Genomic DNA, 57671 nt, shown 5'->3' with positions numbered 1-57671 from the left:
AAGCGTGGTGCTCACCTGTGACGCCACCGCGTGAACATGATCCCGTCCGGGTCGGGGGACACCACCCGCGCCACCGCCGAGGCCGATGCGGCGGCCGGCCTCCCCCGAGCATGTCAGTGCCTGTCCAAAGAGCGCCTTGCGGTGCCTTGGCTCGCAGATGTCTCCGAACGATGTTTCACCCCGACAGCTGGAAGGTGCCATGAGCGCGCGTCGTCTGTTACCGAACGACGAGTCCCTTGACCTCATCAGGCTGGTCCGGAAGCTGGCGGCCGATGAACTCGCGTCGCGAGTGGATGCCGATGAGGCGAACGGGGCATTCCCCCGCGATGTCTTCAGGCTCCTCGGACGCGCCGGCCTGCTCGGTTTGCCGTACTCCGAGGCGTACGGCGGCAGCGGCCTGCCCTACGAGGTGTACTTGCAGGTCGTCGAAGAGATCGCGTCCGTGTGGGCAACAGTCGGCGTAGGTGTCTCCGTACACGTACTGTCGTGCTTCGGCCTGGCGACGACGGGCACCGAAGCGCAGAAGCGGGAGTGGCTGCCCGCGATGCTCGGTGGCGAACTGCTGGGTGCCTACTGTCTCTCGGAGCCGCACGCCGGCTCGGACCCGGCCGCGCTGCGGACCCGGGCCCGTCTGGACGGCGATCACTACGTCCTGAACGGCGCGAAAGCCTGGACGACCCACGGCGGCCACGCGGACTACTACAAGGTCATGGCCCGCACCTCGGAAGACCGCACGGGTATCTCGTGCTTCATGATCCCCGCTGACACCGAGGGCCTCGCCGCTGATGTGCCCGAACGGAAGATGGGCCTGACCGGGTCCACGACGGCGACCATGGTCCTCCGGGATGTCCGTGTCCCGGTCGAGCGGCGTATCGGTGCTGAGGGCGGCGGCCTGCGTATCGCTCTCGCGAGTCTGGATTCCGGACGTCTCGGTATCGCGGCCGTCGCGGTCGGTCTCGCCCAGGGCGCTCTCGACCACGCGATCGCCTACGCACGCGATCGGGAGACGTTCGGATCACGCATCATCGACCACCAGGGAGTCGCGTTCCTGCTCGCCGACATGGAGGCCGCGGTCTTTTCAGCGCGTGCTGTGACCCTCCATGCCGCCCGGCTGAAGGACGCGGGACTGCCGTTCAGCCGTGAGGCCTCGGTGGCGAAACTCGTCGCGACCGACAACGCGATGCGTGTCACCACTGATGCGGTGCAGGTCCTCGGCGGGGTGGGCTACACGCGTGAGTTCCCGGTCGAACGGTACATGCGTGAGGCCAAGTTGACCCAGATCTTCGAAGGCACGAACCAGATTCAGCGCATGGTCATCGGGCGGTCGCTCGCCAAGTCCAACCATGGTGACCTCACTCTGGCTCCTTGAGCCTTGACTGAGGCTGATCGGAAGATCGATGTCCGGGAGGGCGGAAGTGCCAGGTGCTCGGGACCGGTGGTCGTCTTCATGCCCTGCCTCGGGGTCGGGTACTGCGGGACAGGCTTGGGGCCGGGTCCGATGTCAGCTCCGCGAGGAACGCGCCGTAGCGTTCGGCGACCCGGGCGATCCGCGCGCCGTCATGGTGGCGCCGCTCGTACCAGAGGTCCCCGACGAGGGCGCCGTGGGCGAGGTCCAGCGTGGCGAAGAGGGTGGCGGCGCAGGCGCGCGCCTGGTCCGGCCTGTTGAAGGACGGCGGGTCGTACGGCGCCTCGACGGCGAGCGGGGTCGCCCTCAGCTCCCCCGGGAAGGCGGGGGCACGATGCTGGTCGACGGGGATCCAGCCGGTCACGCCGGTCAGCCGCAGTTCCAGGTGGGCGAGCGCGCTGCGGCAGTAGGCGCCCCCGTCGGCGGGGCGGGGCAGGACGCGTTCGGCGACCGCGGTGAACGGCAGGTCGACGTCCCGCGCGGCGCTCTGCACCCGGTCGTGGACCGCACGCAGGAAGTCGGGCAGCGGGGCGGGCCGCACGTCCAGCGGGGCCGACACGACGTTGCTGAACAGACCGAGGGTCTCCTGCGCGGCCGGCGTGGTGCGGCCGTGGTGGTAGACCGAGCCGACAAGCCGGTCGCGGCCGAACTCCTCGGCTACGGCGCGGGCGAGGGCGGCGAGGAGCACGGTGTGCAGGGTGACCCGCTCGGCCCTCGACCCGCGCAGCAGCAGACGGGTCCGGTCCGGCGGCACGCCGAGCGGCACGGAGGCGAAGACGGTGTCGGCGTCGACGGCGTCGGTGTCGCCGGGCAGGGGGTCACCGGAGCCGTGGGCGCGCAGGGTCCGGGCCAGGGCGTCCGCCCGCTCGGCCGTCGCCCGGCGAGCGTCCGGCGTCCGCTCCCGGGCGATCAGCGCGATGTAGCTCTCCGGCGTGCCGCGACGGCCGCCCGCCTCGGCGTCGCCGCCCGCGGGCTCGGGCTCACGCCGCACGCGCGGCACGCGCCGCACACGCTGGGCATAGCCCTCGGCGAGGAGGTCGCGGAAGAGCGCGTGGCAGGCGCCGTCGACGACCAGGTGGTGGAACTGCATCACCAGGACGTGTTCCTGCGGGCCGAGGCGGAGCAGGGTGGCGCGCGTCATCCGGTCGGTGAGGTCGAGGGGCCGGGCGAGGACGCGGACCGCCTCGGCCTCCGGCTCCCCGTCCACCGCGACGACGGTCAGCGGACCGGGATCCGGCCGCAGGGTCTGCCCGGGCCACGCGGCCGACGGATCGGGTCCCGGCGGGCCGAGCAATCGCAGCCGCAGGGCCTCGTGCCGGGTCTCGATACCGGCGAGCGTGTCGCGCAGCGCGCCGGTGTCGAGGGGGCCGCGCAGCAGCAGGGTCTCCGACGCCTCGACGGGCACGGAGTCGACGGTGTAGCTGCGCATCCACTGCCAGCACCAGTCCTGGCGGGAGGACGGGGGCAGTGGGTCGGGTCCTGACGGGGTGGTCGTCATGTACGGTCGCTCCCTTCCAGCGTGCGGACCGTCTCAACGTACCGGCCGGCGTTGCCCGAGAGGCCGAGCGGTACGGTGAGGGCGCGGGCCGCGGCGAGCGGGTGTTCGTCGGTGCAGCGGGCGAGATCGACCGTGTGCTGTTCCCAGCGGTCGGCCCGTTCGTGGGTCAGGCGTACGCCGGGCGCGGCGTCGGCGAGCAGCATCCGCGTCCCCGACTCCCGCCAACGCAAGCCCAGTTCGAGGTCCTCGCAGCCCCAGGCGGTGCCGAAGTCCTCGTCGAAGCCGCCGCCGTGCTCCCACTGCGCTTGCGGCACTGAGGTGTTGGCGCCGGGACAGGCCAACCAGGTGAACCGGTGTCACCCTGGATCGGCAAGAGAATGGATGTTCGGCCGTCCCGCCGTGGCAGGTCCGGCGGGGGCCGGATATTGCGGCTGTGTGAAAGAAGGTCCGGGGGCGGCGCGGCTGCCCGATGTGCTGCATACAGTTGCATGCAGTCGGCTCCGGCCGATCCCCGCCACCTCGTCCGAGCCCCGGAGACACACCGCCATGGAAGAACTCACCTGGGAGAGCCCCGCGATCGCCGACGGCTTCGCCGCCATCCGATCCGGTTCGCCGTTCGTCTACGGTCTGACCAACTACGTCGCCGCCAACCTGAGCGCGAACGTCCTGCTGGCCGTCGGCGCCGGTCCCGCCATCGGGGCGGCGGCCGACTTCCCCCGGGTCTTCCCCGCCGGCGCGGGCGCGGTGTGGATCAATACGGCGGCGCTGATCAGCAACCCCGCCGAGCCTCTCTTCGACGCGGCGCGCACCGCGCACGAGGCCGGTACGCCCTGGGTGCTGGACCCGGTCGCGGCCGGCGCGGGCGCCACCGAGTACGACGCGTCGGTGAAGGCTCTGCTCGACCACCGGCCCACGGTGATCCGCGGCAACGCCAGCGAACTCGTCGCGCTCGCCGGCGGCGACAGCACCGGCAAGGGCGTCGAGACCACTCTCTCCTCCGCGGACGCGATAGGCGCCGTCGAGGAACTCGCCCGGCGAACCGGCGCCGTGGTCGCGGTCAGCGGCCCCACCGACTATCTCACCGACGGCACCCGCACGGTCGCCGTCCCCGGCGGCGACGCCCGGCTCACCCAGGTCACCGGGGCCGGATGCAGCCTCGGCGCTCTGATCGCCGGCGCCCTCGCGGTCGTACCCGACGCTCTCACCGCCACCGCGGTCGCCCACGTGGCCTTCGCCACGGCGGCCGAGCGGGCCGGCGCCCGTACCACCGGAACCGGCTCCTTCGCGGTCGCGCTGCTGGACGAGCTCTCCCTGCTCGGCCTCTGACGCCGCCGCAGGCGTCCGGCACCACCGCACGACTCCTGGAGCATCCCTTGAGCACCACCGAAACGCCGAGCCCTGACGAACCCGCCTTCACCGAAACCGCCTTCACCGAGCCGGCGTCCGAAGAGCCGGCCGCCCCACCGCGCATGCACCTGGCGGCCTTCCTGAACGCCGGACCGCAGGGCACCGTCGGCTGGCGGCACCCCGACGCGGGAGACGGTTTCCTGACCGCCGCCCACTACACGCACATCGCCCGGGTCCTGGAGGACGCCGGATTCGACCTTGCCTTCGTGCCCGACTCGCTCGCGGTGCCCAGGAGCCTCGGCGACTCCTTCGACCCGGCCGTGACCTGGGGCGTCGGCACACCGCGCCTCGACCCGGTGCCCGTCATCACCCTGATGGCCGCCGCCACCCGGCGCCTGGGGGTCGCCGCCACCGTCTCGACCGGCTACCAGGAGCCCTTCCACGTCGCCCGTGGCATGGCCACGCTCGACCACCTGCTCGGCGGACGCGCCGGGTGGAACGTGGTCACCAGCTTCCAGGACGCCGAGGCCCAGAACTTCGGCCAGGACCGGCTGCCCGAACGGAAGGAGCGCTACGCCCGCGCCGAGGAGTTCCTCGAAGTCACCGCCAGGCTCTGGGACAGCTGGGCCGACGACGCGATCGTCGCCGACAAGGAGAGCGGGCTCTTCGGCCGTCCCGACGCCGTGGAACCGGTGGACCACCGGGGCGAACACTTCACGGTCCGGGGGCCGTTGAGCGTGCCGCGTCCGCCTCAGGGCTATCCGGTGATCATCCAGGCCGGCGCCTCCCCGGCCGGCCGGGACTTCGCGGCCCGCTGGGCGGACGTCGTCTTCTGCAGCCATGAGTCGCTGGATTCCGCTGTCGCCTTCTACGCCGACGTCAAGGCCCGGGCCGCCGCCCGGGGCCGCGATCCGGACCAGCTCAAGATCCTGCCGGCCGCGACCACGGTGGTGGGCACCGATCTCCGCGACGCCCTGGCCAAGCACGAGGCGTTCACCGACCTCGTCCACCCCGAGGCCGGCCTGTCCCGACTCGCCTACCACGTCAACGTCGACCTCACCCGGTACGACCTCGACGGTCCCCTGCCCTCACTCGACGAGGTCGGGGTCGAGGGCCACTACCGCGAGGTCGTGGAGTTCGCCGAGCGGGAGAAGCTCACCGTGCGCGAGATCGGCCGCTGGTACGGGGCGCGCACCGAGGGCGACATGATCGGCTCCCCCTCGGACATCGCCGACACCATGGAACTGTGGCTGGACAGCGGCGCGGCCGACGGCTTCATGATCCAGGCCACCCATGTGCCCACCGCTTTCGAGGAGTTCGCCGCCCACGTCGTCCCCGAACTGCGCCGCCGCGGTCTCGTCCGCACCGACCACAGGGGCACCACCTTGCGCGAGAACCTGGGTCTCGCCCGTCCGCAGCGCGGTGAGTGGCGCAACCGCGCCGCGTCGCACGCCCGGGAGCGGACATGACGCCGCAAGCGGGCACGGCGTACGGGACCGATGTCCTCGTCGGCGTCGACTGGCTGCGCGACCGGCTCGGGGAGGTGATCGTCCTCGATGCCACCGTGGACCGGCGCACCGGCCCCGACGGCGGCACGGTCTTCGTCAGCGGGCTCGGACTCCACACCGAACGCCGCCTGCCGGGCGCCCACTTCGCCGACCTCGTCGCGGGCCTCTCCGAGCCCGACGCCCCCTTCCCCTTCACCTGCCCGTCGGCCTCCCGGATCGAGGCGTACGCGCGCGGCCTCGGTATCCGCGAGGAGTCGACCGTGGTCGTCTACGACCGGCTGACGGGAGCCTGGGCCGCACGGGTGTGGTGGGTGCTGCGCACGGCAGGCATCGCCCGTGTCCACGTCCTCAACGGCGGCCTCACCGCCTGGGAGGCGGCCGGGCTGTCCGTCACCGACGGCCGCGAGCCCACCCCCGCTCCCGGGGACGTCGTCGCGCGTCCGGTCCGCGAGGGCTTCGTGGACCTGGAGCGGATGAAACGGATCGCCGATGGCCGCGATACCACTCCGGCGGTGTGCGCCCTGCGCCGCTCCGAGTACCTCGGCGACCACGACCGGCCCCGCTCCGGACACATCCCGCGCACGTCCAGCCTGCCGTACGCCGATCTCCTCGGCTCGGACAACACCCTCTCCCGTGAACGGACCGCACGCCTCGCGCGGTCCCACGGGGTGCGGTCCGGCGACGGCACGGTCCTCTACTGCGGCGGCGCGATCAACGCGGCGGGCCTGGCGCTGGCGCTCCATGAGATCGGCATCGACGACGTGCTGCTCTACGACGGCTCGCTCGCGCAGTGGCGCTCAGACCCGGCCCTGCCGCTGACCGTCGGCCCGCGGGACCCCGGCCGCCGGGGCGGGCCGCCTGAGGGTCGGGGCTGACCTGGGCCCGTGCATCGGGCATGATCCGGAGCGGCCCGCGAGACGTCTCGCGGACCGGCCCGCGACGAGAGAAGGGAGTTCGCGGACCGCCCGTGGAGCAAAGAGATTCCACGGGCCGCTCCGCGACGAGGAAACCGATGAAGAGCACACGGGACACGATCTACGACGAGCTACGGCACCGGCTCACCTCCGGCCGGTACCCGCAGGACGCCTCCCTGGTCCCGCTCGCGCTGAGCGAGGAGTTCGCGGTCTCACGCACGCCGGTCCGCGAGGCCCTTGCCCTGCTGGAGCGCGACGGGCTCCTGGTGAGCACCCGTCGCGGGTTCGCCGTCCGGCGGCGCTCCGACGAGGAGATGCTGGAACTCTTCGAGCTGCGTGCCGTGTTGGACGCCCTCCTCGCCTCGTCGGCGGCGGCCCGGCGCAGCCCGGTGGACCTGGCCCGGCTCGACGCCCTGCTGGAACACGCCGGAACCCTGGACGACCCCGGGGAGATCCGCCGGAGCCTCAATGAGTGGCACGACTCGGTACGCGCCGCCGCCCACAACAGCACCGTCTCGTCCCTGTTGCACACCGTCGACGCCCAGGTGAAGACCAGTGCGCCGTGGCGGACCAGCACGGTCGACGACACCTTCGACGCGACCCTCGCCGAGCACCGGGCGATCACCGAGGCGATCCGTGCGGGTGACACCGAGTCCGCCCGGCTGCGCATGCTGGAGCACCACGAACACGACCGGGACACCCGCATCCGGCAGAAGGTACGCCGGGACACCGGGGCCGGCCCCTCGGCGGACTGAGCGCTGCGCCAGCAATCCCGGCTGCCGGTCGCCGGTCACGAGCGCAGGCGCTCGTCGAGGGTCCGTCCAGGGGCCTTGGCCGGAGTCACTTGTTCAGCCAGCCGACCTTCGTGTAGTCGACGTCCGCGAGGCCGCTTGCGCCGTAGTTGGCGAGATCCGAGCGGACCGCGAGGACCTGGGGGCGCTGGTAGACCGGGATGGAGTGGCCCAGTGCCCAGATCTTGGCGTCGGCTTCGTTGTAGAGCTTGTTCGCCTCGGTGCTGTCCGTCGTCTCGGTGGCCTTCTTCAGCAGGGCGTCGATCTCCGGGGAGCCGACCGAGCCGTAGTTCTGGTACAGGTTCTTGCCGGACGGCTCGCGGTAGATCGGGTATGCCTGGGAGCGGAACGTCTGGTCGACCCAGCGGAAGCTCGTCAGGTCGAAGTTGCCGATCGTGACGTACTTGGAGAAGTAGTCGTTCGCCGGCACCTTCACGATGTTCAGCTTGACCCCGATCTGGGCCAACTGCGCCTGCACCAGCTCCGACTGGTCCACCTGTGCCGAGGTGGAGCCCGCGCTGAGCGTGTAGCCGAGGGTGAGCTGCTTGCCGCTCTTGACCCGCTCACCGCCCTGGAGCTTCCAGCCGGCCGCGTCCAGCAGTTCGCCCGCCTTCTTCAGGTCGTACGTGCCGTACGTACCGGAGTTGTCCTGGTAGCCGGCCTGGTTCGGCATGAAGAAGTGGCTGCCGTACGGCTTCAATTGGACGGGGAGGTCCTTGCCGAAGGTGGTGGCGATGGACTTGCGGTCGATGGCGTGCTGGAGGGCCTGGCGGACGCGGACGTCCTTGAGCGGGCCGCGCGCGCCGTTGAACTCGATGTGCACCTCGTCCCAGCGGGCGCCGACGCGGATGTCGGTGCCGGCCGCCTTGTACAGCCGCTTGTAGTCCTCGGGCAGGAGTGCGGAGGCGTAGTCGATCTCCTTGTTGAGGTAGGCGTCCGTCCAGGCGGTGTAGTCCAGGGCGCGGAAGACGATCGAGTCCAACTTGGGTTTCGTACCCCACCAGTTGGGGTCCGGGACCGCCGTGATGGTCTGGGCCGTCTTGTCGTACGAGGAGATCTTGAAGGCGTTCGCGGTGATCGGGATCTGCTGCGTCCAGCCCTTGTTGAACTTGTCCGGGGTGTCGATCCCGGCGGCCGGCAGCAGCGGGTTGAACAAGTGCCGCCAGTCGGCGTACGGCGTGGAGAAGGTGACCTCGACCTGGTGCGCGTCGGCGCCCTGTTCGACCTTGCCGATCTGTTCGTAGCCGGAGGTGTCGGCGGCCTCGTACGCCTTGTTCGTGCCGTTGTTCGCCTTCCACAGGGCCTCGAAGTCCCTCCAGCCGATGGCCTTTCCGTCGGACCACTTCGCCTTGGGGTTGAGCTTGTAGACGACCGTCTGCGGACTGGTGGAGGTCACCGAGGCGGAGAGCAGGAAGTCCGTGTCGGGGCGGGACTCGCCCTGGGCGTCCGCCCAGAACAGCCTGGGCTCCACCAGCTCGTTGATGTCCGCCGCGTCGCCCTGGTTGCCGTTGGCGGTGTAGCGGTTGTAGTCCGCGATCCACTGCGAGATCGCCAGTTTGAGGGTGCCGCCCTGCTTGATGTCGCTCAGCGGACGGGCGTTGATCTCCTGGCTGCCGGCCGGGGCCGCGCTCTTCTGCGCGACGGGTTTGCCGTCGCCGGAGGAGCCGCAGCCGGTCACCAGCAGCGTGGTGGCCGCGGTGGCGGCGATCCAGGCTGCGGCGGAGGTCTGTCGCATGTCGGTGTCCTTCATGAGGCCGGTGGTCATCGGTGGACGCACCGAACGTAGAACGGCCTACGGCCTACGAGGGAGGCCTCCTGGACATCTGACATGTTCTCTTCACGATGCGGCAACAAGAGGCCTGGACCATTTCTCCTGTGCCTGTCTACCTGGCCAAACGACTCGGCTACTACGCCCTGTTGCTCCTGGCCGCCGTCTGCTTCTCCTACCTGCTGGCCTCGTTCGCGCTGCACCCGCGCGAGTACTACGCCGGCCGGCAGCCGCCCATCCCCGTGGCCTCGGTGAACCACCATCTCGACGAGATCGGCGTCAACGACCGCACGCCCCTCCTGAACCGCTTCCTGCGCTGGCTCGGGCACGCGGCACACGGCGACCTCGGCGAGACCATCGACGGCGCCTCCGTCAACGCCGAGTTCGGCCGCCGACTCGGCGTCAGCCTGCGGCTGCTGCTCGCCGGCACGGTGTTCGGGACCGTCGCGGGCGTGCTCGTCGGGGCCTGGACGGCCGTACGGCAGTACCGGTTCAGCGACCGGGCGGTCACCCTCGCGTCCTTCGCGCTGCTCTCGACTCCCGTGTTCCTGCTGGCGATCCTGCTCAAGACCGGCGCGATCTGGTTCAACCAGACAACCGGCACGGATCTGATCCAGTTCACGGGAGAGAAGAGCCCCGGTATGACCGGCGGCTTCTGGACCGTGCTCGAGGACCGGAGCGTGCACCTGCTCCTGCCCACCCTCTCCGTCGCCCTCTTCTCCGTCGCGAGCTACAGCCGCTACCAGCGCAACACGATGCTCGACGTCCTCGGCTCGGACTATCTGCGCACCGCGCGGGCCAAGGGCCTCCCCCGGCGGACGGTCTTCCTCAAGCACGGACTGCGTACGGCCCTCATCCCCATGTCGACCTACTTCTCGTACGGCTTCCTCGCACTGTTCACCGGCGCCATCTTCACGGAGACGATCTTCGGCTGGCACGGCATGGGGGAATGGTTCGTCGCGTCGATCGGCAAGAACGACGTGAACTCGGTCGTCGCGGTGAACCTCTTCGCCGCCGTCACCGTGCTGCTCTCCGGTTTCCTCGCCGACGTCCTGCACGCCGCGCTCGACCCGCGCATCCGGCAGGCGTCATGACCACGACCGTCATCGCCGAAGAGGCGCCCGTCGCGGCCCCGCCCGCCGGCCGCGCCGGCGTCGTCCTGCGCCGTTTCCTGCGCAACCGCACCGCCCTCGCCGGAGCCGTCGCCCTCGTGCTGCTGTTCCTGCTGGCCTTCGCCGGGCCGTACGTCACCAGATGGTCGTACAGCCACATCGACTACACCGCACTGCGGGCCGCACCCGGCGCCGACCACTGGTGGGGGACGAACCGGATCGGGCAGGACGTGTTCGCGCAGACCGTGCGCGGGCTGCAGAAATCGCTGATCATCGGGTTGCTCGTCGCCGTGCTGTCGACCGGCTTCGCCTCGCTCGTCGGAGCCTGCGCCGGATACTTCGGCGGGTGGACCGACCGGCTCCTCATGTTCTTCGTCGATCTGCTGCTGGTCTTCCCGTCGTTCCTCATCATCGCGATCATCTCGCCCCGGCTGAACTCCAGCGGCTGGTTCGCCCTCGTCGGGCTGCTCGGACTCTTCGCCTGGATGATCACCGCCCGGGTCGTACGGTCCATGACCCTCTCCCTGAAGGAACGTGAATTCGTCCGCGCCGCGAGGTACATGGGCGTCGGCCCCTTCCGGATCATCTGGCGGCACGTCCTGCCGAACGTCGCGTCCTTCCTCATCATCGACGCGACCATCCAGGTCGGCGGCGCCGTGATGAGCGAGACCGCGCTGTCGTACTTCGGCTTCGGCGTACAACCGCCCGACGTGTCGCTCGGCACGCTGATCGCCGACGGGACGGGCGCGGCCGTCACGTACCCCTGGATGTTCTTCTTCGCGGCCGGCCTGCTGGTCGTGTTCGTGCTGGCGGTGAACCTCGTGGGCGACGGGCTGCGGGACGCGCTGGACCCCACCTCGAAAGGGGCCTCCCGGTGAGCCCGATACTCCAAGTGACCGATCTGGACGTCGACTTCGACGGACGGCCCGCCGTACGAGGCGTCAGCCTCACCCTCGAACGCGGCGAAGTCCTCGGCCTGGTCGGCGAGTCGGGCTCCGGCAAGTCCGCGACCGCGCTCGCCGTGCTCGGACTGCTCCCGGGAAACGCGGTGGTACGCGGGTCCGTACGGCTCGACGGGCAGGAACTCGTCGGCGCCCCCGAGCGACAGCTCACGCGGATTCGCGGCAGCCGCGTCTCCATGGTGTTCCAGGACCCGCTGTCCGCGTTCACGCCCGTCTACCGGATCGGCGACCAGATCGCCGAGGCCGTACGCGCCCACCAGGACGTGTCCCCCGAACAGGCCCTGAAGCATGCGGTCGAACTGCTCGACCTCGTCGGGATCCCCGAACCCTCCCTGCGCGCACGGGCGTTCCCTCACGAGTTCTCCGGCGGCATGCGCCAGCGCGCGATGATCGCCATGGCGATGGCCAACGACCCCGACGTCATCCTCGCCGACGAGCCCACCACCGCCCTCGATGTCACCATCCAGGCCCAGGTGCTCGACGTCCTGCACACCGCGCGGCTCGCGACCGGGGCCGCGATGCTGCTGGTCAGCCACGACCTCGGCGTGATCGCCGGGACGGCCGACCGGGTGGCCGTGATGCACGAAGGACGGGTCGTCGAGGCCGGCACGGCCGTCGAGGTCTTCGAGCGCCCCCAGGATCCTTACACGAGAGCGCTGTTGGCGGCCGTGCCCCGGATCGACGCACCGCGCGCACCCCAACCTCCCATCGGAGAGCGGGTTTTGAAGGTGCGCGGACTCACCAGGACCTTCCCGCTCGTCAAGGGCACGGTCTTCAAGCGCCGGATCGGCACGGTGTACGCCGTCGATGGCGTCGACCTCGACATCCATCGGGGCGAAACGCTCGGTCTCGTCGGCGAGTCGGGCTCCGGCAAGTCGACCACGCTCTTCGAACTGCTTGAACTGGCCGAGCCGGAGGGCGGATCGATCGAACTGTTCGGCCAGGACCTCGGCAGCCTCGGCAAGGCCGACGCGAAGGCCCTGCGCCGACGCGTTCAGATCGTCTTCCAGGATCCGATGGCCTCTCTCGACCCGCGCATGCCCGTGGGGGACATCGTCGCCGAGCCGCTGCGTACCCAGGGCGCCGACCGGGCCACCGTGGCCCGCCGTGTCCCGGAGCTGCTGCGCCAGGTCGGCCTTGACCCGGCGCACGCGGAACGCTTCCCGCACGAATTCTCCGGAGGCCAGCGCCAGCGCATCGGCATCGCCCGCGCCCTGTCGGTGGAGCCCGAACTGCTCGTCCTCGACGAACCGGTCTCGGCGCTGGACGTCTCGGTCCAGGCGGGGGTGCTCAAGCTGCTGCAACGCCTCAAGGAGGAGCTGGGGCTCGCCTACCTCTTCGTCTCGCACGACCTGTCCGTCGTACGGAACATCGCCGACCGCGTGAGCGTGGTCTACCTCGGGCGCACGGTCGAGGCCGGCCCGGTCGACGAGGTGTTCGAGCGGCCCCGGCATCCCTACACCCAAGCCCTCCTCTCCGCCGTGCCCCTGCCGGATCCGGTACGCGAACGGGAACAGCAGCGGTCGCGGATCCTGCTCGCCGGGGACCCGCCGAGCCCGACGCGACGGTACGACGGCTGCCGGTTCCGGGCCCGCTGCCCACTCCACGAACGCCTGGGCGAGGAGGACCGCAAAAGGTGCGCCCATGAGGTGCCCCCGCTCGACGGGGACGGGGCCGCCTGCCACTTCCCGCGGATACGGGAGGCCGTATAGGCGGGTTCCCTCGGATCAGCCGGTCATCGGTTCGAGAGTGCCGTCGACGGATACGCAGTGAGCGCGGTGGGCTCCACGATCGTGGGGCCCACCAGCCGGCGTCCCCAGCCGGCGCCGCTCCCCCGTCATCAGCCGTCCGACTCACCCTCGTCGGGCACCCGGCGCAGGACATCGCCCGGTCGGCAGCCGAGGGGGCGGCAGATGGCGTCGAGCGTGCTGAAGCGTACGGCCTTCGCTCGGTGGTTCTTCAGGACGGCGACGTCGGCGGGGGTGATGCCGACGGCGGTCGAGCAGGCAGGCGGTCCGCGCTGGGGGGGCGGTCGCGCTGGAGGGCGCTGTCCGTCGTGGCACAGCTCGGCGCAGATCTCGTCGAACACGACCGAAAGACCCTGCCGGTCGGCAGTGGCCCAGCGGCTGCTTGATCCGGGGCCGACGGCCCTACCTCGCCGTTACCGCCACCCCCTCGTCGGCCCCCTCACTCTCGGCCGCGACACCTGGGCCAGCCCCGCCGACCCCGAGATCATGAACCAGGCAGCCCCGCGAAGCCGGGGGCGGCCCAGCGGACCGCGACGGTGGCCTGCCCGAGATCCGGCCGCCCATGACATCCAGCGGATAATGGAGACCCGGAACGCGGAAGGAAACGGCTGACCCCAGGGGCTCGCCGAAGACCCGGCCGACGCCGGGGCGGCGAAAAGGTTGGTGTGCGGGGCCAGCGGAACCGGGTAACGTCTTTGTCATGTTCTTCCAGACGCCGGTTTACGAGTGAGGGCTTGATGGGCCCCTGCTGACGTCCTTCGACGTCACCGCCCGCCCACCCCACCGATAATCCGTAGATCACTTCACATCATTACCGGGAGAACCCATGACCGTGAGCAAGAACATCAACAACCCCGTGGGCATGGGCGGCGGCCAGCGCAAGAAGCTGTCCCGCGCCGAACGGCAGAACAACGGTCCGCACCGCAACCTCGATCGCCAGGGTGCAGCCGACCAGAAGGCGGAGCTGCTGCGCAAGATGCGCGAGAAGGCAGGCGCAGGTGAGAGCGCCGGGCAGTCGGACGACGACACCGCACAGAGCTGACGCACCGCCGCAGCAGGGCGGCACCGCACGGGGCAGAGCCCGGACCGCGACGCGCGGTCCGGGCTCTGCTGTCGTTGTGTCCTGCGCCAGGGATCCCTCGGCAGTCGCGCTTCCGACGCAGTACCGTGGGCCGGTGGATGAGATGCCGGCCCCGACGCCGGGTATGACGGTCAGCGTTCGGATGCGCCAGGACGTGGTGATCGTCGATCCGGAGCGCTTTGTCGCTTCGGCCCGCGCGGCGTACCGCGAAGCCTCCCCCGAAATCACCGAGGAGAGGGCAGCCGAGGAAATCCGTGATGTCTACGACGCTGTGTGGGCTCTGCTGGACCGCTTCGGTCGACTCGCAGCCGACGCACCAGCGTCCGCCGGACTCCCGGGCCAACGAGTTCTGGACCGCCCAGACGGACTCTCACCTGCGGGCGAGTCGAAGCGCATCGTGCTGAACGATCCGCAGCCACTGCAGGACTACGGCTGTTTCATGCCCGAGGGGTACGACCCGTTCGCCGTCCCGCCAAGGGTGTGATTCCGTCCACCGCGACAGGCTGGTGCGCAAGAGAGCCAAGGGGCGTGCACGGCTGGTGACGACGGCCGCTACCGGCACCCCGTGCGTTTCCCGGGGAATCGGGACGACATGCATCCGATGCAAGTGCCGGGGTTCGGAGAACCGGAACAGCCGTCAGCGGGGGTAGGGCCGGTCGGGCGGGCCGTCCTGTCGGCTGACAGTGCTGGTCGGTGGAGCCGTGTCGGCCCGCGTCGCTGCCGCGGTTGCGGTTGCCGTCGCGGTCGCGGTCCGGATGCTACCGAAGGGTGGTTTCAAGCAGCAGTTCGCTCAGGTCCGCCGGCATGGTGATCATGCAGTCGTGCCCGGTCGGCAGTTCCCGTACCTGTGCTGGGGAGCCGTTGGGTTGAGTGGCGGGGACGGGCCGCCGCACGATGCCTTCCGGCTCTGCGCCGACGCAGTGGATGTGCGTGCGCGGAATGGAGTCCACGGCGGGGTTGTCCAGCCGGACCGGCTGCTGCAGGCAGCGCACGGACTGGTCGGAGAGCGTCGCGCGCAGCCACGCGACATCCGCCGGGTCGGTGACTCCGAACAGGCCGAAGGGCGGTGGCATCTCGGGCAGCGGCGGGATGCGCCAGCTGTTGTCGGACTTGGCGGCCAGGTCGATCAGGTTCTGGGTCATGGGCTGCACGTCGACGGCGGTCTCGCCGTGCTCCGGGACCATCGCGTCCAGGTACACCAGGTGCGCGATTCGTTCCGGTACCTCGTTGGCCACGGACGAGACGACCAGCCCCGCGTAGCTGTGACCCACGAGCACCACCTCGGTCAGGTTCTCCTCGTGGATCAGCTTCACGACGTCTGCGACGTGCGTGTCGAGCCCCACCTGGGGACCGAGCAGGTGTGCCTTGTCGCCGTAGCCCGTCAGTGAGGGCGCGAACACGCGGTGTCCGGCCGATTCCAGCAGCGGGACGACCCGCTCCCAGCACTGGCCGTTGTGCCAGGCGCCGTGTACCAGCAGAAAAGTAGACATCAGGGGAGTTTTTTCCTCTTCGGGGCGTGGAGGCGCGGAAGCATCACGGTTCCTGTTCGTGCCTCGGTACTCTTCAGGAACCGAGTTCATCGTGCTGCACCTGCCGCACCTCGATCAATAAGGCACATTTCGGTGCCCCGGTTCTCTGGAGGTAACCATGAGCAGTGCAGTGGGCGGCGAGTCGCGGTCGGCACGGCCGGAGGATCCGTGCCAGGCCCGTGAAGTGCTCGGCATCGTCGGCGACAAGTGGTCGCTGCTGATCGTGCGTAACCTCAGCCAGGGGCCGCGCCGCTTCACCGAACTCAAGCGGGCCGTCGACGGAATCAGCCAGCGCATGCTCACCGTCACCCTGCGCGGCCTGGAGCGCGACGGGATCCTCACCCGAACCGTCCGCAACGTCATGCCGCCGCACGTCAGTTACGAGCTCACTCCGATGGGCAGGACCCTCCGCGAAGCCGCCGCGCCCCTGTTGGAGTGGAGCATCACGCATCTGACGCACATCGACGCCGCCCGCGCCATGTACGACGCCCGCCCCGACACCTCGCCCGCCTGACCCTCGCCCCGGCCGCACTCGCCAGATCCCACGAGGCGGTGTGGCAGTCCACGGCCAGACGGCCGCCCGGCGGGGCGAGAAGGAGCGCGAGTTCGTTCACGTCGCTCACGTGCAGGGTCTCCGTTGCGGTCACGCGGCAGGCGTGACGAGCCGATGCGAGAGCAGCCCTCGCCACGCGTTGTGGTCCTCGGCAGCGCTCTCCGGGGCTCACTCCCCCGGTGGTGACACACCTCGGTTTCAAGGGGGTACGCCCGCTTCGCCGCACCCTCGGACGGACAATTCGTGGCACCTTTCGGTTCGCCACAGGGCACGTCCGGTCCATGGCGGACCAACTGAAGCTCATTCTCTATTCAGGGCGAGCGAAAGCAGCGTCGGTCTCGATAACGTGCGTTGTCGGTAAGGCCGTTGCCGTCGCGGGGAGCGCCCCACGGCGCTGCGGCTGTCGTGTCGGCGGCTTTTCGAGCACAGCGGCTGTGCACGCAGTCCCACACCCAGCCTCTCAGGATCCGTATCTCCGTCATGTGCCCCACCTCGCTCCGTACGACTCAGCAGCCCATTCGGGCGATGGAGACGACCGCGTCTCCCCTTCCCCATGTCCACCGAACTTTTCGCGCTCCCTCGGGCGCCGCACCAGCCCTCATCAGCATGAGGACGGCAGCCGCTGCCACCCATCGTCCGCCGGACACCGCATCGGAAGGCAGGACCGAAGGCGGGCTTCTCCGAGGAGCTTCAAGTGATATCCGAAATGCATGAGTTGGCGGGCGATATCCAGTATCCGCTCGATCTGGCCGGGGTCTTCGCCTTCGCCGTTCACGGGGCGCTGATCGCCACACGCAAGGACTTCGACTTCTTCGGCACACTGCTGCTGGCCGAGTCCGCGGGTGTGGGCGGCGGACTCTTCCGGGACCTGGTACTGCGTATCCAACCCGTCGCTTTCACCGACCTCGGATACGCGACCGCCCCTTTCCTGGCGACCCTGTTGGTGTTCTTCAGCTCCCGGGCGCAGTCCTGGAACCTGGGCCGGCACGTGGCCGACGCGGGCGCGTTGGGCATGTTCTGCGTCACCGGTACCGTCAAAGCCCTGGATCATGGTCTGAACTCCCCAGCCGCAGCCGCTCTCGGGGTGACGACGGCGGTCGGTGGCGGGGTCGTCTGCTCGGTGCTGGCGCGTGAAATCCCGTCGTCGCTCGCCTGGGACCGCGATCTCTACGTTGCGCCCGCACTGCTCGGATCCGGTCTGATCACCCTGTTGCACGCCACCTCCACCCTCAGGGTGGCGACGGCGGTGGCGGCCGGGCTGCTCGCCTTCGGGCTACGTCTGTCGGCCGTGCGGCTGGGCTGGCGCACGCCAAGGTCTGCGCTGTGGCGGCGTGCGGGCGCAACCCCGGAGTCCGGCACCCTGCCGGACGGGCGGCAGGAGAAGACCACCTCTCGGAAGCGTGCAGCAGCATGAGACGGCCGTTCCCGAGCAGCTCCATGTCGGCAGGCAGGCGGCGGGAGTGCGACGCGGAGCTCAGGCTCAGGTGACCGGGCCCGACCGTGAGGGTGCGGGGTCGTAGGACGACTCGCGCACGATGTCGCTCAGGTGCTGTGCGGCGGTGAGCAGTTCGGTGTGGGTGGTGTAGAGCGCGTTGACGCCGAAGCGGAGCAGGTCGGGGGCGCGCATGTCGATGACGACGCCCCGGTCCGCCAGGGCCCGGGTCAGGCCGAGGGCGTGCGGGTGGCGCAGGGACACATGGCTGCCCCGGCGGGCCGCGTCCCGGGGTGTCACCGGGGTGATGCCCAGCGGGGTGAGCAGTTCCTCGGCGCAGGTCAGGAAGAACTCCGTCAGCGACACGCTCTTGGCCCGCAGTTGTGCCAGGTCCACGTCCTCGAAGACGGTGAGGGCCGCCTCCAGGGCGAGCAGGGACAGGATGGGCGGGGTGCCGATACGGGCCCGGGCGATGCCCGGGGCGGGTGTGTAGTCCCGGTCCATGGCGAAGGGGCTCGCATGGCCGTTCCAGCCGGTCAGCGGGGTGTCGAGGGCATCGTGGTGTCGGCGGGCGGCGTAGAGCCAGGCGGGCGCGCCGGGGCCGCCGTTGAGGAACTTGTAGCCGCAGCCGACGGCGAGGTCCACCTCCAGGGCGTCGAGGTGCAGCGGCATCGCCCCGGCGGCGTGGCACAGGTCCCACACCGCGAGCGCGCCGGCCCGGTGCGTGGCCTCGGTCAGTGCCGCCATGTCGCACAGCTCGCCGGTGCGGAAATCGACCGGTGAGTAGCTGACCGCCGCCACCCGGGAGCCCTGTTCGGCGAGGAACTTCTCCAGGTCGGCCGGGGGTATCCGGCACACCTCCAGGGCGTCGCCGCGGCGGGCCACCGCGTCGGCGAGGTAGCGGTCGGTGGGGAAGTGGCCGGGATCCGTGACCAGCAGGGGCCGGTCGGGGCGCAGCGCGGTGGCCGCGCTGAGCGCGGTGAACAGCTGCACGCTGGTGGAGTCGCCCGCCACCGTCTGCCCCGGCGCGGCGCCGACGAGGCGGCCGATGGTGTCGCCGATCCGCAGGGGCGCGTCCCACCAGCCGCTGTCGTTCCAGGAGCCGATCAGGCCGGTGCCCCACTGGCGGGCCACGACGTCCGCCAGGGCGGGCGGGACGGCGGCGGGCAGCGGGCCCAGGGAGTTGCCGTCGAGGTAGATGACGCCCTCGGGCAGGACGAACCGCTCGGCCAGCGGGGCCAGGGCGTCCTCGGCGTCGGCACGGGCGGCCCGGTCTTCGAGCGGGGTGGCGGCGGTCATGGGTGCGTGGCCCTCCCTGGGGCGGTGCCGGTATCGGTGCGGGGGGCGGTGGCCGGGTCGGTGCCGGCGCGCGGTGCGGCGAAGCCGGCGGACATCTCCCACAGGGTGTCGGCGACCGCGCGGGCTCCTGGGGCTCCGGGCTCGATGAGGGTGTAGTGGCCGGTGCCGGGCAGCACGACCGTCCTCAGGTCCTCGTGCACGGCCGCGTAGTCGGTGAACTGGGTGAGCGGGACCTCCTCGTCCACGGCGCCGTGCAGCAGCACCGTAGGCACACCGGTGGTACCGGCACCGCGCAGCAGGGTGAGGGGGTCGACGGCGGGCAGCCGTTCCTCGAACACGGCCTCTCCCCCCAGGAGTTGCAGGGCCGCGTCGTTGCTGAGGCCGTCCCGGCGGGTGGCGGTGAGGTCCGTGATCGGGGCGAGTGCGAGCACGCCGGTCGGGAGGGTGCCGGTGTGCCAGCGGGAGCCGTCGGGCAGCAGGCCGCGCGCGGCGCACCACAGGGCCAGATGGCCGCCGGAACAGTGGCCGGCCAGGACGTAGGGCCGCCCCTCGGGAAGGGTGTCCACGATCCGGGCCACGTCGTCGAAGGTCTCGGGGTGGCCGCCGGCCCCGCCGGAGCGGCGGAAGCCCGGCAGCAGCACGTCGAAGCCCTGCTCGGAGAGGTAGGCGGCGAAAGGGGTGAGGTGCATGCGGTCGTAGCGCCAGTAGCCGCCGTGCAGCAGGATCACCAGGGGGGCGCCGGGGTCCCCGGCCGGCCAGGCGTCGTAGGCCTGGTGCGGGTGGTCGCCGTAGCGGCCGTGCGCCGGAGCCAGCACCGGCTTCAGGCTCAGTACCCGCTTCTCCTCCTCCGCCGCGAAGGCGGAGATCACCCTAGACCCCACCGCGCACCTCCCACAGCTCCGGGAAGACCGGCCGGTTCGCGCGCTGTTCGAGCCAGGCGAGGCCCGTGGAGCCGGCGCTGCCGCTCTTGGTGCCCATGGCCCGGCGGACGACCATGACGTGGTCGAAGCGCCAGCGCAGGACGAGTTCGGCTATGTCGGTGAGCAGTTCGCCGAGGACGAGCAGCGGATGGTGCTGCGGGCCGGAGTAGATCAGCCGCCACACCTCCACGACGCCCGGGTCCGATGTGTAGGGCGCGCTCACGTCGCGCTCCCGGACGTGCTCCGGAACCGGCAGCCCCCGCCGGTGCAGACAGCCGAGCACCTCGTCGTAGAGGGACGGCTGGCGGTGGGTGTCGCTGAGTGCCTCGTGCACGTCGGGGTCGCCCTGGTGCAGGCGGAGCATCGCCTCGGACTTGTCGCCGAGCAGGAACTCCAGTTGCCGGTACATCGCGGACTGGAAGCCCGAGGCCTTCCCGAACGCGGCTCGGAAGCCGTTGAAGCGGGCGGGGGTCAGAGCGGCCAGGGGCGCCCAGGCGGCGTTGAGGGCGGTCAGGGCGCGGCGGCTGCGTGTCAGGGCGTCCGTGGCGGCGTCCAGGTCGTCCTTGGCGAAGGCCGTGCCGGCGCTGCGCCACTCGTGGACGATCAGGGTGAACCACAGCTCCATCACCTGGGTGGTGACGACGAAACCCATCTCGTCGGGTGCCTCGGTGAGGGGCTGCTGGAGGTTGTTGAGGACGGACGCGTGCACATAGGCGTCGTAGGGGCTGGCACCGTCGAAGGGCCGGGTGAGTGAGTCGTCCGCGGCCCGGGCCGGTGCGGACGTGCCGTCGTTCATGGTGAGGGCCTCCTGTTGCTGCCGCGGGCGGCGCGGCGGGACGGGCGCGGGGCTCACGGGCCGAGGTGGACTCCGCCGGAGGCGTCGATCCACTGGCCGGTCACCCAGCGGGCGTCGTCGCTCGCCACGAAGGAGACGACGTCGGCGATGTCCGCGGGGGCGCCGAGCCGGCCGAACACGGAGGCCGCCTCGTACCTCTGGCGGATCTCCGGGACGGCGAGCGTCGGGTTGATCTCCGTGTCGGTGTAGCCGGGAGCGACGCTGTTCACCGTGATGCCCCGCGGTCCCAGTTCCTGGGCGAGGGCCAGGGTGAGGTAGTCGAGGGCGGCTTTGGTCATGGTGTAGGCGATGATCGGCGGGAAGGCGACGCGCGTGGCGACCGAGGAGATGTTCACGATCCGGCCGCCGTCGCGCAGCCGGTCCAGACCGCGCTGGATGACGAAGAAGGGCGCCCTGGTGTTGATCGCGAACGCCCGGTCGTAGTCGTCCTCGGTGACGTCCGCGATCCGGCGCGGGACGGTGATGCCCGCGTTGTTGACGAGGATGTCCAGGCCGGGTGCGGCCTCCTGCCCGGCGAGGGCGCGGTCGAAGGCCGTCCACAGGGTGTCGGCGTCACCGGGCACGCCCAGTTCGGCGTGGACCGGGAAGGCGCGTCCGCCGTCGGTCTCGATCTCCTTGACGGTGCGCTCGGCCGCCTCGTGGTCGTGTCCGTAGTGGACGGCCACGAGGGCGCCCTCGGCGGCCAGCCGGCGGGCGACGGCCCGGCCGATGCCGCGGCTGCCGCCGGTGACCAGGGCGGTCCTGCCCGCGTGCCGCAGGGGGGTGGTCATCGCGTTCTCCTTCTGCTGGGGTGGGTGGTGGCCGGGGCGGGCGCCGTCATGCGTCGAAGTCGACGGTGACCTCGCTGCCGAGGGGCCTGGCGCGGCAGGTGAGCGTGTAGCCGGCGGCCAGTTGCCCGGCGTCGAGGGCGTACTGGGGGCCGGTCGCGACCTCGCCGGTGAGGACCTTGGCACGGCAGCTGCCGCAGATGCCCTCGCGGCAGGCGTACGGCACGTCCGGGTGGTCGCGCAGCAGCGCGTCGAGGAGCGCGGGGTCCCGCGGCCCGGCGGTGACGACGCGGCGGTGGCCGTCGTAGAGGGCGATGACCCGGGTGCCCTCAGGGATGCGCGGCGCGCCGGGTACGGGTGGGAGCGGCGGGGTGTCGCCGAGGGCGAACAGTTCGGAGCGGACAAGGGCCGGGTCGGCTCCCGCGTCCGTCAGCGCCCGCCGGACGGTGGCGATGAGACCGGCCGGACCGCACAGGGCGAAGGTGGTGTCCGGGCCCGGCCGGATGTCCAGCGCGGCGAGCAGCCGCGGCAGACGCTCGGCATCGATCCGGCCGCCCAGGGGCGGGCGTCCTTCGCGGGTCAGTATGTGCAGCACGGTGAACCGGTCGACGAACGCGTCCTTGAGCAGGGCGAGTTCGTCGGCGAGCAGGGCGTCCGCGGCCGTGGGCGCCGAGTGGACGAGATGGACCCGGCAGGTTGGGTCCGTGCGCAGCGCGCTCGCGGCCATGGCCGCGAGCGGGGTGATGCCGGAGCCGCCCGCGATCAGCACGTGGTGGGCTCCGGGCAGTTCGGGCAGGGCGAAGGCCCCGGCGGGCGCGGAGAGTTCGAGGCGGTCGCCGGGTGCCAGACGGGTGAGCGCGTACGCGCCGAAGCCGTCCGGGGCGCCCCGCTTGATCACCAGCCGCAGCGCGCCGGGCTCCTCGGGCGGCGGGCACACCGAGTAGCTGCGGCGCAGTTCCTCGCCCGAGCGGCGGTGCCGGACGACGACGTGCTCGCCGGGCCGGTGCGCGAAGGTGGCGCGCAGGGGGTCCGGTACGTCGAGGGTGACGGCGACGGCGTCGCCGGTGAGGTGCTGGACGGCGGTGACCGGGAGCCGGTGCCAGCCGGTGCGCCGACGGGCGCCGTCGGTCGCGAGGACGGGGTTCGGACGCGTCGTCATAGCGCGCTCAGGTGGGGGAACAGCTCGCGGCAGGCGGTGCAGCGCAGCATCGACTGGCAGCGGGTGGGGCCGAACGCACTGTGCGGTCGGGTGGCTCGGGAACCGCAGTGCGGGCAGGGCACCCCGGTGAGCCGGACGAGGACCGGGCCGTCCCCCGGTCCGGGCGTGGGCGGGGCGATGCCGTGGGCGGCGAGCTTGGCGCGGCCGGCCGCGGTGATGCGGTCCGTCGTCCACACCGGGGACAGCACCTGCCGTACCCGGGCGTCGGGGTGGCCGCAGTCCGTCAGGACGTCGCGGATCGAGGAGGCCATGGCGGCCAGTGCCGGGCAGCCCAGGTAGGTGGGGGTGAACTCCACCTCGAGACGTCCGTCGGCAGCGGGGCCGACCGAGCCGATCACTCCGAGGTCGCCGAGGGCGAGGAAGGGCAGCTCCGGGTCCGGCACCGCCTCCACCCGGGCGCGGACCTCCGACGCCGCGAGGGCCGTGCCGCCGCTCACCAGGTACCTCCGGGGAACTGGCGACGCACCGACTGCAGTTCGGCGACCAGGGACGCGAACTCCTCGGTGTGCAGGCCCGCACGGCCGCCCCGGGCCCGCCAGCGGGGTGACGGCACGGTGAGTCCGGCCCGGGTGATCACCTCTGCCGTGCTGCGCTCCCATCCCGGGCGCAGCGGGGCGGGCGAGGGGGCCGTTCCGGCGGCGGCGAGGTCGCGTACCGGGTCGTCCTCGTCGAAGAGTTCCGCCGTGTACGGCCACACGTGGTCGAGGCCCTCCTGCATGCGGCGGGCGCTCTCGGCGGTCCCGAGGCCGAGGCGTTCGGTCCAGGTGTCGGCGTGCAGCCGGTGGAAGGCGATCTCCTTGGCGGCCCGCTGTCCGAACGCGGCCAGTTCGGGGTCCGCGCAGCCGCCGAGCGCCCCGTAGTACGCCACGGCGTAGTGGGTGTAGGCGAGTTGCCGGGCGACGGTGGCCGCGAAGTCGCCGTTGGGCAGTTCGGTGAGCAGGGCGTTGGTGAACTCGCGGTCGGTCCGGGCGAAGGCGAGGTCGTCCTCGTCGCGTCCGGTGCCGTCGAGGCGTCCGGCGAGGGTGAGCAACAGCCGGGCCTGGCCGACGAGGTCGAGGGCGATGTTGGACAGCGCCAGGTCCTCCTCGATGGTGGGCGCCCGGGTGATCCACTGGCACAGACGCTGGCCGAGGACGAGGGCGTCGTCGCCGAGGCGCAGCAGCTGGACGGCGAGCCGCGGGTCGGTGCGGCCGTCCGCCTCGGTGGCGGCCGCCCGCTCAGTCGTCGTGGCCACCGTCGGGGCTCCTCTCGGTCGTCAGCGGCACGAACTGCTGGGGGTACCGGTACGGCTTGTGCCGCGCGTTGGCGAAGTACGGGTCGCGTTCGTCCGGGGAGACGGTGTGCACCGCGTCCGAGCGGACCACCCACAGGGACAGCGGGTCGCCCCGGCGGGTGTAGAGGTCACGCGCCCTGAGCAGGGCGGTGTCCGGGTCGTAGGCGCGTACCGAGCCCACGTGCTGGTGGGAGAGTCCGCGCCGGGGCCGCAGGAAGACCTCCCAGGACGCGGGGACGCCCTCCGGCCGCGCCACCGGGGCGCCTTCCGACTGCCCGGCGCTCATGCCCGTACCTCCGTGCGGTCGTGCCCGTGCTCGTGCGCACCGGCGTCCTGGCCGGCCGCGCCGTCGCCGTCCCGGGTGCGGGCGGCGTACGCGGCGGCGGCCTCCCGTACCCAGGCGCCGTCCTCGTGCGCCGCGCGCCGGTGGGCGACGCGCTGCCGGGCCCAGTGCGTGTCCTCGCCCAGCGCGCGCCGGTAGACGTCCCAGTCGACCGGGGTGAAGTCGTAGTGGCCGCGTTCCTCGTTCCAGCGGATCGCCGGGTCGGGCAGGGTCAGGCCGAGGCGTTCGGCCTGCGGGACGCAGCTGTCGACGAAACGCGCGCGCAGTTCGTCGTTGGTGTGCCGCTTGATGCCCCAGGCCATGGCGCGGCGCGAGACCGCGGCACCGACCGCCGCGGTGCGCGCGTCGGCGCCGCCCGTCTCGGTGTCGGGCGGGCCGAACATCAGCGCCACGGCCGGCAGCCACCAGCGGTCCACCGCGTCCTGCGCCATCGCCTTCTGTGCCGGTGTCCCCTCGCACAGGGCGCGCATCAGGTCGTAGCCCTGCCGTACGTGGAAGGCCTCCTCCTGGCAGACGCGCCGCATGGCCCGTGCGTAGGGTCCGTACGAAGTACGGCACAGCGGAGCCTGGTTGATGACGGCGGCGCCGTCCGTCAGCCAGGCGATGGTGCCGGTGTCGGCCCAGGTCAGCGCGGGGTGGTCGAAGGTCGCCGAGGCGCGCTGGCGGCCCTGGTGCAGGGCGTCGAGCAGGTCGGCGCGGTCCACGCCCAGCGTCTCGGCAGCGGAGTACAGGTAGAGGCCGTGGCCGGCCTCGTCCTGGACCTTGGCGATGAGCACCGACTTGCGGTGCAGGGAGGGCGCCCGGGTGAGCCAGGCGCCCTCCGGCTGCATGCCGATGATCTCGGAGTGGGCGTGCTGCGCGAGCTGCCGGAGCACCATGCGGCGGTAGCCGTCGGGCATCCAGTCGCGCGGTTCGACGGCCTCACCCGCGCCGACGAGCGCCTCGAACCTCGCCGTCGGTTCGTCCTCGCCGGCGGCCGCGGTGTCGGCGGGCCCTGTCGCGCTCATGCCGCGCCTCCCCGGCCGATCCGCGCCGGGGCGGGGACGTACGCGCCCCTGGTCCGGACCCCTCGCCTGGGCACTGGCATCACTCCTTCGGTGCTTCCCGGGCGCCGTTGCGCCCGCCTCGCCCGGTGGATCGGGCGCGGCCTCCGTCTGGGAAAGAGGCCGTGCGGGAGGCCCGCAATCCCCCGGCGTGCCGGTTGAGGCGCGTGACAAACGTCACGCGGGGGTGCGGGGATTGCGGTTCGGCGCGGGGGCCTCTTGTTCGGGTGACAGGCGAAGGACGCGATCCGCTCGGCGGTCGGCCTGCCGGGCGAAAGGGGTAACCATGAGCACCGTCAGGGAGTTGCTGGTCGAGCTGACCGGCACGGAGGAGTTCGCCGACGCCGAGCGGGTCGGTGACGACCTCGACCTCGCCGCGAGCGGCATCGACTCCGGGGACCTGGTGCGGCTGGTGCTGCTGGTCGAGCAGCGGGCCGGAGTGGAGATCACCGCAGACGACATGGAGAAGCTGCAGACGATCGCCGACTACGAGCGTTTCGTGGCCGAGCGGTCCGCGGCCGGTGGCGGTGCCTGATGTGGCTTACGCAGCTACTGGAACGCAACCGGCAGTGCTTTCCGGGGCGGACGGCGCTGGTCGACGAGCGGCGCGCGGTCACCTGGGCCGGCTTCGACGACCGTACGCTCGAACTCGCGCGGGGATTCGCGGAGCTGGGAATCGAGCACGGTGACCGTGTCGCCGTGCTCTCCAAGGACCGGATCGAGGTGCTGGAGACCTACTTCGCGCTCGCCCGCCTCGGCGCGCTGTTCGTACCGCTGAACCACAGCCTGGCCGTGCCCGAGGTCGCCGACATCGTGGCACGCGTCGGCGCGGTCGCCGTGTTCGGCGAGTCCGAACTGCTCGACCGCCAGCCGGAGTTCCCCACCTCGGTGCGGATCACGATGGCGTTCGACAAGCCGGCCTTCGAGGCGCTGGGCAGTGTGGCGGCGCGGCGGGAGCTGCCGCCCGTGGCCGACACCGATCCGGTGGCCGTGCTGCACACCTCGGCGACCACCGGGCGGGCCAAGGGCGTCACGGTCGACAGCGCCTCGTTCCGCGCCATCGCCCTGGGCTGGCTGGTGCAGGCCCGGCCCACCGACGACATCGTGATGGTCAACTGCTGCCCGCTGTACCACGGCAGCATGGTGGTGTCCCTGACCTACATGGCGACGGGCGCCACCATCGTGCTCATGCCGGGCTTCACCCCGCAGCGGGCGCTGGCCGCGGTGGAACGGCACCGGGCGACCCACGTGTGGATGGTCCCGCAGATGGTGCGCTTCATGCTCCAGGCCAAGGGCGCGGACCGCACCGACCTGTCCACGCTCCGGGAGATCCTGTACGGCGCCGCGCCCATGCCCCTCGACGTGTACGAGGAGGCCGTACGGCGCCTCGGCTGCGGCTTCCGGCAGGTCTACGGCATGACGGAGGTCGGCGGCCCGTTCGTCACCCTCGGCCCCGACGAGCACCCCTCGCCCGGGGACGCCACCGCGCGCATCCCCTGCGGTCGCGTGATCCCGGGGATGTCCGCCCGCGCGGTGGGCTCGGACGGGACGGAGTCGCCGCGCGGCGAGATCGGCGAGATCGTGGTGCGCGGACCAGGTGTGATGCAGGGCTACTGGAACGATCCGCAGGCCACGCGGGAGATCGACCTCGACGGGTGGATCAGGACCGGGGACCTGGGGTTCGTGGACGAGGCGGGACGCATCCACCTCGTGGACCGCACCAAGGACGTCATCATCCGGGCCGGCCAGAACGTCTACCCCTCGGAGATCGAGCGTGCCCTGATGAGCCACCCGGCGGTGCGGGACGCGGCGGTCGTCGGGATGGCGGACGAGGACTACGGCGAGGTGCCGCTGGCGTACGTGGTGGCCGAGCCGGACACCGGCGCCCGGGAACTGCTGGGCCACATCTCGGAGTTGCTCGCCCCCTACAAGAGGCCGCGGCGAGTGGAGTTCATCGAGCAGGTGCCCCGCAACCCCGCCGGGAAGATCGTCAAGAAGCTGCTGCGGACCTGAGGGCACGCGCCTCCCCGCGGCCTCCCCGACCGCCGGCACCGGGCCCGGCCACCGCTCCCTCGGTGGCCGGGCCCGGCCGGTGTCGAGTCCCTAGCGGGCCGGCTCGCCGTGCCGGGGCCGACCGCGGGTCGTCGCCTCGGAGGTGCGGTGGCCGGGCCGGCCGTCGGACGGCCCGGCCACCGCACGCTCTACTCCGACGCGTTGACCAGGACCGCCATGTTCCCCATCGGGTGACGGTTCTCGTGGATGAGTTGGTGGGCCAGCCCGATCTCCTCGAAACCGAAGGTCCGGGACAGGCACGGGTCGATGGCACCCTGGTCGATCAGCCGGGTGACCTCACGGGCCTCGCGGGCGCAGGCGGCGTGCGAGCCCTGGAGCCGCTTCTGCCGCATCCACAGCACTCGCAGGTCGACGTCGCCGTTGTAGCCGGTGGTGCCGCCGCAGATGACGACCATGCCCGCGTTGTCGCACAGATAGACGGAGGTGGGGATGGTGTCGGCGCCGGAGTGCTCCAGCACGATCCTGGGGCTGCGCCGCTCGCCGAGGACGTCCCAGAAGCGCCGCCCGAAGGCCCGTGCCCCGGACAGCCAGCGGCTCATCGCGGCGTCGTCGGAGGTATCGGGCATCCGGCCCCAGTGGTCGAAGTCGCGCCGGTCGATCCAGCCCTCGGCGCCGAGCCGCATGCAGAACGCGCCGCGTTCCTCGCTGGAGACCACGGCGACCGGGATGCCGCCGACGTGCCGGACGAGCTGGATGGCGATGCTGCCCAGGCCACCGGCACCGCCCCAGATCAGCACCGGGTCGCCGGGCCGGACGGTGTGCGGGTCCCAGCCGAACAACTGCCGGTAGGCGGTGGCCGCGGTCGCCATGTAGCAGGCGGCGGCCGCCCAGGACAGCCGGGCGGGCTTGGGGTGGCACATGTAGTCGTCCACGACCGCGAACTGGGCGAAGGAGCCGTAGTTCTCCTCGTAGCCCCACACCCGCTGGCTGACGGACGCGGCCGGGTCACCGCCCAGGCGGATGTCCTCGGCCGACTCGTCCCAGCGGCTGGCGAGCACGACGACCTCGTCCCCGAGCCGAACGCCCCTGACGTCCTCTCCGACGGCCCACACGATGCCCGACAGGTCGGAGCCGCCGATGTGGAAGTCCTCGACCGCGCCGGCCTTCTGCCGGGCGGCGATCACGTCGAGCGGCTTCCCCAGCGCCGCCCAGACGTTGTTGTAGTTGACGCCGGCCGCCATCACCTTGACCAGCACCTGGCCACGGCGGACCGGGGGGACGTCGACCACCTCGGTGCGGAACGCGTCGACGGGCTGCCCGTAGCGCTCCCGGCGGATCAGCGAGGCGTACATCTTCCGTGGCACGGTGCCCGGTTCGGGCGCGTCACCGAGTTCGTAGAGGTCCTGGGTTGCGGTCGCGGTCATGCGGGGTCTCCTGGACGGTCGGGGCCCCCGGGGGGCGGTACGGATACGGACGCGGTGGGATCGGCGGTGCCGCGCAGTGCCTTGGCGACCGCCGCGCCGATCAGGGCGAGGGGCTCGGGTTCGGTCATCTCGTAGTGCCCGCACGGCACCCGGTGGTCGTGCAGGGTGCCCCGCACCTGGGCCCGCCAGGCGTCCGCCTTGCCGGGCAGTACGGCAAGGTCGCCGGCGAAGTCCGTGACCGGTTCGTCGTCGGCGCTGAAGAACAGGACGTCCCCGTGGAAGACGCCGGGCTCGAACCGGGGCGCGAGGCGCAGGTTGTTGCGCATGACGTCGGCGACGGCGGCGGCCTGCGCGCGATCGACCGGAGAACCGGCGGGATCCGCCGTGACCTTGGCGTCGATGCGGTCCAGGACGGTCGCCACCGCGGGCGGTTCGCCGTCCGAGGGCACGGGCAGGCCGGCCACCCGCATGAGCAGGGCCGCCACCTGGCGCTCGGCCGTCCCGGCGTCGTACGCGCTGCCGTAGGGCTGCGGGGCGTCCAGCATGGCCAGGAGTTCCACCCGCTCCCCCTGTTCCTGGAGCGCGCAGGCCATCGCGTGGGCGACGAAGCCGCCGTAGGACCAGCCCAGCAGCCGGTAGGGGCCGTGCGGCTGGACCTCGCGGACCAGATCGACGTAGGAGGCGACCATGGCCGGGGCGTCGGGTGCGGGCGGCCGGGTGCCGTCGAGACCGGCGGCCTGGATGCCGTACACCGGCTGGTCGCCGCCGAGGTGGGGCAGCAGGCCGGTGTAGCGCCAGGAGACGCCGGCGCCGGGGTGTACGCAGAACAGCGGTGCGGCGCCGCCCTCGCGGCGCAGCGGCAGCAGGGGGGCCAGGGCGTTCGCGGTGCCGCCGGACCGCCGGTCGTCGGTGTCCTCGGTGGCGGCGAGGACACCGGCGACGGTCGGCGCGGCCAGCAGGGTGGCGGCGGGTACGTCGAGCACCCCGGCCCGGCGGAGCCGGCCCGCCAGCAGCACGGCCCGCATGGAGTCGCCGCCGAGGTCGAAGAAGTTGTCGTGGACGCCGATGCCGCCGATGCCGAGGGTCTGCTCCCACAGCCGGACGACGGCCTGTTCCCGCTCGGTGCGCGGCGGCACGGCCTCGGTGGTGAGCCGGGGCCGGGGCGCGAGGTGCGGCTCGTCCTGGACCGTGTCCGGGGTGTCGGACGCGGTGGAGCGGGCGCCGGGGGCGTCGATCCAGTGCCGGTGCCGTTCGAAGGCGTACGGCGGCAGCGGCACCGTCCGCGGCGTGCCCGGCACCGGCGGGAGCGCGGTGTCCGCGCCGGCGCTCCACAGCCGGCCCAGCGCCTCGGCGAGGACGAAGCCGTCGCGGGCGTCGGCCTTGGCGTGCCGCATGGTGGTGACCGTCACCGGTGTGTCCGGGTCCAGCTGGGCGGTGGCCAGTCCGGTCAGGGTGTCCGCCGGTCCGATCTCCACCAGGACCGGGCGCCCGCGCTCCCACAGGGCCGTGACGGCGTCGGTGAACCGCACGGTGCGGCGGGTGTGGTCGAGCCAGTGCCGGACCGAGGTCGCCTGGGCATCGGTGATCCAGGTGCCGGTGACGCTGGTGACGAACGGGATGCGGGGCGGGCGCAGGGTGACGCCGCGCAGATGCCGCTCGTACGTCTCCAGCACCGGGTCCAGGACGTGGGAGTGGGCGGCGGCCGGTATCCGTACCCGGCGGAACGGGAGGTCCCGGCGGGCGAGTTCCCGCTCGAAGCGGGCCACGGCCTCCTCGTATCCGGCGACGGTGCAGGCGGCGGGCCCGTTCACCGCGGCCAGGGACAACTCCTCGTCGAGCAGCGGCAGTATCTCCTCGGCCGGGGCCGCCACACCGACGGTCGCTCCGCCCGCCCCGCTGATGAGCCGGATCCGTTCGGTGACCAGGGGCAGCATGTCCGCGAGGTCGATGACCCCGGCCAGGCAGGCCGCCGTGTACTCGCCCAGGGAGTGGCCGATGAGCGCGTCGGGGCGGACCCCGGCGGACATCAGGGTGCGCGCGAGGGCGTACTCGGTGACGACCAGGCCCAGGAAGGTGGCGGTGTGGTCGGCCGGTGCGCCCTCGAAGAGGGAGGTGCGCAGGTCGGTGCCGAGGACGGGACGCAGGATGCGGGCGCACTCGTCCACGGTGTCGCGGTAGACGTCCTGGTCGCGGTACAGCTCGGCGCCCATGCCGGGGTACTGGGTGCCGCCGCCCGGCAGCAGGAACGCCACCCGGGCGGGTTCGTCCGGCACGGCCGGGGTGTCGGGGGCGGCGGCCCGCAGGGCGGACAGGGCCTCCTCGCGGGAGGCGGCACTGACGGTCAGGCGGTGGCGCAGGGCGGGCCGGGCGGTGCGCAGCGTGTGCGCCACGTCGTCCAGGCGCAGGCCCGGGCGGCGTTCCAGGTGGCGGGCGAGGGTCTCGGCCTGGCCGCGCAGGGCGCCGGCGGTCCGGGCGGACAGCGGCAGCACCAGGCGGCCGCCGTCCTCGGGGGCGCGCGGCGGTGCGGGAGCGGGAGCGGGGGCCTCCTCCAGGACGACGTGGGCGTTGGTGCCGCCGATCCCGAAGGCGCTGACCGCGGCCCGCCGGGGGTGGCCGGCGGCGGGCCAGTCCTCCAGCGCGGTGGGGACGCGGAACGGTCCGGCCGCGAAGTCGATGAGCGGGTTGGGCCGGTCGAAGTGCAGGCTGGGCGGGATCTGCCGGTGTTCCAGGGCGAGGACCGCCTTGATGAGCCCGGCGATGCCTGCGGCCGCGCCGAGATGGCCGATGTTGGTCTTCACCGAGCCCAGCGCGCAGTAGCCGCGCCGTCGGGTGGACTCCCGGAACGCCTCGGTGAGCGCGGCCACCTCGATGGGGTCGCCGAGACGCGTCGCGGTGCCGTGCGCCTCGACCAGGCCGATGGTGTCGGCGTCCACCATCGCCTGGGCCTGCGCGGCCAGCACGACCTCGGTCTGTCCGGCGGAACTGGGCGCGCTGAAGCCGACCTTGCGCCGTCCGTCGTTGTTGACGGCACTGCCCCGGATCACGGCCCGGACGCGGTCGCCGTCGGCCAGGGCGTCCACCAGCCGTTTGAGGACGACCGCGCCGACGCCGTCCCCGGAGGAGGTGCCGGCGGCGTCCGCGGCGAACGCCCGGCAGTGTCCGTCGGGCGAGAAGGGCCCGTCGGGCACGTGTCGGTAGCCGAGCGCCGCCGAGGGGTTGAGGGAGACGGCGGCGGCGAGGGCGGTGTCGCAGCGGTGGTCGAGCAGGTCCTGGCAGGCGGTGTGCACGGCGACGAGCGCGGTGGAGCAGGCCGTCTGGAGGGACACGCTGGGGCCGGTCAGACCCAGTTCGTAGGAGATGCGGGGGGCGAGGGTGCCCAGGGAGTTGGCGGTGGCCGCGTGCACCAGCTCGACGGAGCCGGGCTGTCCGGCGTGGCGGGGGTGGACGTGGGCGGGGTAGTACCGGCTGTCGCCGGCGCCCGCGTACACGCCGAAGGTGCCGTGATCGGTGCCGGGTGCGAGGCAGCCCGCGTTCTCCAGGGCGTGGTAGGCGGTCTCCAGCAGCAGGCGCTGCTGGGGGTCGACCACGGCGGCCTCGGCGGGCAGGTAGCCGAAGAATCCGGAGTCGAAGCGGTCGATGCCCTCGACGACGGAGGCCATGCGGATCAGCGACGGGTCGCCCGGGTCGCCGCCGGCGGCCAGGAACTCCTCGTCGGTGACGGGTCGTACGGCTTCGCGGCCCGCGGCCAGGTTGTCCCAGAACGCGTCGAGGTCGTCGGCGCCGGGAAACCGGCCGGCCATGCCGATGACGGCGACGGCCGGCAGGTCCTCCTCCGGTGTGTCCAGCGGCCCGTTGGTCTCATGCATGGCCTTGGCCCTTTCCGTTCCGTGCGGAGCGGCGGGACCGGGCCGCGCGCTGCCGTCGTGCCTGTTCCTTCGCCCGGTCCAGCCCGCTCGGCGGGTCCCCGGCGCCGTCCGTCGGGGCCCCGGGGGCCGTCGTACGGCCGACGAGGTGGCGGGCCAGGTCGCGCACGGTGGGGTGCGCGAACAGGTCGACCACGGTCAGGTCGCAGCCGAACTCCTGGTTGACGGCGCTCTGCGCGCCGACCAGGAGCAGGGAGCTGCCGCCCAGGTCGAAGAAGTTCTCGTCCCGGCCGACCCGGTCGCGGCGCAGCACCGCGCACCACAGCTCGGCGAGCCGCTGTTCCAGGGCGTGGATCCGTCCCCCGGTGTCGTCGGCGGCCTCGGGCCGTTCGGCGCTGCCGGCGGCGCGCAGCACCCATGGGGCGACGCCCGCCGCGTCGGCGGCCGCTCGGTGCAGGGCGCCGAGGTCGGCGCCCTCCTCCAGCGCGACGCGGGCGGTCAGCCGCCGTACCTGCCGGGCAGGTTCGGCGACATGGCTGCGGACCCAGGGGGCGGTGCGGTCGGCGCCGATCAGCAGATGGGGTTCGTCCAGGGTGCGGGCGAGATCGAGGGAGCGCAGCGCGGCGGCCGCGTCCAGTACCCGGTAGCCGCGTGCCTCGGTGAGTGCGGTGAGACCGTAGCCGCTGCTCATGCCCCGCTCGTGCCACATGCTCCAGGCCAGGCTCTGCGCGGGCAGGCCCCGGGCGCGGCGGTGCAGGGCGAGCGCGTCGAGGTAGGCGTTGGCCGCGGCGTAGGCGGTGTTCATGGCGCCGCCGAACCAGCCGTTGACGGAGGAGAACAGCACGAACGAGGTCACCGGACGGTCGGCGCTGACCCGGTGCAGGGTCCAGGCGCCGTGCGCCTTGGCGTCCAGCGCCGAGCGCCAGGCGTCCGGGTCCAGGTCGCCGACGGGCCGCTCCACGAGTGCGCCGGCCAGATGCCAGACCGATCTCAGGGGGACGCCCCAGGCCTCGGTGGCCCCGTCCACCGCCGCCCGCACCTGGTCCTCGTCGGTGACGTCGGCGCACGCGTAGCGCACGTCGCCCAGCTCTCGGAGCCGCTGGTGGGTTCCGCCGTCCTCGGGCAGCGGACTGCGGCCGAGGAGGAGCAGGCGGGCGCCGGGGGTCGCCAGGAGGTGGGCGGCGAGTGCGCCGCCGACTCCGCCGAGCCCTCCGCTGACGAGGTGGAAGCCGTCGGTGGCGGGCGGCTCCCTGCGGTCGGGCGCCTCGGGCAGCGGGGCCAGCCGGCGCACGTGACGCCGTCCGCCGCGGTGGGCCACCTCGGTGTCCACGGGCTGCTGCGCGGCCTCCGCCGTCACGAGCGGTACGGGGTCGGTGTCCCGTTCGACGTCCAGGTGGACGCAGCGCAGCCCCGGTGACTCCTCCCGCAGCGACTTCAGGACCGCGCCGGCCATGGCCTGGGCCGGGGAGGGGGCTTCGCCCGCGCCGACCGCCTGGGCGTCCACCGTCACGTGGAGCAGGTCCGCCGGCCGGGTGCCGAGGGCCCGGGCGAGCGCCAGCAGGGTGCGGGCGGCCGACTCGTCCGGGGCGGCGTCGCCGTCGTGCGGGGCGGTGAGGTGGACGACGGCGTCGACCGGCCGCTCGTCGGCGGCCAGGTCCCGCAGCAGCGCGGTGTGGTCGGCGTCCTCGGTGGCCCGGATCCGGTAGCGGGCGGCGTCGAGGCGTTCGTAGGACGGTCCGTCCGTGGCGACGGTGCAGCGGGCGCCGTCGGCGCGCAGAGCCCGGACCAGGCGGTCGGCGAGACGGTGGGTCCCGGGGCCGTCGCAGGCCAGGACCAGGGTGTGCCGGCCGGGCGGCAGGACGCGCGGGGCGCGAGGGGCGGCCGGCTGCCACACGGGCTTCAGGAACCAGTCGGGGACGGTGGCCGCGGTGCCCAGCAGCAGGTGCGCCTCACGGACGGCGTCGTCGAAGTCTCCCGCCTCGAAGCTCTTGCGCAGCTTGGTCCGCTGGATCTTGCCGATCTCGGTCTTGGGGATGTCGCCGGGGCCGACCGGGACCAGGAAGGCGGGGCTGACGCCGATCTCGCGGGTGACCTTGCCCGCGATCTCCCGCAGCGCGGCGGCGCGGTCGGGGACGGGGGCGAGGTGGAGGAACAGGGCGAGTTCGTCGGTGGCGGCGGAGGCGTCGGAGCGGACCGCGCAGGCCGCGGTGAAGCTGCGGACCACGGTGGGCAGTTCCTCGACGCAGGTCTCGATCTCGTGGCTGTAGTGGTTGACGCCGTTGACGATGATGACGTCCTTGGCGCGGCCGGTGATGAACAGCTCGCCGTCGCGCAGGAACGCCAGGTCGCCGGTGTCGAACCAGCCGTCGTCGGTGAACGCCTCGGCGTTGGCCGCCGGGTTGTCGTGGTAGCCGCCGGTCACGGAGGTGCCCCGGACCTGGAGCCGACCGGCCTCGCCCTCGGTGAGCACGGTGGTGTCCTCGCCGACGACGCGCATGGCGAAGCCGGGGTAGGGCAGGCCGCAGCTGACGAACGTCTCGTCGGTGCCGGGCGGTTCGGCGGGCAGCACCGCGTCCGTGACCACCGAGCAGGTCTCGGACATGCCCCAGCCGGGGTGCATCACGTCCTGCGGCAGTCCGAAGGGCCGCAGCGCGTGCAGGAAGCCGCGGGCGGCGGCGGCCACGACGACCTCGCCGGCGTTCATCACCAGCCGCATCGGGGTCAGGTCCCAGTCGCGGTCCGCGAAGCGCGGGGCCTGTCCGGCGAGCAGCCCGAAGGCGAAGTTGGGGGCCCACGTCACACTGACCCGGTGCCGGTGGGCGAGGTCCATCCAGCGCGTCGGGTCCTGGAGGATCCAGGAGGTGGGCGCGTGGATCTGCCGGCAGCCCAGATAGAGGTCCCGCAGGTGGAACATGACGACGCCGGTGACGTGGTCGAGCGGGATCCAGTTCAGGGTCACGTCGTCGGCGCCGAGTCCGTTCATGGCCTCGGTGGCGGCGGATCGGGCCAGCACGTTGCGGTGGGTCAGCCGGACGGCCTTGGGCAGGCCGGTGCTGCCCGAGGTCATCAGCATCAGGATGAGGTCGTCCGGCCGCGCGGCGTACCAGTCGCGGTCCTCGGGCGCGTCCCGCAGGGCGTCGGCCGTGGTCAGCCGGAGACCTGACCCGCCGTCGTGGCCGATCCGGTCGCGCAGGCCCGCCTCCAGCGCGGGCGAGCAGACGATCCAGGGCCGGCCGAGCATCCGCCAGATGCCCTCCAGTTTGGTGAGGGCGGCCGAGGGGGTGCCGTAGGAGGCGGGCACGGTGAGCGGTACGGCGACGAAGCCGCCGAGGATGCAGCCCCAGAGCACCGCGAGGAAGTCCTCACCGGCGTCGCACTGGAGGATCACCTGGTCACCGGGGCGCAGTCCGGCACGCCGGAGTCCGGCGAGGACCCGGGAGGCCTCGGGGACGAGGGAGGCGTAGTCACGGCGGGTCTCGCTGCCGTCGGGGTGGACGTGCACGATGTCGCCCCGCGCGTGGTCGGCGGCCCGCACCAGGGCCTGGGCCCAGCTGGCCACGGTGGGTTCGGCCTGCTCGGGGCCCTCGCTGAGGGCGGGCCGTGTCCCGGCCGCCCCACGGGTTCCGCCGTCGGACGCCGGTGCGGCACGGCGCGGGGCGGCGGCGTGCCTGCGGGCCAGTTCCCGCGGGGTGTCCTCGACCCCTGCCTCGGCGGCGCCGACACCGGTGACGCGGGCGAGGCGCTGTTGCCAGGCCGCGGCGGCGGCGCGGTCGACGGCGGGCAGGGCGGTGAGGGCGGCCGGGTCGAGGGCGCCGTCGGCATCGCGGGGCAGGGTGCTGACGGCGGTGACGCCGACGGTCGTGGTGCCGGTGCGCTCCAGCAGGCGTTCGACGGCCTCGGTGGCCTCCGCGCGGCCCGGTACCACGAACAGCCGGGGCGGTCCGCCGTCGGCAGCGGGCAGCGCGACGGCGTCGCGGATGCCGGGCACGGACCGGGCCGCCTCGGCCAGACCTGCGGTGTCGGGGCCGGATGCCTCGGCCGGTGTGCGGGGCGCGGGCGCCGGGAGCCCGCCGAGCCGTACGTCCGGGTCGGCGCTCACGGCCGCGAGCAGCCGGCCCAGCGAGCGGGCGAACTCCTCGGCGGTGGACGGGTCGTACAGGTCGGTGGCGTACTCGATGTGCAGGTCCAGGCCGTCGAGGATGCCGTCGGCGGTGCGCCGTTCGAGGACGTCCACGAAGAGGTCGAACTTGGCGGTGCCGGTGGCGGTGGGCCGCAGCAGCACCGGGCGCCCGTCGAGGCGGAGCACGGCGGGCTCGTTGTTCTGGAGGGCGAGCATGACCTGGAACAGCGGGTGCCGGCCGGGCCGGCGGGGCGGGTTCAGTTCGTCGACCAGCCGGTCGAAGGGGAGTTCCTGGTGGCCGAGCGCGGCCAGGTCGCCGGGCCGGACGCGGGCCAGCAGCTCACGGAAGGCGGGGTTGCCCGAGGTGTCGGCGCGCAGCACCAGGGTGTTGGTGACCAGGCCGATCAGATCGTCCAGGCCGGGTTCGGAGCGCCCTGCGACGGGGACGCCCAGCACGATGTCCTCACCCGCTCCGCAACGGGTGAGCAGGGCGCTGACGGCGGCGTGCAGCAGCATGAACAGGCTGCTGCCCTCGCGCTCGGCGAGGCCGGTGAGGTCGCGGTGCAGGGCGGCGGGTACGTGCTCGGTGACATGGGCGCCGTCGCGCGGTGCCGTCGGCCGGGGCCGGTCGCCGGGCAGGGTGCACTCCTGCGGCGCCGCGGCCAGCGCCTGCCGCCAGTGCGCGGTGAGCCGCTCGGCGTGTCCCGTACCGTCCGGCCCGGGGGCGAGCAGGGCGCGCTGCCAGAGCGTGTAGTCCGCATACTGCGCCGAGGGCGCGTCCCACGCGGGGGCGGTGCCCGCGCGGCGTGCCTCGTAGGCCGTGGTCAGGTCGTCGGCGAGGGGTCGCAGGGACCAGCCGTCGGCGGCGCTGTGGTGCAGTACGAGCAGCAGGGTCCGGTCCTCGCCGGTGCCGACCAGCCAGGCCCGCAGGGGAGGTTCGCCGGTGAGGTCGAAGCGGTGGCGGGAGGCGGCGGCCAGGTGCGCGCCGATCTCGTCGGCGGGGCAGTCGACTGCGGGCAGCGGCGGGCGCGGCCCGCCGGCCGGCAGGATCCGCTGGTACGGCGTGCCCTCGTGGTCGGCGAGCACCGTGCGCAGGATCTCGTGCCGGTCGGCGAGATCGCCCAGCGCGGCACTCAGCGCCTCGGTGTCGGCGGCGGCGCCGAGCGGCACGACGAGGGGGATGTTGTACGTCGCCGTGGAGCCGTCGAGCATGTTCAGGAACCGCATGCGTTCCTGGGCGTAGGACAGCGGGACGCGTTCCGGGCGGGGCCGCTCGCCGAGAGCGGGCCGGCCGGGAGCCGTGCCGGGGCGGCCGTCGAGGAGCCGGGCGAGGGCGGCGGGCGACGGGCCTTCGAACAGGGCGGTGATCGGCACGTCGGTGCCGGACCCGTGGCGCAGCCGGGCCAGCAGCCGGGTGGCGAGCAGCGAGTCGCCGCCCAGGTCGAAGAAGTCGGCGTCGATGCCGACGGTGTCCCGGGGCAGCTTCAGCACATCCTCGAACAGGGCGCACACCAGCGCCTGTTCGGTGCTCGCGGGGCGGGCGCCGGCCGCCGCGCCGGTGAGGTCGGGCGCGGGCAGCGCGTCGGTGTCCAGCTTGCCGTTGGTGGTCAGCGGCAGGGTGTCCATGAGCACACAGGCGGCGGGAACCATGTGCTCGGGCAGGTGGGCGGCCGCGTGGGCGCGCACCTCGGCCGCGGCGGGCGGCCGTTCACCGGTGGTCACGAGATAGGCGACGAGCTGCTCGGCGCCGTGGTCTGCACGGCGCACGACGACGGCGGCGCGGGCGATGCCGGGGTGTTCGGCGAGGACGGCCTCGATCTCGCCGGGCTCGACCCGGAAGCCTCGCAGCTGCACCTGCCGGTCGGCGCGGCCGAGGTGGTCGAGGGCGCCGTCGGCGCGGAGCCGCGCCAGGTCGCCCGAGCGGTACATGCGGCTGCCGGGCGGGCCGTGGGGGTCGTCCAGGAAGCGGTCGGCGGTCAGTTCAGGGCGGTGCAGATAGCCGGGGGTCACCCCGGCGCCGGTGACGTACAGCTCGCCGACGGCGCCCGGCGGCACGGGCCGGCCCCGCGGGTCCAGGAGGTACACGCGCAGGTCGGCGAGCGGGGTGCCGACGACGTTGCCCCGGCGGGGGTCCGTCAGGTCGTCCGGGGTGAGGCGGTGGTGGGTGACGTGCACGGTGGTCTCGGTGATGCCGTACATGTTCACCAGGGCCGGCCGGTCGAGACCGTGCCGGGCCGTCCACGGGCGCAGCCGTTCGGGACGCAGCGCCTCCCCGCCGAACACGACGTAGCGCAGTGCTCCTGCGGTGGGCTCCTCGTCGGCGTCCACCAGCTGTTCGAAGGCGGACGGTGTCTGGTTGAGGACGGTGACTCCCTCGTCGTGCAGCAGCCGCAGGAAGTCCCGTGGAGAACGGCTGACGGCGTACGGAACGACGACGAGCCTGCCGCCGTGCAGCAGGGCGCCCCAGATCTCCCAGACGGAGAAGTCGAAGGCGTAGGAGTGGAAGAGGGTCCACACGTCGTCGGCGCCGAAGTCGAAGTGCTCGGCCGACGCGGCGAACAGCCGGACCACGTTGGCATGCGGGACGGGCACGCCCTTGGGGCGGCCGGTGGAGCCGGAGGTGTGGATGACGTACGCGATGTCCGTCGGGCCGGTGGGTCCGCCGCGGTCGGCGTCGGTCAGATCGTCGGCCGGGCGCGCGGCGAGGTCGGCGGTGACGGCCGGCTCGTCCAGGACGACGGCGGCGACGTCACCGCCGAGGCCCGCGGCGAGGTCGCCCTCGGTGACCAGGAGGACGGGCGCCGCGTCCGCCATGACCAGGCGCAGGCGTTCGGCCGGGTGGGCGGGGTCCAGCGGGAGGTAGGCGGCTCCGGTCTTGAGGACCGCCAGCAGGGCGGGCAGCAGCAGCGGGCCCCGGTGCAGCGCGAGGGCCACCGTCCGGCCCGGTCCCGCGCCGCGCTCGACGAGCAGCCGGGCCAACCGGTTGGCCTCTTCGTTGAGTTGCCCGTACGTGAGATGTGCGCCCTGGTGGGTGACGGCGATCCGGCCGGGCCGGGCGTGCGCCTGCCGCTCGAACAGCTCGGTGAGCGTGCCGGCGACCGGGAACTCGCGTACCGGCCGGCCGCTCGGGTGCTCGCCGGGCAGCAGCAGGTCCAGATCGGCGAGCGCGGTGGTGGGCGCCGCCTGCGCCAGCCGCCGCAGCAGTGCGGGGAACCGTTCGCCGTGCAGGGCGAGTTCGTCGGCCTCGTACAGGCGGGGGTTGGCGTCGAAGGCCAGCCAGAGGGCGCCGGGCCGGGTGCCGGGCCGGACGTTGATCTGGAGGTCGTCCACGGCGCCGCCCGACAGGTGGTGCCAGGTCGCCGTGCTGCCGGCGAAGTCCAGTTCCTCGGTGAAGGGGACGATGTTCAGCACGGGTCCGTACAGGCGGCGCCCGGTGCCGAGGAGGCCGAGGTCGCGGCGGATGAACTCGCCCCGGTACTGCTGGTGCCGTCGTAGTGCGGCCAGTTCGTCGGCCACCGTGCGCGCGAACTCCGCCAAGCGGGTGCCCGGTCGGGCGGTGACGCGCAGGGGCAGCACGTCGGAGGCGGTGCCCGGGGTGCGCAGGGCGGCGCTGCCGAGCCGGCTCATGGTGGCCATGCCGAGGACGAGGTCGTCCGTGCCGGTCATGCGGTGCAGGTAGACGGCGAGAGCGGTGGCGAGCAGGTCGGCGCGGGTGATGCCCAGGCCGGCGGCCGCGACGGACAGCGCCTCGGCGTCCGGGGGGCCGAGTTCGACGGTGTGGCGCAGGAACGGGGCGTGCGGCGGGGCCGTACGGCGGGTGAGGCGGGCCGGTTCCGGCAGGTCCGCCAGGCGGCGGGTCCAGTGGTCGCGGTCACGGTCACGGCGTTCGGAGGCGAGGTAGGCGGCCTCCTCGGTCCACAGCCGGCCGACGGGCGCGAAGCCGCCGGGTCCGGGGTCGCGGCCCTCGGCCAGCGCGTTGTGGACGTCGGCCAGACGGCGGCCGAGGAGCTTGTAGCTGTAGCCGTCGAGCAGGAGGTGATGGGCCCGCAGCAGCCAGATGTGGCGGTCGGCGGCGAGGGTGAGGAGGGTGTGCGCGAACAGCGGGCCCTTGTCGGTGTCCACCGGGGTGGCGAGGTCCGCGCGGATCAGTTTCCAGGCGGCGGCCTCCGGGTCCACGGCGTCGCTCACGTCGACCCGGTGCAGCGGCCAGTCGTCGGCGTCCGGCGCCGGACGGCAGCGGGGGCCGTCGTCGGTGTCGAGGAAGCGCAGCGCGAAGGTGCCGGCCTCGCCGACCGTGCGGCGCAGCGCCGCCTCGAACACAGCGGTGTCCAGGCCGCCGTGGATCTCCACCGCCTCCGCGGTGTTGTACGCGGCGCTGTCGGGGGCGAGCCGCTGCGCGTACCAGAGGCCTTCCTGGGCTCCGGACAGCGGTCGACGTTCGTCCTCGGGGAGAGACTCCTCGTGGAGTGACATAGCACAACCCTCACGTGGCAAGCCGTAACGGCCCGGCCGGAAAGAACCCGGTCGGTCTGACAGGGAAGCGGCCCCGGCCCACCGGGCCGGCATTTACGGCCGCGCTCCGGGGACGTGGCCGTATCGCGGCCCGCCGCCGGTTCACGAGGTCCTCACGCTGGGGCAGCCGGGCGAACCCGGTCAAGCCCGATCCGGCCCCGCGAACGGAATTGAGGTTTTTCCTTAAAGAACGTGAGTTCCGGGATAGCCGCGTCCGCGACGAACTTTAGGGAAAACACGAGACTTTCGCCGTGCGCTCCGCATCGGGTGGATTCGCACCGGCCCGACCGTGCACTCTCGAAAGGACGTTGAGCCGGATCCGCGGCGCCGACCGATGGCCGGGGCTCGGATTCCGGGAATGAGCGGACGAAAAGAGGGTCTGGGTCATGCGCCGTGCGTTGTGTCCGGTAGAGACGCTGTACGTCGGGCAGCGAAGCCGAGCGGTGCTCTCCTGCACCCTGCGCGGCCGTCTCGACATCGAGGCGCTGTCGGCCGCGTTCGACGCGGTCACCGAGGCGCATCCGGCGCTGCGGACCCGTATCGTGCCGGACGGCGAGGGCTTCGCGCTGGACCTGCTGGACGAGGCCGCGCGCCCCCGGCTGAGCGCCCGGACCGGCGCCGCCGAGGACGCCTACGCCACGGAGCTGAACACACCGCTGCCTGTCGGCGGGCCACTGAGCCGGGCGGTCGTGGTGAGCGCGCCCGAGGAGGACGGCCACCTGTTCGTGCTCTCCGTGGACCACACCGTCGTCGACGGACACAGTGGCATCGCGCTGCACAACGAGATCTGGGAACGCTACCGGGCCCTGGCCGAGGGCGAGGAGCGGCCCGGCGCCGCGGACGGCACTCCCGGCTGGGCGGTGCCCGTGAGCGAGTTGCTGCCCGAGGTGGACGAGGCGGCGACGACCGCGTACCTGGAACGGCGCGTAGCCGAGGCGCTCCGGCACCCGGCGGAGCTGGTGACGTACGACGTCACGGATCCGTCCGCCGTCGAGGGCCGTATCGAGGTGTGCCGGCTGACGCTGGACGAGGAACGCACCGGCCGGCTGCGCCGCACCGCCCGCACGGCGGGCGTGACCGTGCACGCCCTGGTCGCCGCGGCTCTGCTCACGACCGCGCGCCGGCGCCTGCCCGGCGGCGAGCCGCGTGCCCTGCGCTGCCTCTCCCCCGTCGATCTGCGCTCGCGGCTGTCACCGCCGGTGCCCGCCCTGGTGATGGTGCCCGCCGTCACCAGCCACCTCCAGGCCCTGGACGTCGCCCCGGAGTCGGACCCGGTCGAGCTGGCCCGCACCGTCCACTCCCGGCTCGGCGACTTCGTCGCGGGTGACGGCCCCTACCACGAGATGCGGATCACGCCCGAGATCCCGCGCAACCCCACGCTGCAACTGGCGACGGTGATCGCCACGAACATGGGCGTCGTCCCGGGGCCCCGGCTGCCGGAGGGCCTGGAGGCCACCGACGTCCGGCTGGTGCCCGCCCGGGAGCAGTACTTCCCGGCGGCCGGGCGCAGCCCGGTGATGGCCTGTGTCGTCTCGTTCGAGGGACGGCTGACCATCGAGTTCCCGTACTTCACCGCCTGTTTCAGCCCGGATTTCGTCCGGACCTTCCGCGACGGGGTCGGTGCGGTGCTCGACGCCTGTGCCGCCGCCGTCGAGCCCGTCCCCACGGCGGCGGGCTGAGGCGGCCCACCGCACCGCATCTCACCGGCCACCGTAAGGAGCCCAGCGCCGATATGAGCAACGTCAGCGACATCCCCACACCCCTGGCGCTGCTGCCGCGCGCCCAGGCGGGCGACGAACAGGCCATGAACCAACTGCTGACCGGGATCGTCCCGTACGTCGCACGACTGTGCCGGTCCATCACCCACGACGACGGCGCGGACGCCACCCAGGAGGCGCTCTTCGCCGTCTACCGGGGTCTGCGCACGCTGCGGGAGCCGACCGCGTTCTACGGCTGGGTGCGTTCGGTGACGGTCCGCGAGGCCGTGCGCACGGTGAGACGGGCCGGTGAGGAGGGGCCGTACCAGCGGGTCGAGCCGGGGCAGGAGGCGAACCCGCTGGACGCCGTGCACATCAGCGACGTACTCGACCGGCTGTCCATGTCCCACCGGCAGGTCCTCACCCTGCGCGCCTACGGCCTCAACGAGGAGGAGATGGCACGTGTCCTGTCACTGCCCGTGGGCACCGTACGGTCCCGGCTGCACCGCGCCCGGCTGCGCTTCCGGGAGGCCTGGCAGCCCTCGGCGGCTTGAGGCCCGTCCTGTGGTTCCTGCCGTCCGGAGGCAGTGCCGTCCGGCCGGCCCGAGCGGGATCCGCCGCGCGCGGACGCGAGGCGGAGGAGGCGGTCCGTGCGGAGTGTCCGGGCGTGACGGCGACGCGGCGGAGGCGCCTGCCGATGCCGCACCCCCGCGGCGGGACCGGGGAGAAGGGCCCTGGAGCCCCGGCGGGCGGCGGGCGTCCCGTCGCCCGCCGCCCGGCACGCCCGTGCTCCGCTTCCGCCCGGAACCCGGGTGCACGCCGCACGAGGACGGCCGGCACTCCCCCGAGCGCTTCGAGCAGGTGCCCGACGGAGCACGCACCGGACTTCGCCCCCCGACGAACGCAAGGTGCCCGCCGGGGCCCCGGGACGGACGCGACGGTGGCCGTCGGCGGGATCGTCCCGCCGACGGCCACCGCCCGCCGTGTGTCCCCCGTCGCGCCCGTTACTCGATGAGCTCCGGCAGTACCCGTGGGGGCCACTGGCCCGGCGCGAACAGCCCGAGCGCGTGGGCGCGGGCCACCAGGGCGGGCCGGTTGGGAGCGTCGAAACGGCGCAGCAGCAGACGCACGCGGTACTCGACGCCCTGACGGCTCAGGTACAGGCGGCTGGCCAGCTGCACGGTCGACGCACCACCCGCCACGCCCTCCAGGACCTGCACGTCGAGTTCGCTGAGCGTCAGTTCCCGGGGGTACGGCTCGCCCGCCGCCCCCAGGGGGCTCAGCAGGAGGACCAGTCCGGCCGGCCCGGTCGCGCCGGTGACCGCTATCGCCGTCAGGTCGGCGGGGAAGACACGGCCGCTGTCGTGGCGGCCGGCCACCCGCTGGGTGAACCAGCTCGTGCGGCCCTCGGAAAGGTCGGTGAAACGATGACGCAGCAACTCGGGCGTGCCCGCCCGGAGCAGATCGCTCAGCGTACGGTCGCATATCTCGCCGGGGCTCGCCCCGAACTGTGCCGCGAAATCGGCTTCCGCGGCCGTGATGGTCATGCCCTTCGGACATACATGGGCCGTGTAGGTGCGGCGGCGGTTCACGCCGGCGCCCGCCTTGACGACGGTGGTGGATGAGGCGGTGATGCTTGTGGTCACCACGGACATACCGTCTTTCCCTCTGTACATGGGGGTTTCGATGCACCCCGCCCTTTCCGGCAATCCCGCAGGACAACGTTGTCAGTGCGTCACTTTCGCGCGGCCGCCACCGGGTTGGGGGGATATCACATCAGGTCGGCAGCCTGGAGGCTATGGCCGGGCAATCCACCTGGCAAGTGTTTGCCTGTCCGGGCGCGCCCATTGCCAACTCTTTCGGCCATGGGGCAATTTCAGCCAGACAGGATCCTCCGCCCGGTCGTTCCGAAACTCGGTACGCAGGGGGCCATGGCAAATGACAGGAGAAACCTCGCCTGTGCAACCATGTTGCCCCCATTGCCCAGCCTCCCTAAAGTATGGGCAACTTCCGGACGCGGCCTCGGAAACACGGGGCGATCAGAAGACTCAAAAGGACCTCAGGGGATCAGAGGGCGAAATGCTTGAGCAGCCGCACTTCGGCCGGCAGCTGAGGAAGCTCAGGCTCGAGCGGGGCTTGAGCCAGGCTTCGGTCGTCGGTGACGGCATGTCCACCGGATACCTATCCCGTCTGGAGTCCGGTGAACGCCGACCCACCGGACGAACCGTCAGCTATCTGGCACAGCAACTCGGCGTGGACGTCGCCGCGTTGACCGAGCCGCGCGCGGGCGGCTGCCTGAGCCGCGCGCTCGCCGCCGCGACCTCGGCACCGCCGGGCACGGACAGCGCCACCGCCCTCCTCCAGGCGGTGCGCGACGACGAGCACGACGACCCCGTCGGCCGCTGGCAGGCGCTGTGGCTGCTCGGCCGGATCAGCGGCGGCCGAGGAGACTTCGAGCAGGAGCGCGGTCATCTGCACGAGCTGATCGAACTGAGCGAACTGATCGCGGCACCTGACCTCCGGGTGCGGTCCCATGTGCAGTACGCGCGCTGTCTGTACGCCCTGGGCAAGGCACGGGCCGCGGAACCGGTCGCCGTCACCGCGCTCGCCGTCGCACGCGCCGAGCGGCTGCCGACCGCCGACGTCATGGCCGCCCAGACGGTCCTGATCGCCGTCGAGACCGGGCTCGGCCGACTGGAAGCGGCCGAGCGCCATGTCCGTGAACTGGAGAGGGAGTTGCTGCCCACGGCCGCTCCCCAACCGGCCGCCGAGGCGTTGTGGGCGGCCTCGGTGGTCGCCGATCGGCGGGGCGACCACCGGACCGCCCGGTCCCGGCTGGAGGAGGCGCTGGCACTGCTCCGGGGCAGCGACGACCTGACCCTGTGGACCCGGCTGCGTACGGCGGCGACGGCCGCCGCGCTCCAGATGTCACCACCGTGCGTGGCGGCGGCTGAGCGGTGGCTCGGCGAGGCCGACGTGGTCCTCGAACTCATCGGCACCCCGATCCAGTTGCAGGAGGTACGCGCACTGCGGGCCCATCTCGCCTTCCACCAGGGCCGGTTGGACGAGGCCCGGACCCTGTGCGGCGCGTTGCCGCCGGACGGCGAACTCCGGCTGCCGCACGGGGACCGGGTACGGCTGGCGGTCCTGGAGGGCCGTCTGATGATCCTGGAGGGCCGGGTCGACCAGGGCGTCGCGGCCCTGCGCCGCCTCGGGCAGCAGACGACGGACGCCCACAACCTCGATCTGGCCACCCACGTCTGGCGGTCCCTGGCCACCACACTGGCCGACGTACGCGCCTCGGGCGTCGGAGACGCCGTGCGCTAGATGATCGATTCCAAGGGATCGGCTGCGCTCATGGGACGAGGGCGTCCGACGTCGGTGTGTGAAGACAGAGCTGGACACCCTTGCGATCGCACGTGGATCGTGGACGTCGGTCAACGAGACCTTCAAGGGCCAACTCGATCTCGAACAGGATCATCCTGGCTGCTTGGTTTGGATCTCCGGGTGAACGAAAGAGAGACGGCCGTGGCGCGCCGGTTCTATGGCTGGTGTGCGGCTTCGGGACGCGTCGGTGGCGATGGCGGCTGTGTCAGGGTGACGGTGTAGCGCCAGAACGGTCGGACAAGCAGTGCGCCGGCAATGACGACGATCATGCAGAGCAGCGAACTGCCTGTCCACGCGACACCGAGACCGGTGGCGGAGGCCATGGCCCCGGCACGCAGGTCTCCGAGGCGCGGACCGCCGGCGACGACGACGGTGAAGACACCTTGCAGCCGGCCACGCATGGCGTCTGGTGCGTAGGTCTGCAGAATCGTCTCGCGGTAGACCGCGCTGACGAGGTCCGCCGCTCCGGCAGCGGCCAGCAGGGCCGCGGCCGCGAGGAGGTGGTGGACGGTGCCCGCGAGGGCGATGGCCGCCGCCCAGGTGGTGACGGCGATCGCCAGCGCCCGGCCTTGACGGCGCACTCGTCCGATCCATCCGCTGAACAGCCCCGCTGCGACCGACCCGATGGCGATGGACGAGTACAACAGTCCCACCCCTCCGCCGAAGCGCAGCTGTGCCGCTTCCGGGAACAGGGCGGTCGGCATGGCCATCGTCATCGCCGCGATGTCGACCGCGAAGGACATCCAGAGCACGGGGGCGGCGGCGATGAACCGCAGCCCGTCGAAGACCGAGCGCAGCCCGCCGGTGCGGGCCCCCGAGCCGGTCGGCAGGATCGAGGGCAGGCCAACGGCCGAGTACAGCAGTACGGAGAACAGCACGGCGTCGGCGCCGTAGGCCCAGCAGTAGCCGTTCGGCAGCGAGATCAGGAGGCCCGCCACAAGGGGCCCGGCGACCTGTCCGACATTGCCGGCGGTGAAGTACAGCGTGTTCGCGGCGGGTACCAACGGGGTGGGAACGATGCGGGGAATGATCGCGCCCCGGGCGGCGGACGACACGGCGAAGGCGCCGGCCTGGACAGCGACGAGGGCGAGGATGAGGGGCACCGAGCGCAGATCGGCGAGCGCCTGGAACAGCAGGGCGAGTGTGATCACCCAGGTGAGGCAGGCCGACGCCAGGTAGAGCGTACGGCGGTCGAACCGGTCGGCGATGGCGCCGCCGTACAGGCCGAAGACCACGAGCGGTACGAGACCGGCCAGCCCCGCCAGCCCCACGAACAGCGACGACCGCGTCAGCACGTACACCTGTACCGGGATGGTGACGCTGGTGACCATGGTCCCGATGTATGCCGCGCCCTGCCCGATCAGCAGGCGACGGAAGACAGGGTGCGCCAGCGGGCGGGTGTCGAGGGCGATACCGCGCAGGCTGGAGACCAGCCGGGCCTTCCGTGCGGGCGGGGCCGTGGGAGGAAGATCGCGCGGGGTGCGGGATGTCGTGGGCATGGTCACCACGCTGACAGGACCGCGCGGTGCACCGCTTCCGTTAATCTGCCGTCACATGTCGGAAAACAGTCAGACGGAGGAGGCGGAGGAGGCGGAGGAGACGGAGGAGGCGGCTGAGCCCAGGGACACCACGCACGCCCACCTCGCGGGTGAGGTCATCGGCCGCCACCAGCACGGCTATCACCAGCTTCTCTACGTCAGCGCCGGTGTGCTGGCGGTGCAGACGGGCGAGGCATCCTGGGTGGCGTCCAGAGCGCGCGCCGTGTGGATTCCGGCGGGCATCTGGCATCAGCACCGGGTGTACGGGCACAGTTCCGTGCACACGCTCGGCTTCGCCGCCCACGACGTCCTGCTGAGGTCCCGGGCGCCGGTCGTTGTGGCCGTGGACACCCTGGTACGCGAACTGATCATCGCGTGCAGTGAACCGTCCCTCCCGCAGCAGGAGGCACGCCACCTGCGCGCCGTCCTGCGGGACCGGCTGCGGCGAGCCCTCGTGGAGCCATTGACGCTGCCCACCCCCGACAACTCCCTGCTGCGGCAGGCGTGCGCGCTGGTGACCGGCGATCTGCGGCAGCCGCGGACCGCCGCCTGGCTCGCACGGTCCATCGGCGTGAGCGAGCGCACCCTGGCCCGGCTGTTCAGGAGCGAGTTCGGCACGACCTATCCACAATGGAGGACCAACGTCCGGGTGTTTCACGCCATGGTGCTGCTGGCGGAAGGAGCAAGCGTCAGTGAGACGGGACGCCAGTGCGGATGGGCCACGACCAGTGCGTTCATCGACACGTTCAGCCGCACCATGGGCCAGACACCGGGAACCTATCGCATCGCACCCGGCGGGTGAATTCCCAAGCCAGGCTTCGCGAGTCAAACGCCGACTCGACCCCGAACAGCACCGAGGGCGCACGTCCGGCGGTGTCATCGCCCGCGTCATGCGGATGCCGGCCAAGGGCGGCGGGCTCTGTCTGATCGGCGTGTGCAACAACGACGCCGGTGGGGAGGTCAACTCGACCGCGACGCTGAGCGGTTCACACAAGGGACGGCAGCACCGCCCGGGTCGTCATCACCGGCTTCGCCTGACACCCTCGTACGTCGAGTGCGCCCTCACATGTCCGGGGCGCACTCACACGTCCGGGACGCCCTCATGGACGACCCCCTCAGCCGCTCACCGCTCTCAATGCTCCCGGTCTGCGGCCGTTGAGGCAGTCGAGCGCCAGGCCCGTGGCCTCGTCGGCCGGCATGTGGACCACCAGCCGCTGGCCCTCGTCCGCGAAGGCCAGGGTCTCGTACGACAGCCGCAGGCGGCCCGCCTCGGGATGGTCGACGAGATCGGTTCCGAAGCGGCTGGGCATGGTCGGCACGGCGGCGAGGCGGTCGCGGAATTCCGCCCCCGCGGTCGCCGTCAACTCCGCGGTGAGTGCGGCCACATGCGGGTCGTGCAGCGAGGCCTCGTTGCGCAGGTAGGCGATCTGGTCGTCGGCGATGCGGTCCCACTCGGGGTGTACCGCGCGGGCACGGGGGTCCGTGAACACGTACCGCACCATGTTGGGCCGGTCGCCGTCGAGCAGGCCGAGCGGGCGGGCATACCGCTCGTAGCCCCTCGTGCAGGCCAGGATGTCGCCGATCCAGTTGAGCAGCACGGCCGGTGCGGGCTCCAGGCGGTCGAGGAGGGTCCGGACCGTGGTGCGCACGGTCCGGACCGGCGGTGCGGTGGCCGACTGGCAGAGCACCTTGTCCATACCGTGTTCCTTGGCCAGTCGGCGGAGCAGGAGGTGGTCGGCCGTCGACAGCCTCAGCGCCTCGGTGAGGGCGCCGAGGACCTGGGCGGAGGGGTTGCGGTCGCGGCCCTGTTCCAGCCGGATGAGGTACTCGACGCTGATGCCGGCGAGGGTGGCGAGTTCGGCCCGGCGCAGCCCGGGGGTACGGCGTCGAGGGCCCGCGGGCAGGCCCACCTCGGCGGGGGTGACGGCTTCTCGGCGGGTGCGCAGGAAAGTCCCCAGCTCGTTGTCGCTCACCGGTCGACCGTACAGCGCGTGGCGTCGCGGAGGGTGTCTCTGTCACTACCACCCTCAGCCCGGTCTCCCTACCGGGACGCCGAACTCGCAGGGTGGATCCATGACTTACGAAAACACCGCGAACGCGTCCGCCACGTCCGTCTCCGCTCTGCCTCTCGCCCCCGGCGACTGGGAGCTCGACCGCTCGCACTCGGCGGTCCACTTCACCATCCGGCACCTGGGCATCGCCAAGGTGCGCGGTCGGTTCCTGGACTTCGAGGCCGGGCTGTCCGTCGGTGAGACGCTCGACGACGTGCGGGCGAGCGCCGAGATCTCCCTGGCCTCCATCGACACCGGCAACCCCGACCGCGACGTCCACACCCGCTCGGCCGATCTGCTCGACGTGGAGAAGCGGCCGACGATGACGTTCCGGTCGACTTCGGTGTCCGGGGCGGACGAGGAGTGGTCCCTGGAAGGGGAGTTGACCATCGGGGACGTGACCCGCCCGGTCACGCTGGCGGTCGAGTTCGGAGGGGCGGTGGATTTCCCCGCGGACGGCAGGAAGCACGCCGGCTTCGAGGCAACGGGCGAGATCCGGCGCAGCGAATTCGGGCTCGACTTCGGGACCGGCTTCCTCGGTGACGTCGTCAAGGTGCATCTGGACATGCAGTTCGTCGCACCGCAGGGCCAGAGCGGCTGACGTACGGCGATCTCGGTGTCCCCCGCGGGTGGCCGGGGCACGGCACCGGGTCGCGGTCTCCTCGGCCCCTCCCCTGCCCCTCTCCCGCCCCGCCTCGCCGCGCCTCTCCCCGCCTCGCCTCGCCTCGCCCCGCCTCGCCGCGGGTGCGGTTCGCCTCGCCGCGGGTGCGGTTCGCGGTCGGTAATCCGCTGGAGCGGGCCGTTTCCGGGCTCCTATAGTGGCGGCCATGCGCGCCCCCTACCCCCGGACTCCACATCTCGCCTGGTCACCGGGTATGTCCGCGGACGATGTGCGGACCGGTGGGGTCGGCGGGTTCGTCGGGCGGGAGGTCGTCGTGACCGAGAAGCTCGACGGGGAGAACACGACCCTGTACGCGGACGGGCTGCACGCCCGCTCGCTGGATTCCGCGCATCATCCGTCGCGGGCGTGGGTCAAGGCCCTCCAGGGGCGGGTGGGGGCACGGATACCGGCGGGATGGCGGGTGTGCGGAGAGAACCTGTACGCGCGGCACTCGATCCCGTACGACGCCCTGGACGGCTACTTCTACGGATTCTCCGTGTGGGACGAGCGCGACCGGTGCCTCGACTGGGACGAGACGGTGCGGTTCCTGCGGGGGCTCGGCGTGCCGACTCCGTCGGTGCTGTGGCGGGGGACGTTCGACGAGCGGGCGCTGCGGCGGCTGCGGGTGGAGACCGGACGGCAGGAGGGTTACGTCGTACGGACCGTCGAGGGCTTCGCACGGGAGGACTTCGCCGGGCGGATCGCCAAGTGGGTGCGGCCCGCGCACGTCACGACGGGAACGCACTGGATGCACGCGGCCGTCGTCGCGAACGGGCTCGGACCGGCCGCCGCGCTGTGGGCCGTGCGGTCCGGGGCGGCGCCGGACGCGGAGGCGCTGGCCCGGTACACGGGCGTGCCGGACGGCGACGCGGACGCGGCGGCCGAGGTGGGCGAGCGACTGGACTCGCTGGGGCGCAGCGGGCAGGCGCGGCTCGCGGGTGTGCTCGCCGCGCTGTCGCACCGCACCCGACGGGCCGGGCTGATGAGCCGGACCGCCGGGCCCCTGGGCGTGCCGCTCGCCAGGCGGGTCGCCGATCTGGTGGGGCTGCATACCGCCCTGCACCGGCCGTACCCGGACGAGGAGCGCCGGGCCGGGCTCGTACGGATGTCGTTCGCGGCCGATCTGGGGGTGCTGCACGCCGTGGCGGGCGCGGTCGCGAGGGACGAGCGGGCGCGCGAGCAGGTGCAGTGGTCGGCGCTGCACGCGGAGGAGGCCGGACTGCTCGGCGAGACACCGCTCGGACCGCTGAGGGCCGGGCTGCGGGAGGCGCTGGCGGAGGAAGCGATCGGTGGTGCGGCCGGGGACCGCTGCTGGGCGGAGACGCGGGAGCTGTACGCGCAGGGGCGGGTCTCCACGGTGGCGGAGGCCGTCGCGGCGACGTGGCGGTGGCGGGGCGGGGAGTCTCCCCGGCTGGTGCACCTCACGGGGCCGTCCGGCAGCGGCAAGAGCAGCTTCGCCGGGCGGCTGACCGGCGTTTCGGGGCGCGTCGAGCTGGACGGGCTGCGGACGGCGCGCGGCGCGCGGGCGGATCAGAAGGCCAACAAAGAGGTGCTGCGCGAGGGACTGCGACGGCTGGACACGGCGCTCGGCGCCGGTGGCACGGTGGTCTGGGACGCCACGTCGCTCGATCCGCGCCAGCGGTCCCTGGTGCACGCCGTGGCCCGCCGGCGCGACGCGCTGGTCACGCACGCCGTGGTCCTCACCGACGAGGACGAGCTCGTGCGACGCAACGCCACGCGGCCACATCCGGTGCCGCCGGACGTGCTCGCGGGGCAACTGCGCCGGTTCGTGCCGCCGTATCCGGGCCAGGCGCACCGCACCTGGTACGTGGGCGCGGACGGGACCGTGGCGGACCGTGACGGCACACTGGACGGGGAGGACGGCTGATGCGTACCAGCGAGGAGATCTATCACCGCGTGCGCTGGGACCCGCGTTTCGACCCCGCGCGGTTCGTGCTCGGTATCAACCAGCGCGGCGCGGCGCCCCAGCGGATGCCGTTGCCGGCGTTCGTGCCGGGCGGCGAGATCCCGTGGCACCGGGTGCTGTTCGTGGAGGCGGACGGCGAGGTCGTGTGGGACCGCGCCACGGGCGTGGACCGCGTCGACGCGTCCGGCGCCGGCCGGGTGCGCGAGGCGCGGCGGCTTCGGGCGCCCTTCTTCACGGCCCGCCCGCCGCACGGGTGGGACGCCTCCGCCGGGCGGTGGATCCCCGCCACGTCTCCCGCGCCACCCGCACCGCGGGAGACGGGGCGGGATCGGGTCCGGGTGCTGACCTGGAACACCCTGTGGGACCGCTACGACAGTGATCGCATCGACACCGCCCTGCGCCGCCCGCTGCTGCTGGCGGCGCTCGAACGGGCCGACGCGGACGTCATCGCCCTCCAGGAGGTCGAGGCGGAGCTGCTGGCCATGCTGCTGGACGCCGAGTGGGTACGGGCCGACTACACCGTGGGGGCGGACCCCTACGGGAAGGACGTCGAGGACTGCGGTCTCCTCGTGCTCAGCCGGCTGCCGGTGAGGGAGGCGGCCCTGCATGTCCTCGGCCGTCACAAGGCCGTCACCGCCGTCGTCGTGGACACCGCGTCCGTGCCGCTGACCGTGGCCGCCACCCATCTGACGAGCGACCACAGCGAGGACGGCCCGGCCCGGCGCGGGACGGAACTGGCCCGGCTCGCCGAGGGGTTGTCCGGCGTGGCGGGCGGCCTGGTCCTGGTCGGCGACTTCAACGACGGCGGCGCGGGCCCGGCGCGCACGCTCGGCATGCGTGACGCCTGGACCGAGACGCACGGCCCGCACGGGCACGCGCCCACCTTCGACCCCCGTGTCAATCCGCTGGCCGCCGTGTCGTCCCTGTCGGGCCGCGCCTCCCGCCTCGACCGCGTCTTCGTCCGCCCCGGCGACGGTCCGCACATCACGGACGCGGCACTGCTCGGCGACACGCCCACCCCGACAGGGTTGTACGTCTCCGACCACTACGGGGTCGTCGCCGACCTGCACTGCGGCCCCGACGCGCCCGTCGACGTGCTCGACGTCGCGCCGACACCCCGTACGGCACTGGCGTGGATCCCTCCGCGCGCGCTGTGGCCCGCGCTCCAGGACGTGCGCCGCGACCACGACGCGCAGATCCGGCGCTGGCCGCCGCACGTCAACGTGCTGTTCGGGTTCGTCCCCGAGTCGGACTTCGAGCGGGCGGCCCCACTGCTGGCCACGGCGGCGGCGCAGGTCGCGCCGTTCACGGCACGGCTGGAGGGAGTGCACACCTTCGGCCACCGGGACGGCGCCACGGTGTGGCTGGACCCGGCGGCCGACGACGACACTCCGTGGGCGGAGCTGTGGCAGGCGCTGGTACGGCGCTTCCCGCGCTGCCGCGGACGCCACGACGGTTTCACTCCGCATCTGAGCCTCGGCCGGACGAGCGACCCTCAGGCCGTCGCCGTCGACTGCGCGGCCCGGCTGTCCGCGATGACCGCGCGGGTCGGCGAACTGGTCCTGCTGTCCCGGCGGGGCGCGGAACCGATGCGTCCGCGGGCCACCGTGGCCCTGGGTACCGGAGAGGTGCGGTGGCTTCCCGAGCCCGCCCTCGGCCGGCCCGACCGGGGACGGGAGGACTGGGAGGCGCCCGCCACCGACGCGGCCGTCCGGCCCGCCACGGACGGTGCGACGGCCGAGCGGATCGTGCGGCGCCTGACGGAAGCCCTCGGGGAGGACGCCGCCGTCCGGCTCAGCGGGTCGCGGCGCATGGGATGCGCGCTCGCCGGATCCGACGTGGACGTCGTCGCGGCGCTGCCCGGCGCGGTGGACCTGTCGGCCGTGCGGGACCGGGTCACGGCCGCGCTGCCGGACGCCGAGCGGCTGCGGGAGGTCGTCGGCGCGCGCGTGCCGGGTCTGCGGTTCCGCGTCGGCGGGCTCGACGTGGATCTGGTGATCGTGGCCACGGGGTCGGTACCGGCGCGGGAGGCGACGGCGCGGCGGGCCGAACTGGGCGAGGCCGCGGCGATCGCGCTCAGCTCGGTGTCCGACTCGGAGGCGATCCTGACGGCCGTGGGCGCCGCCGGCACGCCCCGGTTCGCGGAACTGGCACGAGGAGTGAAGGCCTGGGCGCGGGCGCGCGGTCTGGACGCGGCGCCCTTCGGCGGCCTGCCCGGAGTGGCGTGGGCGGTGCTCGCCGCACTCACGGTCCGGCAGTCCCCGGACGTGGTGGACTCCGGCGACCTGCTGCGGCGGTTCTTCGCCACCTGGGCCGCGTGGGACTGGCGGAAGCCCGTCGGCCTCACCCCGGACGGTCATGGAACCGGCGCGGGCCTCACCGTGCTGACGCCCAGCGCCCCCGTGCGCTCGTGCACGGAGCAGGTCGGCCCGCACGGCCTGGACCTGCTGAGCCAGGAGCTCTACCGGGCCTGGGAGATCGTGGAGGCCGCGGCGGCCACCGGTACGGATCCCTGGCCCGAGCTGCTCGGCCCGCCGCCCCTGCACCGCCACCACGCGGCGTGGGCCGTCGTGACCGTGCCGCTCCGGCAGCGGGAGGTCTTCGACGAGCTCGACGGGCGGGTACGCGGACGGGTGCGCGCGCTGCTCGGGGCGTTGCGGGACGCCGGAGCGGAGGACGCGTACGCCTGGCCGAGGCCCCTGCCGGCCTCCCCCGGGTCCGGGCCCACCGAGCAGCCCGCGAGCGCGCGTTACGCCATCGGACTCGGGCGCACACCGCTCGACGCGGACCAGGTCGCGGACATCGCCGGACGCTGGCTCACGGGCCTGCCGGGCGTCGAGGTGACCCACGTCGAGGGCGGGGCGATTCCCACCGTGCGCTGAGGCGAGACGGCAAGCCGCCTGCGTGGCGGCGAGGTGTCAGCGTGGCGGCAAGCCGGACGGTGACTCGGAGACGGGCGGCGGAGTCGGGGCGCCGAGGTCGAGGGTCGCGCCGCCGGTGCGGACGATCACGCTGACCATCATCGACGGCGGTGGCCGCAAAGCCGCCGGTCCTCACCCGTTCGCTCCAGGCTCAGCACGTCGCGGGTGCGTTCAGGCGCTCACGGTGAGCCCGGTTCGTGGCCATCAGCACGTCGAGGGCGTCGCGGGTGTGGACGAGGTCGGCAATGTGCTCGGAGAGCCGTTCGCGCTCCTCGGCCATCCGAAGCAGCGCGGCGTCGGCGTTCTCCTCGCTGGGCGAGTCGACGCACGGCAGCAGTTCGGCGATCGTCCGGCTGGACAGCCCGGCGGCGTACATCCGCTGGAGGAACGTGACCCGTTCGACGTGGACCTCGGTGTAGTGCCGCTGTCCGCCGGGACTGCGCGCGCTGGTGAGCAGACCCTGTTCCTCGTAGTAGCGCAGGGACCGGACGCTGACTCCGGCTCGCGCCGCGAGCTCCCCGATACGCATGCCGCCCCGCCTTCCCCGTTGTGATCCGGAACACAACCCTTGCACCTGACGTCCATGTCAGGTTTTAGCGTAGCCGAGGCGCCTGGCATCCGGGCGACGGATCACGAAGGAGACATGACGTGACAACCCTCTTCAGCGGCCACCGGCTCGGCGATCTGGCGCTGCCCAACCGGGTGGTGATGGCCCCGATGACTCGGGTTCGGGCCGCCGCGGGCGGTCTGGCGACGCCGTCCATGGCGCGCTACTACGCACAGCGGGCCAGCGCGGGTCTGATCGTCAGCGAGGGCGTGCAGCCGAGCCTGATCGGTCAGTCCAATCCTGGTACTCCGGGGCTGCACACCGACGACCAGGTGGCGTCCTGGCTTCAGGTGACCGACGCGGTGCACGCCAACGGCGGGCGGATCTTCGCCCAGATCATGCACGGCGGACGGGTCTCGCACCCCGACACCACCGGCCTGCGGCCCGTCGGCCCCTCCGCCGTCCCGGCCGTCGGTGAGGTGTTCACGCCCACCGGCCCCCAGCCGGCGCCGGTGCCCCGCGCCCTGGACACGGCCGAGGTGCCCGAGCAGGTCCGGTCGTACGCGCAGGCCGCGCGCCGTGCCGTAGACGCGGGTTTCGACGGTGTGGAACTGCACGGCGCGAACGGCTATCTGATCTCGCAGTTCCTCTCGGCCAACGCCAATCTGCGCACGGACTCCTACGGCGGTTCGGTGACCAACCGGATCCGGTTCGCCGTGGAGGCTGTCGCCGCGACCGCCGAGGCCGTCGGCGCGGAGCGGACCGGCATCCGGCTCTCTCCCGGCGGCCCCTTCTGGGGCATCGAGGAGACCGATGTCGCCGAGCACTACACCGCGCTCCTCGGCGAGTTGTCCCGGCTCGACCTGGCCTATGTGCATCTCGAGGCCACGGCCGACGAGGAGACGCTGCTCGGGCTGCGCCGGGCCTGGCCGGGAACCCTGGTCATGAACCCGGTGCTGCCACTGGGCCCCCGGCAGACCGGCCGTGCCGAAGCGGACCACTGGCTGGGCCTCGGAGCCGATCTCATCAGCTTCGGACGCGCCTTCATCGCCAATCCCGACCTGGTGGAGCGACTGCGCACCGGTCTGCCGATCGCTCCGGCCGACGAGAGCACGTACTTCCAGGGCGGCGACGACGGCTACCTCACCTACTCGGCCTACCAGCACGCGCAGTGACACCGGCCGCACGGCGGCGTCGGCCGAGGTGATCGAGACCGTCGTCCGACGTGGGTACGTCGACCAGGCCGCGCAGCGGTGTTGACGGCGCACGTACTGTGGAGAAGAAACGCATCAACGCCTGCCCAGAGCTGTAAGCCGGGCGGCCCTAACGGGGGAAGAAGGGTGCGTGCCCGATGACGGTCGGGCTGCTCTCCACGGTTGCCGCCGTGTTCTACGGCGGTACGGTCTCGATTCTCGCCCTTACCGCGACGTTCGCTCGGCGCCGCACCCTCCGGCACGAAGCACGCAGCACGCTTGCCGTCCTGGTACCGGGGAGGACGGTGGAGTCGCAGAGCACGGACAGCGCGACCGTAGCCCCCGGCAGTTGAGGGTCATACCGCGATGGTGTGCGGTGGCGGGGCGGGGCGCGCCGCGCCCACCACCACAAAAACCACCAAGAACACCAGCACCAAAGCAAACCCCAG

At 72.7% G+C, this 57671-nt stretch carries 43 protein-coding genes; 22 read left to right on the top strand and 21 right to left on the bottom strand.

All coding sequences use genetic code 11. The features are described 5' to 3' along the window. The first annotated feature begins 199 nt into the window (after nt 1–199). The gene (locus tag ABT070_RS32135; RefSeq protein WP_351765774.1) at nt 200–1369 is read left to right on the top strand and encodes an acyl-CoA dehydrogenase family protein; all 1170 of its coding nucleotides are present in this window, start codon (nt 200–202) and stop codon (nt 1367–1369) included. Nucleotides 1370–1445: 76 nt separating this feature from the next. Here the strand turns inward: ABT070_RS32135 and ABT070_RS32130 are convergent, their stop codons facing one another. Together ABT070_RS32130 and ABT070_RS32125 are read right to left on the bottom strand one after the other, a co-directional pair. Continuing rightward, complete coding sequence (locus tag ABT070_RS32130) at nt 1446–2903, bottom strand: condensation domain-containing protein (protein WP_351765772.1); 1458 nt, start codon at nt 2901–2903, stop codon at nt 1446–1448. Then, the gene (locus ABT070_RS32125) at nt 2900–3244 is read right to left on the bottom strand and encodes a glycosyltransferase family 2 protein (protein ID WP_351765771.1); all 345 of its coding nucleotides are present in this window, start codon (nt 3242–3244) and stop codon (nt 2900–2902) included. Before ABT070_RS32125 ends, ABT070_RS32130 begins: the two co-directional genes overlap by 4 nt. Nucleotides 3245–3449: 205 nt before the next feature. Between ABT070_RS32125 and thiM the strand changes: the two genes are divergently transcribed. The 4 genes from thiM to ABT070_RS32105 all read left to right on the top strand — a co-directional run bounded on the left by thiM (nt 3450) and on the right by ABT070_RS32105 (nt 7427). Further along, nucleotides 3450–4229, top strand: a complete 780-nt coding sequence (gene thiM, locus ABT070_RS32120; RefSeq protein WP_351765769.1) for a hydroxyethylthiazole kinase — start codon at nt 3450–3452, stop codon at nt 4227–4229. Between the two features lie 47 nt (nt 4230–4276). Continuing rightward, the gene (locus ABT070_RS32115) at nt 4277–5719 is read left to right on the top strand and encodes an LLM class flavin-dependent oxidoreductase (protein ID WP_351765768.1); all 1443 of its coding nucleotides are present in this window, start codon (nt 4277–4279) and stop codon (nt 5717–5719) included. Then, on the top strand, nt 5716–6633 hold the full coding sequence (locus tag ABT070_RS32110; RefSeq protein ID WP_351765767.1) for a sulfurtransferase: 918 nt from the start codon (nt 5716–5718) through the stop codon (nt 6631–6633). Before ABT070_RS32115 ends, ABT070_RS32110 begins: the two co-directional genes overlap by 4 nt. A 137-nt stretch (nt 6634–6770) precedes the next feature. Next, nucleotides 6771–7427: a GntR family transcriptional regulator gene (locus ABT070_RS32105; RefSeq protein WP_351765766.1), complete on the top strand. Its 657-nt coding sequence runs from the start codon at nt 6771–6773 to the stop codon at nt 7425–7427. 85 nt (nt 7428–7512) lie between these two features. Here ABT070_RS32105 and ABT070_RS32100 read toward each other — a convergent pair whose 3' ends face one another. Next, nucleotides 7513–9198: an ABC transporter family substrate-binding protein gene (locus tag ABT070_RS32100; protein ID WP_351765764.1), complete on the bottom strand. Its 1686-nt coding sequence runs from the start codon at nt 9196–9198 to the stop codon at nt 7513–7515. Nucleotides 9199–9338: 140 nt separating this feature from the next. On the opposite strand from ABT070_RS32100, the gene ABT070_RS32095 reads away from it, so the two are divergent. Genes ABT070_RS32095 through ABT070_RS32085 form a run of 3 tightly spaced genes read left to right on the top strand, consistent with a single transcriptional unit; the run spans nt 9339 to nt 13017 of the window. Next, nucleotides 9339–10325 (top strand): ABC transporter permease, encoded by a 987-nt coding sequence (locus ABT070_RS32095; RefSeq protein ID WP_351765763.1) that lies wholly within the window; start codon nt 9339–9341, stop codon nt 10323–10325. Next, nucleotides 10322–11221 carry an ABC transporter permease gene (locus tag ABT070_RS32090; protein WP_351765762.1) on the top strand — a complete coding sequence of 300 codons (900 nt, stop codon included), beginning with the start codon at nt 10322–10324 and terminating at the stop codon, nt 11219–11221. The genes ABT070_RS32095 and ABT070_RS32090 overlap by 4 nt, the downstream gene beginning before the upstream one ends. Next, nucleotides 11218–13017, top strand: coding sequence for an ABC transporter ATP-binding protein (locus ABT070_RS32085; RefSeq protein ID WP_351765760.1), 1800 nt, complete (start codon nt 11218–11220; stop codon nt 13015–13017). The genes ABT070_RS32090 and ABT070_RS32085 overlap by 4 nt, the downstream gene beginning before the upstream one ends. Nucleotides 13018–13145: 128 nt before the next feature. Here the strand turns inward: ABT070_RS32085 and ABT070_RS32080 are convergent, their stop codons facing one another. Further along, nucleotides 13146–13394 carry a helix-turn-helix domain-containing protein gene (locus ABT070_RS32080; RefSeq protein ID WP_351765759.1) on the bottom strand — a complete coding sequence of 83 codons (249 nt, stop codon included), beginning with the start codon at nt 13392–13394 and terminating at the stop codon, nt 13146–13148. Nucleotides 13395–13879: 485 nt separating this feature from the next. Here ABT070_RS32080 and ABT070_RS32075 point away from each other — a divergent pair, with 485 nt between their 5' ends. Next, nucleotides 13880–14095, top strand: coding sequence for a DUF6243 family protein (locus tag ABT070_RS32075; protein ID WP_351765757.1), 216 nt, complete (start codon nt 13880–13882; stop codon nt 14093–14095). 133 nt (nt 14096–14228) lie between these two features. Next, nucleotides 14229–14618 (top strand): hypothetical protein, encoded by a 390-nt coding sequence (locus ABT070_RS32070; RefSeq protein WP_351765755.1) that lies wholly within the window; start codon nt 14229–14231, stop codon nt 14616–14618. A gap of 274 nt (nt 14619–14892) precedes the next feature. Here the strand turns inward: ABT070_RS32070 and ABT070_RS32065 are convergent, their stop codons facing one another. Beyond that, on the bottom strand, nt 14893–15624 hold the full coding sequence (locus ABT070_RS32065) for an alpha/beta hydrolase (protein ID WP_351765753.1): 732 nt from the start codon (nt 15622–15624) through the stop codon (nt 14893–14895). A 157-nt stretch (nt 15625–15781) separates the two neighbouring features. Here ABT070_RS32065 and ABT070_RS32060 point away from each other — a divergent pair, with 157 nt between their 5' ends. Both ABT070_RS32060 and ABT070_RS32055 read left to right on the top strand, forming a co-directional pair. Continuing rightward, the gene (locus ABT070_RS32060) at nt 15782–16177 is read left to right on the top strand and encodes a winged helix-turn-helix transcriptional regulator (protein ID WP_351765751.1); all 396 of its coding nucleotides are present in this window, start codon (nt 15782–15784) and stop codon (nt 16175–16177) included. Between the two features lie 745 nt (nt 16178–16922). Then, a complete protein-coding gene (locus ABT070_RS32055) occupies nt 16923–17630 on the top strand; it encodes a trimeric intracellular cation channel family protein (protein ID WP_351765861.1) in 708 nt (235 codons plus the stop codon). Nucleotides 17631–17696: 66 nt separating this feature from the next. Here the strand turns inward: ABT070_RS32055 and kynU are convergent, their stop codons facing one another. Genes kynU through paaA form a run of 9 tightly spaced genes read right to left on the bottom strand, consistent with a single transcriptional unit; the run spans nt 17697 to nt 25332 of the window. Then, nucleotides 17697–18947 (bottom strand): kynureninase, encoded by a 1251-nt coding sequence (gene kynU / locus ABT070_RS32050; RefSeq protein ID WP_351765749.1) that lies wholly within the window; start codon nt 18945–18947, stop codon nt 17697–17699. Further along, nucleotides 18944–19828, bottom strand: a complete 885-nt coding sequence (locus ABT070_RS32045; RefSeq protein ID WP_351765747.1) for an alpha/beta hydrolase family protein — start codon at nt 19826–19828, stop codon at nt 18944–18946. The genes kynU and ABT070_RS32045 overlap by 4 nt, the downstream gene beginning before the upstream one ends. Beyond that, nucleotides 19818–20663 (bottom strand): tryptophan 2,3-dioxygenase, encoded by an 846-nt coding sequence (locus ABT070_RS32040; RefSeq protein WP_351765745.1) that lies wholly within the window; start codon nt 20661–20663, stop codon nt 19818–19820. The genes ABT070_RS32045 and ABT070_RS32040 overlap by 11 nt, the downstream gene beginning before the upstream one ends. A gap of 53 nt (nt 20664–20716) precedes the next feature. Beyond that, nucleotides 20717–21493, bottom strand: coding sequence for an SDR family oxidoreductase (locus tag ABT070_RS32035; RefSeq protein WP_351765743.1), 777 nt, complete (start codon nt 21491–21493; stop codon nt 20717–20719). A gap of 46 nt (nt 21494–21539) precedes the next feature. Further along, nucleotides 21540–22649, bottom strand: a complete 1110-nt coding sequence (locus ABT070_RS32030) for a 2Fe-2S iron-sulfur cluster-binding protein (protein ID WP_351765741.1) — start codon at nt 22647–22649, stop codon at nt 21540–21542. Continuing rightward, a complete protein-coding gene (gene paaD / locus ABT070_RS32025; RefSeq protein ID WP_351765739.1) occupies nt 22646–23146 on the bottom strand; it encodes a 1,2-phenylacetyl-CoA epoxidase subunit PaaD in 501 nt (166 codons plus the stop codon). Before paaD ends, ABT070_RS32030 begins: the two co-directional genes overlap by 4 nt. Beyond that, on the bottom strand, nt 23143–23943 hold the full coding sequence (gene paaC, locus ABT070_RS32020; protein WP_451102185.1) for a 1,2-phenylacetyl-CoA epoxidase subunit PaaC: 801 nt from the start codon (nt 23941–23943) through the stop codon (nt 23143–23145). The genes paaD and paaC overlap by 4 nt, the downstream gene beginning before the upstream one ends. After that, nucleotides 23927–24268: a 1,2-phenylacetyl-CoA epoxidase subunit B gene (locus ABT070_RS32015; RefSeq protein WP_351765737.1), complete on the bottom strand. Its 342-nt coding sequence runs from the start codon at nt 24266–24268 to the stop codon at nt 23927–23929. The genes paaC and ABT070_RS32015 overlap by 17 nt, the downstream gene beginning before the upstream one ends. Next, nucleotides 24265–25332 (bottom strand): 1,2-phenylacetyl-CoA epoxidase subunit PaaA, encoded by a 1068-nt coding sequence (gene paaA, locus ABT070_RS32010; protein WP_351765735.1) that lies wholly within the window; start codon nt 25330–25332, stop codon nt 24265–24267. The genes ABT070_RS32015 and paaA overlap by 4 nt, the downstream gene beginning before the upstream one ends. Before the next feature lie 322 nt (nt 25333–25654). Here paaA and ABT070_RS32005 point away from each other — a divergent pair, with 322 nt between their 5' ends. Both ABT070_RS32005 and ABT070_RS32000 read left to right on the top strand, forming a co-directional pair. After that, nucleotides 25655–25903 (top strand): acyl carrier protein, encoded by a 249-nt coding sequence (locus tag ABT070_RS32005; protein ID WP_351765733.1) that lies wholly within the window; start codon nt 25655–25657, stop codon nt 25901–25903. Continuing rightward, a complete protein-coding gene (locus ABT070_RS32000; protein WP_351765731.1) occupies nt 25903–27381 on the top strand; it encodes a class I adenylate-forming enzyme family protein in 1479 nt (492 codons plus the stop codon). The genes ABT070_RS32005 and ABT070_RS32000 overlap by 1 nt, the downstream gene beginning before the upstream one ends. A 188-nt stretch (nt 27382–27569) precedes the next feature. Here ABT070_RS32000 and ccrA read toward each other — a convergent pair whose 3' ends face one another. Genes ccrA through ABT070_RS31985 form a run of 3 tightly spaced genes read right to left on the bottom strand, consistent with a single transcriptional unit; the run spans nt 27570 to nt 41261 of the window. Next, nucleotides 27570–28805, bottom strand: coding sequence for a crotonyl-CoA carboxylase/reductase (ccrA, locus tag ABT070_RS31995; protein WP_351765729.1), 1236 nt, complete (start codon nt 28803–28805; stop codon nt 27570–27572). Next, nucleotides 28802–32671 (bottom strand): type I polyketide synthase, encoded by a 3870-nt coding sequence (locus tag ABT070_RS31990; RefSeq protein WP_351765727.1) that lies wholly within the window; start codon nt 32669–32671, stop codon nt 28802–28804. The genes ccrA and ABT070_RS31990 overlap by 4 nt, the downstream gene beginning before the upstream one ends. Continuing rightward, the gene (locus tag ABT070_RS31985) at nt 32664–41261 is read right to left on the bottom strand and encodes a non-ribosomal peptide synthetase (RefSeq protein WP_351765726.1); all 8598 of its coding nucleotides are present in this window, start codon (nt 41259–41261) and stop codon (nt 32664–32666) included. Before ABT070_RS31985 ends, ABT070_RS31990 begins: the two co-directional genes overlap by 8 nt. A 425-nt stretch (nt 41262–41686) precedes the next feature. Here ABT070_RS31985 and ABT070_RS31980 point away from each other — a divergent pair, with 425 nt between their 5' ends. Both ABT070_RS31980 and ABT070_RS31975 read left to right on the top strand, forming a co-directional pair. Beyond that, nucleotides 41687–42979 (top strand): phthiocerol/phthiodiolone dimycocerosyl transferase family protein, encoded by a 1293-nt coding sequence (locus ABT070_RS31980; RefSeq protein WP_351765725.1) that lies wholly within the window; start codon nt 41687–41689, stop codon nt 42977–42979. A 53-nt stretch (nt 42980–43032) separates the two neighbouring features. Further along, nucleotides 43033–43551, top strand: a complete 519-nt coding sequence (locus ABT070_RS31975) for an RNA polymerase sigma factor (protein WP_351765724.1) — start codon at nt 43033–43035, stop codon at nt 43549–43551. A 450-nt stretch (nt 43552–44001) separates the two neighbouring features. Here the strand turns inward: ABT070_RS31975 and ABT070_RS31970 are convergent, their stop codons facing one another. Beyond that, a complete protein-coding gene (locus ABT070_RS31970) occupies nt 44002–44652 on the bottom strand; it encodes a LuxR C-terminal-related transcriptional regulator (protein WP_351765723.1) in 651 nt (216 codons plus the stop codon). Nucleotides 44653–45076: 424 nt separating this feature from the next. Here ABT070_RS31970 and ABT070_RS31965 point away from each other — a divergent pair, with 424 nt between their 5' ends. Then, nucleotides 45077–46324 (top strand): helix-turn-helix domain-containing protein, encoded by a 1248-nt coding sequence (locus tag ABT070_RS31965; protein WP_351765721.1) that lies wholly within the window; start codon nt 45077–45079, stop codon nt 46322–46324. Nucleotides 46325–46539: 215 nt separating this feature from the next. Here the strand turns inward: ABT070_RS31965 and ABT070_RS31960 are convergent, their stop codons facing one another. Then, on the bottom strand, nt 46540–47883 hold the full coding sequence (locus ABT070_RS31960; protein ID WP_351765719.1) for an MFS transporter: 1344 nt from the start codon (nt 47881–47883) through the stop codon (nt 46540–46542). Between the two features lie 55 nt (nt 47884–47938). Between ABT070_RS31960 and ABT070_RS31955 the strand changes: the two genes are divergently transcribed. After that, nucleotides 47939–48724: a helix-turn-helix transcriptional regulator gene (locus ABT070_RS31955; RefSeq protein WP_351765718.1), complete on the top strand. Its 786-nt coding sequence runs from the start codon at nt 47939–47941 to the stop codon at nt 48722–48724. Nucleotides 48725–49037: 313 nt separating this feature from the next. Here ABT070_RS31955 and ABT070_RS31950 read toward each other — a convergent pair whose 3' ends face one another. Next, nucleotides 49038–49895 (bottom strand): helix-turn-helix domain-containing protein, encoded by an 858-nt coding sequence (locus ABT070_RS31950; protein ID WP_351765717.1) that lies wholly within the window; start codon nt 49893–49895, stop codon nt 49038–49040. A gap of 100 nt (nt 49896–49995) precedes the next feature. Between ABT070_RS31950 and ABT070_RS31945 the strand changes: the two genes are divergently transcribed. The 3 genes from ABT070_RS31945 (at nt 49996) to ABT070_RS31935 (ending at nt 55443) form a co-directional block, all read left to right on the top strand. After that, nucleotides 49996–50574: a YceI family protein gene (locus tag ABT070_RS31945; protein WP_351765716.1), complete on the top strand. Its 579-nt coding sequence runs from the start codon at nt 49996–49998 to the stop codon at nt 50572–50574. Nucleotides 50575–50800: 226 nt separating this feature from the next. Next, nucleotides 50801–52522 (top strand): RNA ligase family protein, encoded by a 1722-nt coding sequence (locus ABT070_RS31940; RefSeq protein WP_351765714.1) that lies wholly within the window; start codon nt 50801–50803, stop codon nt 52520–52522. Then, a complete protein-coding gene (locus ABT070_RS31935; RefSeq protein WP_351765712.1) occupies nt 52522–55443 on the top strand; it encodes a poly(A) polymerase in 2922 nt (973 codons plus the stop codon). The genes ABT070_RS31940 and ABT070_RS31935 overlap by 1 nt, the downstream gene beginning before the upstream one ends. A gap of 190 nt (nt 55444–55633) precedes the next feature. Here ABT070_RS31935 and ABT070_RS31930 read toward each other — a convergent pair whose 3' ends face one another. Then, nucleotides 55634–56011, bottom strand: coding sequence for a MerR family transcriptional regulator (locus ABT070_RS31930; protein ID WP_351765711.1), 378 nt, complete (start codon nt 56009–56011; stop codon nt 55634–55636). 119 nt (nt 56012–56130) lie between these two features. On the opposite strand from ABT070_RS31930, the gene ABT070_RS31925 reads away from it, so the two are divergent. Further along, the gene (locus ABT070_RS31925) at nt 56131–57204 is read left to right on the top strand and encodes an alkene reductase (RefSeq protein ID WP_351765710.1); all 1074 of its coding nucleotides are present in this window, start codon (nt 56131–56133) and stop codon (nt 57202–57204) included. The last annotated feature ends 467 nt before the right edge of the window (nt 57205–57671 follow it).

Origin of the sequence: Streptomyces sp. NPDC002884 (genome assembly GCF_040295245.1) — a bacterium.
Classification (GTDB): Bacteria; Actinomycetota; Actinomycetes; order Streptomycetales; family Streptomycetaceae; genus Streptomyces.
Note: the sequence above shows the minus strand (reverse complement) of the source record. Positions and strands in the feature narration are given on the sequence as shown.

Bases quoted from the DNA above. Each gene is read 5' to 3' on its own strand.
- ABT070_RS32040 (WP_351765745.1), bottom strand. From the start codon at position 20,663: ATGAACGACGGCACGTCCGCACCGGCCCGGGCCGCGGACGACTCACTC.
- ABT070_RS31955 (WP_351765718.1), top strand. From the start codon at position 47,939: ATGTCGGAAAACAGTCAGACGGAGGAGGCGGAGGAGGCGGAGGAGACG.
- ABT070_RS32065 (WP_351765753.1), bottom strand. From the start codon at position 15,624: ATGTCTACTTTTCTGCTGGTACACGGCGCCTGGCACAACGGCCAGTGC.
- ABT070_RS32130 (WP_351765772.1), bottom strand. From the start codon at position 2,903: ATGACGACCACCCCGTCAGGACCCGACCCACTGCCCCCGTCCTCCCGC.
- ABT070_RS31930 (WP_351765711.1), bottom strand. From the start codon at position 56,011: ATGCGTATCGGGGAGCTCGCGGCGCGAGCCGGAGTCAGCGTCCGGTCC.
- ABT070_RS32060 (WP_351765751.1), top strand. From the start codon at position 15,782: ATGAGCAGTGCAGTGGGCGGCGAGTCGCGGTCGGCACGGCCGGAGGAT.
- ABT070_RS31970 (WP_351765723.1), bottom strand. From the start codon at position 44,652: ATGTCCGTGGTGACCACAAGCATCACCGCCTCATCCACCACCGTCGTC.
- ABT070_RS32000 (WP_351765731.1), top strand. From the start codon at position 25,903: ATGTGGCTTACGCAGCTACTGGAACGCAACCGGCAGTGCTTTCCGGGG.
- ABT070_RS32110 (WP_351765767.1), top strand. From the start codon at position 5,716: ATGACGCCGCAAGCGGGCACGGCGTACGGGACCGATGTCCTCGTCGGC.
- ccrA (WP_351765729.1), bottom strand. From the start codon at position 28,805: ATGACCGCGACCGCAACCCAGGACCTCTACGAACTCGGTGACGCGCCC.
- ABT070_RS32135 (WP_351765774.1), top strand. From the start codon at position 200: ATGAGCGCGCGTCGTCTGTTACCGAACGACGAGTCCCTTGACCTCATC.
- ABT070_RS32015 (WP_351765737.1), bottom strand. From the start codon at position 24,268: ATGAGCGCCGGGCAGTCGGAAGGCGCCCCGGTGGCGCGGCCGGAGGGC.
- thiM (WP_351765769.1), top strand. From the start codon at position 3,450: ATGGAAGAACTCACCTGGGAGAGCCCCGCGATCGCCGACGGCTTCGCC.
- paaA (WP_351765735.1), bottom strand. From the start codon at position 25,332: ATGAGCGCGACAGGGCCCGCCGACACCGCGGCCGCCGGCGAGGACGAA.
- ABT070_RS32035 (WP_351765743.1), bottom strand. From the start codon at position 21,493: ATGACCACCCCCCTGCGGCACGCGGGCAGGACCGCCCTGGTCACCGGC.
- ABT070_RS31960 (WP_351765719.1), bottom strand. From the start codon at position 47,883: ATGCCCACGACATCCCGCACCCCGCGCGATCTTCCTCCCACGGCCCCG.
- ABT070_RS31975 (WP_351765724.1), top strand. From the start codon at position 43,033: ATGAGCAACGTCAGCGACATCCCCACACCCCTGGCGCTGCTGCCGCGC.
- ABT070_RS32075 (WP_351765757.1), top strand. From the start codon at position 13,880: ATGACCGTGAGCAAGAACATCAACAACCCCGTGGGCATGGGCGGCGGC.
- ABT070_RS31945 (WP_351765716.1), top strand. From the start codon at position 49,996: ATGACTTACGAAAACACCGCGAACGCGTCCGCCACGTCCGTCTCCGCT.
- ABT070_RS32055 (WP_351765861.1), top strand. From the start codon at position 16,923: ATGCATGAGTTGGCGGGCGATATCCAGTATCCGCTCGATCTGGCCGGG.
- ABT070_RS32005 (WP_351765733.1), top strand. From the start codon at position 25,655: ATGAGCACCGTCAGGGAGTTGCTGGTCGAGCTGACCGGCACGGAGGAG.
- ABT070_RS32030 (WP_351765741.1), bottom strand. From the start codon at position 22,649: ATGACGACGCGTCCGAACCCCGTCCTCGCGACCGACGGCGCCCGTCGG.
- ABT070_RS31985 (WP_351765726.1), bottom strand. From the start codon at position 41,261: ATGTCACTCCACGAGGAGTCTCTCCCCGAGGACGAACGTCGACCGCTG.
- ABT070_RS31990 (WP_351765727.1), bottom strand. From the start codon at position 32,671: ATGCATGAGACCAACGGGCCGCTGGACACACCGGAGGAGGACCTGCCG.
- ABT070_RS31980 (WP_351765725.1), top strand. From the start codon at position 41,687: ATGCGCCGTGCGTTGTGTCCGGTAGAGACGCTGTACGTCGGGCAGCGA.
- ABT070_RS31940 (WP_351765714.1), top strand. From the start codon at position 50,801: ATGCGCGCCCCCTACCCCCGGACTCCACATCTCGCCTGGTCACCGGGT.
- ABT070_RS32090 (WP_351765762.1), top strand. From the start codon at position 10,322: ATGACCACGACCGTCATCGCCGAAGAGGCGCCCGTCGCGGCCCCGCCC.
- ABT070_RS32105 (WP_351765766.1), top strand. From the start codon at position 6,771: ATGAAGAGCACACGGGACACGATCTACGACGAGCTACGGCACCGGCTC.
- kynU (WP_351765749.1), bottom strand. From the start codon at position 18,947: ATGACCGCCGCCACCCCGCTCGAAGACCGGGCCGCCCGTGCCGACGCC.
- ABT070_RS31935 (WP_351765712.1), top strand. From the start codon at position 52,522: ATGCGTACCAGCGAGGAGATCTATCACCGCGTGCGCTGGGACCCGCGT.
- ABT070_RS31965 (WP_351765721.1), top strand. From the start codon at position 45,077: ATGCTTGAGCAGCCGCACTTCGGCCGGCAGCTGAGGAAGCTCAGGCTC.
- ABT070_RS32100 (WP_351765764.1), bottom strand. From the start codon at position 9,198: ATGCGACAGACCTCCGCCGCAGCCTGGATCGCCGCCACCGCGGCCACC.